This is a genomic window from Flavobacterium granuli, from assembly GCF_900129705.1.
GTDB classification, from domain to species: Bacteria; Bacteroidota; Bacteroidia; order Flavobacteriales; family Flavobacteriaceae; genus Flavobacterium; species Flavobacterium granuli.
The window spans coordinates 1-57,671 of sequence record NZ_FQWO01000016.1 but is presented as its reverse complement, the minus strand read 5'-3'; the positions used below and the strand labels follow the sequence as shown (position 1 = coordinate 57,671).

Genomic DNA, 57,671 nt, shown 5'->3' with positions numbered 1-57,671 from the left:
TATAGAGATAAATTAATTCAGGAAAACAAGGTGGAATTTCTCTATTTTTCAATTGACAAAGATCCTGAAAAGTGGAAAAAGAAAGTAGCGGAATTAGAAAAATCAGGAATGGATAAAAACCAATATCTGATTGATGTAACCACATATTCTAATTTAGGAAGCTTTTTAAACATAAGTACCATCCCACGATATGCCATTTTAGACCGTACAAATAAAATGTTTCTAAGTAACGCTCCTTCTCCTATAGATAATTTGCAATTTAACAACATAATTAATCAGGTTAACTCATTAAGATAGTGCTAATTTATAATCACTATGTAGTTTTTATTTGCATATCCAAAACCTCTATTTAAATACCATGTAGAGTATGATAAAATTTAGAAATAGAAATAGAAATAGTTATTTCTTCCTTAAGAATTTGTATTTGATTCTGTTTGTTTTTGCACAAAATTCTTTTTCCCAAGAATTACAATCTAAAATAAATCAAATTTCGCGAATAACTGTTTATTCAAAAAGTTCAAATTTACCTATTGAAGGTGCAAGTGCGAAACTCATATTTATCAATGATTCATATGAATTTGTTATTTCTGATAAACAAGGCATTTTTAAAATACCTCCATTTAAATACAGAAATAATGAAATTAAAAGTATTGAAATCTCTTCTTTAGGGTATAAAAAAATTGTAACTAAATTTTTATTGCAAAGCTATTTTTTAAATGATAATGTAGAAGATTTAAACGAAATAGTTATTTCGAAAAAAAGTAACGCAAAGCTAGAACTGTCTTCTTTCGAAAAATTAAACAGTGTCCCAATAAATTTTAGTTGGGAAGGCAAAGCCGCCGTTTTTATTCCAAAAGTCAATGGGGATTCTCAAATAAAAAAAGTGCTATTTGGCGTCAGCGATTTTGGCGGGGTAAAAAATTTAAAATATTTGCCCTTCAAATTTAATTTGTATACCAAAGATAGTGTAGGTTACCCTGATAAACCACTACTGGAAAAAGACATCTTGATAGCCAAAAAAGATAACAAAATTTGGACTAAAGTAGATGTTTCCAGCTATAATTTAAAGATGCCTAATGACGGTGTTTTTGTTGTTTTTATTTTATTAAAAAAAGAAGAATACAAGTATAAGAATGATGAATTTATTAGTTCAAAAATAGGAGCGATTGCGGCAGTCCCAGCATTAAGAGCCTATAGATATCAAAAAGATTACATTCGTAAATCATATTACTTTCATAATTATTTATATTTGCCTCTCCAGAAAAGTAATATTTGGACATTAGAAGAATGTCATTACTGGATGGATATTGAATTTTAATTTAACTTCAATTTGAATCGCTAACCATTTATTCATTAAAACGGTTCCTGAATTTATTTCTAATTCCCAGGCTGGCGCTAGCGTCTCGCTTGTGCCCACAAACAAAATCAATTAAGTAAATAATCCTGCTATTCGAGGTCTCCTGACCTCGAACTATTGCCAGTTATCTGAAAGCTGATTACGTGTGATTTAATTTCTTGACTGGCAATAAGAAACCCCCGCTATTCGAGGTCTCCTGACCTCGAATTATACTGGCACTTGTCTTAAAGCTAATGTACGTCGAATTGCATTCACCTTTGAGATCGCCGCTCTACATCCATCCCTTATGGGTTTTACGATAAATGAGTAAGAAGAATTTCAAGAGGCCATTGCGCCTCTTTTTTTATGCTCAATAATCTAAGGAATTACCAGCAGCAAAACTACTGAATGATCACCGCAATTATGCGGTAAACATAAAGCTTATTCACCGCATTAGTACAAAAAACAAGGTATGCAATTCCGGAATTGAACTATGCAATTCCGGAATTGCACAGCATACTATTTGCAATCCTGAAAACCATCAGATAGATTTACCAACCAATTCAATTCCCAAATAAGTCAATTTGTAAATCCTAAACCATGGCTATGAAATTATTCTCTGAATCCCTGATGTCTGAACTGGAGCAGCAGTTAAAACAAATTCATCTGCAAACTCAAAATCCAATAGACTATGCTGAGCAGGCGATAAAGTGCAACATTCTTTATCTGGAGCAACTGAAAACCTTTTTCATCAAATACAAACGACTAAACAAAAAAGAAGAAATCGAATTCTTCCGGAACATCAAACCAAAGTTTGCGGCCAAACTCATTTATTATAACGAAATCTACGCTTTGGAAACCAACAAGCCATTGGGTTCCCTAAAAACAATAGATAAATATTATAAAGCAGAACTCCTTAAATTAAAAAGCTACTTCAAACAAAATAAGGACTTCTACCGCTACTACCGCACGGCTAACAACTGCCTGGATAATATATACTTTATCAGGGCCAAATACGACCTTAAACTAATGCATGACAGCTTATACTTCCATATAGACCACCGCTTCTCGACCTCTCATGACTATAAGGTGGCCAGAATACTGGCCAACGACGCGCTAAAAACCTTTCTGGAAGAGCAAATCGCATCCTTGGAAAAAAAGAGTCTTAAGACCTCCACTCCTGCTCCGCCTGCTACAGGCCTGAAATGGACAGGATCCAAAGTGGATCTGATAGAATTGATATATGCCCTCCATACGCAGGGTCTTTTTAATAACGGAGCCCTAAGTCTTAAAGATGTCATTGGCTTTTTTGAGACCGTATTTCATACTGATTTAGGGCAATTCAACCGGGTTTTTCTCGAAATCAGAAACCGAAAATCCGACAGAACAAAATTCCTGAATATACTCAAAAACAAACTCATCATCCGTATGGACGATGCGGATGAAAATTGAAAAAGACTACTCAAAATGAATAGTCTTTTTTAATTAAACGTATAAACTTTCTATCTTAGACCCCTAGTCGGTAACCCTCTCGCTATCAATAAAACCGGTGATAAGCTTCTTCCAGTCTGGATCGATTATTTGTTCTCCTTCTGTTTGAGTAGAATAACTAGAAAGGCTGTTCGCTGCCCCATCAGCATCCTCGCTGTTTAACGTTATTTGCTCTGCTTCTTCAGCATTATAATGAAGTAGTGCTTTTTTGGCGGTTGTTATAACTGAACCCTCATTCGATTCAAAAGGAGCATCGGCAGTACAGGAACTAACGGTCGCCAAAAAACTAAGGCAAATAAAAATACTGAAACCTGAATAAACTTTTTTCATCTTTGTTACTGTTTTAAATGTTACTGATTACTTTTTTCATCAGTTCATTTCTCCCGGGATAATCTGAACAATGTGGCTGTTGGTTTTACTCATAACAAAACCGTTTGAATTCAGCACAAAGCTACTGGGACACTTGTACTCCGGCAAACCAAGTAGTATTCAATTCCCGAATCGCCTATATGTAATTCGCGAATTACATACACTAAATTCAACACCAACAAATACAAAATCAATCAGTTCCACACAAAAAGACACTGTTTTTTTTTACGAGAGGATTACTTCTTTCTTTCAAATTATTTTCCTACATTTATTTTACAAAGAATAGCGTTTTTAATACATTTTCTAATTAGTATCCCCAAAATTTCTTAGAAACATGACAAAGAAATACTTAGTTATACTATGGCTATGCCTGTATCATTATGCCCATGCACAACACCATAATTTCATCATTCCGGACAGTCTTTCGACTAGAGACTACAACTATTTTAGCAAAAACATCCAATATGAGGAAAAAGACAGTATCAAAGAGCGGCTTTATGCCTACTCCTGGTTAACGAAGGCAAAAAGGGAGAAAAACTTCGCTCAAAAGGCACTGGCGTATAAAGCCTTAATTTATACTACTAATAAAAAACTACAGCTCAGCTATGCCGATAGCATGCTGACAGCGGCCAAACGCACAGCCGATCTGGAACTAATAGGATCGGCCTATATGACAAAAGGAATTCAGCACTATGATGCCAAAGAGAAGTTGGAAGCCCTCGAAAACTACATGATTGCCGACGAATACATTTCAAAGACCACTAACCACTACCTTATTCATAAAATAAAATACACGATTGCCCAAATCAAATATACCCTTGAATTCTATGATGATGCAAGCCTATTATTTCAGGAATGCGTCAAATACTTCAGGAAAAATAATGAACGCGCCTATCTGAATTCACTGCACTCTTTAGGACTATGTTACAACCGCTTGGGCAATTATGAAGCTTGCAGTCAAGTTAACCAACAAGGCCTCAACGAAGGTCTTCGTGTTAAAAACACTGAAATGCAGGCCTATTTTCTCCATTCCGAAGGGATAAACCAGTACTTTAAACACAATTACCCCGATGCCATAGAGAAACTGACAGCGGTAGTAGCTGAAATGAAGAAGAATCACGATTTTGCCAACGAAACGACCGCCTATTTTTACATCGGAAAAAGCTACTGGGCTAAAAAATCACATCAAAAGGCCTTAGCCTATCTTAAAAAGATAGATGAAGCTTTTCAGAAACAAAAGTACATCCGACCGGATTTACGGGAAGCCTACGAACTATTAATTGAATATTATCAGCAACAAAATAACAAAGAGTTAGAACTATACTACAGCAGCAGCCTTATAAAAGTAGATCAGCAGCTGCATAAAGATTTTAAACAGCTTTCGGGAAAAATACTCAAAGAATACGACACCAAAAAACTCCTTCAAAATCAAAAGAACAGCGAGCAGTACTGGATAGGGGTAGTAAGTCTAATGACACTAATCATAGGACTACTGGGGCGCAGGCATTTTAAAAATAAAAGATTATTTCAAGAGTTGATGCATCGCATACCCGAAAAAGTGCCTTCGTTAGTTTCATACCATAGCGCTAGGGAAAATGAACTGGATATCAATCCCGAACTCATTGCCACTATTCTAAAAAATATTGAAAAATTTGAGTATACTAAAAAATACCTTGAAAAAGACATGACTTTAGCTAAATTGGCTATTTTACTGAACACCAATATGAAATACGCCTCAAAAATTATTTTGCACTATCGCAACAAGAGAACCGTTGACTATATCAATAATTTAAAGATTGATCATATTATAGCATTACTCAAAAACGAAAACAAATACCGTAAATATACCAACAAGGCTTTAAGCGATGAATGCGGCTTCGGTTCTACCCAAAACTTCACCAGGGCATTCAATAACAGAACCGGCCTTTCACCCACGTACTTCATTAGTAGATTAAGAAGTCAATAACCGCATCCCGTCCCAACAGATCTTTCTTTTTTTCTCTCACAACTTGTGAACTACTTGTGCTATAAAGCCCTGAAATAATTACAATTTTGCTCCATAACAACATAAAACAAGAGTTGTGGCAATTATAATCCTCCTCAAAAACTAGCTTCTTGAATTGTCCAACTCTCTTTTATTTCCATTCAGAGAAATATTGAGGGATAAGCCGGACATTCAAAAAATGGTAAAAATCGAACTTTGCCTTTGCTGACAAAAAACACTATTGCGCATTCACCTCAACTTATTCACTAACAAAATGAATTACCAAAGACATCTCAGCGTATTTTTTGACCGTATCCTCCTAGATGGTAGCCTCAACCCTACCCATATTAGCTTGTATATTGCCTTATTCCAATTCTGGAATATCAACCGCTTTCAAAACCCTATAAGCATAAGTCGGGATGAGGTAATGCGGGTGAGTAAAATTTGCTCTAAGGCAACCTACCATAAATGCATGAGGGAATTAAATGAAAAGGGGTATCTTAAATATGAACCTTCATTCAATCCTTATAAAGGGAGCATGGTAAGCCTCTACCCTTTTGAATAAGAACGTAGGTGTACGTGTTCTAGAATTGAAAAAACGATTAAACTGACCACTCTATTCCAATGTAAATTGACCAATAAAAAACATTAAAAAAATCCATCTCAAACACAAATCAGTTTGTTAAAAATCAACAAATTATCATTTATTTTCACGAACAGCACCTACTAGAATTCAGTAGTCATTTCAAATTGGAATCAGGTGGTCAATGCCATTGGAATTTACAATGTAGTTAAAAGAATATATAATCGATAAAATATCGATTATATACTTATTTTTTTACAAGTAAAAACAAAACAGATTATGGATTTCAGCAGATTATTATCTACTTTTGAAGGACAGCCAATAACGCATCAAATGCTGACCAGCATACTAAGTCAATACAAGCGACCTAATGACAAAATCAAAGCATTGAAAGACAAAGGCATAATCAAATCTGTAAAAAGAGGGATCTACATTCCAGGAAAAAACGCAAATATGCGAGTGCCTGAAAGTGGCTTGATTGCCAATCATATTTATGGCCCAAGTTATTTATCAATGGAAACCTCATTATCTCATTACGGCTTGATTCCAGAACGCGTATATCAACACCTTAACATAAGAACAAATTAAATTTGCATCTATAAAGCTACAAAGGCGCTGTTATTTCATTAGAACCATTCTTAAAAAAAAAGCCTTCAATAAATTGAAGGCTAAAACAAACACTAAACTTGAAAAACTTTTAACGTTTTTCCAAAACTCTCTCGGGATAATCCGTAATAATTCCATCCACTTGAAGCTTAATCATATTATCGATATCCTGCTCCTCATTAACAGTCCACGGAATAACTTTTATTTGTAATGATCGAATAGAATCTACTGCTTCTTTGTTGAGTAATTTATAATTTGGACTATAAATTTCTGGTTTAAAATCAAGCAGTAAAAGGTTTTTAGCTACAGCACCTTCTCCAACCAAATATGCCAATTTTACTTTTGGATATTTTTTATGCATCACATTTAAAACCGTCGGATCAAAAGACTGAATATTGATTTTTCGCTCAATTCCTTTTTCTTTAATGATTTTCATTAGTATTTCTGTAAAAACTTCCGGCTCGGGCTGACTTTTACCATATTCCGATTTTTCAGATTTGATTTCGATATTGTATCTAACGGGTTTTAGATTATTTCTGGAAATATACTGCTCGACACTATCAATCATATCCGACAATAGCGGTTTATACGTTTTTTGGTTTTGCTGCTGCGGAAAAGCAGCATTTCCTCTCGAACCGCTGTCAAACTTACTGATGCTGTCATAAGTCATTTCATAAAGATTATAACTCTTTTCTTTATCCTTTGCAATTGGATTTCCTGCAAAATCCGACATGTACTGCGAAGACATAAAAGGCTCGTGAGAAACGACAACTTTTTGATCTTTAGAAATTACAACATCTAATTCCAGAACATCAACACCTTTATTTACAGCGCTGATAAAAGCAGAAATCGAATTCTCTGGAAAATTTCCGCGATCGCCACGATGACCTTGCACTTCAATTTTTGAAGTAATTCCTTTTTGACTTCCACAAGAATATACCACTAAAACTGCTACTAAAACACAGCTTATCTTTTTGATTTTTATCATTTTCTAAAATCAATTATTTTACTTTATCTATTCTGTAAGTTGTATTTGCAGTATGCGTTTTACCAAACATATCTGTCGCTTTGATCTCAATTGCATGTTCTCCAATCGCAAGATCCGAAGGAATATTTCCTCTCCAAACGTGCGTACTTTTTTCAGGATCAGATGAACGTTTTCCCGGCATAAGCACTTCTGATAATTCCCATTCATAAACCAATTCTACGTATGATGGATCTTGAACCTCAACGTATTCCATTTCTTTCCATTCTCCTTGATCTACGCGGTAAACAACTTTGTCTTTTTTGCTTCCCATAAAAAAATTGGCAAATACTCCAGATTTTGTGCGTTTTCCTTTTGCAACTACTTTTGGAGCGAAAACTTTCATTTGGTAATTTTCTGGTTTTCCAGCCACTTTGTAATCTATTGTATATTTATTTCCATTAAAATGAATGAAAGCATATCCTTTTGGAGTTCCGTCTCTCATAACAGAAATTGGGATTCCTTTTTCATCCAGTTTTCCTGAATACCAATCGCCTGAAGTTGTTCCGATATTGTAATGATGATGCGGCGTTTCTTGTAACCAGCCATCTTTCTTTTCGAAAAAATCCTGTCTTTGCAAATGCGTATGTGCTGAAAGAGAAAGTGTGTTTGGGAAATCCTTCAACAATTCAAATAACTTTTGACGGTCTGAATCTCTAAAAGAATCGTCTTTACTATCCGGCTCGCTAATCGGAATATGAAAAGCCATTACAATTAAATTATCTTTTGGAACTAATTTCAAATCATTTTCTATAAATTTTAATTGATCTTCTGTAAAACCTCCCCAATAACCTTCATGATCTCTCGGATCCGGATATAAAACATCATCAAGGACAATGAAATGGACTTTTCCGTAATTGAAAGCATAATTAGCTGGACCAAAATGTGCTTCGTAAGTTTCATCGGCCAGATTATCTGCTTTGGCATCAAAATTTAAATCGTGATTTCCTAAAAGATTGTACCAAGGAATTCCGATTTTTTTAACGGATTGAATATATGGATTGAATAAACTAAGATCATTTCCAACCAAATCTCCCATACTTAATCCAAACGGAATGTTTTTAATTCCTTCGACTTCAGAAACAATTCCTCTTGTAAAAAAATCAACTTCTTCAAGCGTATAAGGCTGCGGATCTCCAAAAACTAGCGCTGTAAAATCAGCCGTTTCTTTTTGCGGAATTAATCCAAAATCGACAGATTCTGGAAGCTTTCCTGTTGGAACAACGCCTTCGAATTTTCCTTTAGGAGAACCTGCCGGTTTGTGATTATAGAAAAACTGAGGCAGATTGTCTTTATTAACCTGAATTTTATAAGCTGACGGTTTGATTACCGCAATAATAGCGTCGTCTTTTAACGGAAGTTCATAGTTTCCTTTTTTATCTGTTAAAACCACTTCGCGACCATTTGTAACGGCAACATTGGCAATTCCTTTTTCCTTTTTTTCTTTTTTACCGTTTTGATTTACATCTTCAAAAACGATTCCTTTTACAGTTGTTTGTGCTGTCAAAACACAACAAAACAATACTGCACTAAATATAAATGTCTTTTTCATTTTTAAAAATTATTTATCCCACCAAACTTTAGTATTGATATTGTCACCTCCAACCATCTCAACAGCTTCCAGATAGTTTGCATTGTTTTTAATCTGCTGATTGTCCGGATAAGTGAATCTTGACGGCATAATTCCGTTATTCAACATTGCGGTTGTGGTTGGTAACACAGGAAGTCCTGTTCTACGGTATTCAAACCATTGCTGATAATCTGTAAAATACAAAGCGTAGTATTTTTGCAACATGATTCTTTCCAACGTTCCATCATACTTTGCTTCTGGTTTATCAAAATATGTTGCGGGAGTTGTTGCTTTTAATTGTTCGATTCCAGCTCTAACGCCTTTTTCGTAATGTCCGGCTGCATCTGCGATAAGACCTCTTTGTGCTAATTCTGCTTTGATAAATTCAACCTCAGCATAGGTTAGAATTAAAATCTGCATCGGATTTTGGACCTGTACATTGTAAAGCGTTGAGGCATTGTACTTAAACTGAGAATCTGCACCTGCATATCCGCTGTCAATTCCTTTAAATCCAATTGGCGCATTGGTAACCAAAGCTGTCGCACCGGTTGCGATTATCGTTCTTCTCGGATCTTCAAGTGTATTTAAATTATCAATAAAGAAAGAGGCCATTTTGATATTCAAATTAAAATCCTGCGGTCTTCCCCATGGAGAAACATTTGGAGCAACTCCCGTTACTTTCAAAATAGCACTTTCGGCTGTATTGTTAAAAACCGGATAAATTTCAGGATGATTCGCCATATAAGCTAGTTTCTGAAAAGCGCCTGTTTCTGTTCTGTTTGAAACTCTCAGAAGCAATCTCATTTTAAGAGAATTGGTGAATTTTTTCCATTTCAAAACATTGTTCTGAAACAAAATATCTTCTGAATAAATCATGGCTTTACTAGTATCGTAAAGCGTATTGGCTTTTTCTAAATCGGCTAAAAGCGTTTCGTAAATAAACTCTTGTGTATCGTATTTCGGATACAAAATACCGTCTTCTCCGCGAACGGCTTCCGTCATCGGAATTGGACCAAAAAGATCCGTAAGATTCGCATAAACCAAAGCATTAAGCGTTAATGCTACAGCTTCGTAATTCTTGTCTCCAGCTTTTACTGAAGCCATACGCATTTCTCTAATATTTGAAAGCCATTTGTAATAGTTATTCCAAGCCGAATTACCGATATTATTACTCACATCATAACGATGCAAGCCTCCAGTAATACTTGGAAATGGCAGTGAAACCTGCATTAAATTGAAAGTAACATCTACACTTTGAGTTGCATTCTGGGAAGCAATTCCGTAGATAATTGGATTCAATAATGTTCCAGGACTTATTTCTGTGATAAGATTAGGATTTTCGTTAAGTTCTTCAAAACCATTCGAACAAGAAATTGTCAATCCTGTAAGAAATAGAATTATTGCTGTAATTTTTATCTTTTTCATTTTCTTATTATAAAGTCAAACTTAAATTGAAACCATAGGTAGCTGGAGAAGGCATCTGCCCCATTTCTATACCCGGTAAAATTGTATCACCGTTTAATGCTGCCGTTTCTGGATCGTAAATTGGGAAATCTGAAACTGTAGCTAAATCTCTTCCGAAAACTGAAAATTGAAGCGATTGTATTCCTGAATTTTTCAGCCATCTTTTTGGCATATTGTATTGAAGACTGATTTCGCGAAGTTTTCCAAAAGAAGCATCAAAAGAGTTTGATTCAATATTCGCTCTTCTGTAGTAACGACCATACCAATCTGCCGTTTTCACTTGTTTCGTATTTGGAGAATAGGTTCCATCCGTATTTTGAACTACGCCTTCACCGATGATGAAGCCGGTTTCCCTACCCATATTATTTGAATTTAATTTTCCTTGTTCAGAAAGTTTGTGGTGTGTCTGCGAATAAATAATACCTCCGTACTGACCGTCTAAAGTCACATTCATAGTAAAGTTTCCGATTGAAAAACTATTGGTAAAACCTGCTTTCCATTTTGGACTCGCATCCCCGATGTATTGTATTTCCTCAGGATATGCCGGAAGCCCCGCTTTATCGTATACAATTTTACCTTCTGGAGATCTCACAAATCCAAAACCGTAAATTGCACTTGTAGTTCCTCCGACTTTTGCAATAATTGAGGCTGTCCCTCCTGTACCAATTATCTGCTGTCCGTCGATTCCTTCTGGTAATTCCATTACTTTATTCCAGTTTCGTGACCAGTTTAAAGTTGAATTCCATTTAAAGTTTGTATTATCAATAATTTTTCCGCCAAGAACCAATTCGATACCGCGGTTTTTAACTTTACCTCCGTTTAAAACGGCACCGCTGTAACCCGTTGAGAAATCCATCGGAATATCAATAATCTGGTTTTTAGTCACACTTTCATAAACAGTTGCATCTGCATTAAGTCTGTTATTCAGCATTCTAATTTCAAAACCGGTTTCAAAACTCGTTGTGATTTCGGGTTTAAAATGATCATTATATAAAACCGTCAAAGTCTGCGCAGAACTTGGAAAAGCACTTTGTCCATAATATTTCTGTGTTTTATAAGGTTCTGTATCATTTCCTACCTGAGCAAAAGAAAGTCTGTATTTTAAATAATCAATTGATTTTGGAAGACTGAACATTTCAGAAATAACCGCACTGGTATTGATCGATGGATAAAAGAATGAATTGTTTTCTACCGGAAGCGTACTTGTCCAGTCGTTTCTTCCTGTTACGTCCACAAAAAGCATATCGGCATAAGACATCGATATCAAACCATACAAACTGTTCATTTTTTTATTGGCATCGCCCAAAGTTAAAATTGGCGCACTTGAACCATTTGACAATTTATAAACACCTGGAACAACTAAACCTGTAACTTCTGCTTCGGTTCTTCGGTATTTATAACTCATAGCATTTCCTCCTGCTGAAGCAGAAAGCGAGAATTTATCACCAAAACCTTTTTTATAAGAAAGTAAAAAGTCTGAATTGATTTCTTGTTTGAAAACATCCTGTCTTTCATAAAATCCTTTTGCATATCTGTTGATACTATACGGTCTTTTTTGTTCTCTGGTCTGATTGTACGTATTCATAGAAGAGCGCAGCATCAAATCTAAATTTGGAGACAACGTAATATTGGCAAAAATATTCCCAACAATCTGATCACTGTCTAAGCTATTTATCGCTTCATAAGCAATTAAATACGGATTGTCGATGAAAGAACTAAAAGGATGTAGCTGCGCAATCTGCTCTTTGCCTTTCTCCCAAATTGGACGGTACCAATTTAGATCGATATTTGGCTGCTGAAAAATCATAAAATAAGCAATCGAACCGTTATTATATCCTGTAGATGGCAAATTGTCACTGTTTCTAGTGTTGTAATTTATTGTTGTTCCCAGTTTAATTTTATCCGAAACCTGATAATTGGCGTTCACAGCAGCGGTAACTCTGTCGAAACCGGTATTAGGCATAATCCATTCGTTTTTTTGGTTTCCTAAAGAAAGTCGCATTGATCCTTTATTGTCACCGCCCTGAATCGAAATATTATTATTTAAAGTGACACCCGTTCTCCAGAAATCTTTACGATTATCTCTATATGACTGCCAAGGAAGTCTTTCTGCCGATTGTCCTTGCAACGCAGGATCATATTGGTAGAAGTTTTGTCCTATAAATGCAGGTCCCCACGCACTGCTGGTTCCGCTGGTTGAAGTTCCTTCAGCAGAATTTCCGTACGAATAATATTGATTCCCGAATGCATCTGGCGAATTTCCGGTTCCTTGTCCGTATTTGTATTGGTAATCCGGCCATCTTTGGATGACATCGAAAGTCGCTCCGGTATTCAAAGAAATCCCTAAACCTTTGTTTTTCTTTCCTGATTTGGTTGTGATGATTAAAGCACCGTTTGCTGCACGGCTTCCGTAAAGCGCAGTTGCACCTGCACCTTTAAGAACTGTTACCGCATCAATATCATCCAGATTTAAGTCAGAAATTCCGTTTCCATAATCAATTGGCGAATCTTCTCCCATATAAGCACTTGTAGAACCAGATGTTGTCATTTCTGCATTTACCGGAACTCCGTCAACCACAATCAGCGCATAATTTCCTTTCGGACTTAATGATCTGTTTCCACGAAGGGTAATCTGCTGCGAATTTAAAGGTCCTGAACCTGTAGAAGTTATACTTAATCCTGCCACTTTACCTTTCAATCCAGACGACCAGTTGTTTGATCTTCCCTGCGACAAGTTTTCAGATTTAATGGTTTGCTGAGAGAATCCTAGTCGTTTTTCTTCTCTTTTAATTCCTAAGGCCGTTACCACTACTTCATTCAATTCGCTTGTACTTAATTTCATGGTTATAGTAATTAAACCAGCGCTTGCTGCAACTTCCTGAGAAACATATCCCATATAAGAAACCACAAGAACAGCCGAAGAATTTACAGCAAAATTGAAATTACCTTCCATGTCAGTCATTGTACTGGTTCTGGTTCCTTTCTCAAGGATGGTAACGCCTGGCATTGGCATACCACTTTCGTCAAGTACTTTTCCGCGCACATTTATTTGCGCACGAGCATTGTGTGTAACAGCAATTGTATTGTTGAGTTTTTTGAATGATAATCCTGTTTTGACAGCGATTTTAGTCAATAAGCCGTCAAGGCTTTCTTTGTCTGCGTAGATCGAAATGCGTTGTGAAGTTCCTGAGATCTTTTCATCAAAAACAAAAGTAAAAGTCGTTTTCTGTTCTACTGCTTTAAAAAATTCAGTTATGGTCGCATCTTTTAAATTAAGGCTTATCTGTACGTCTTTAGCAGATTGACCTAAGGCAAATCCGTTAAAGGAAAAAATTAATAAAATCATTAAGTAAAGATTTTTCATCTTTATATACTTATTGAAAAAAAATTGTAGTTTCGTGTTCATTACTATTAGGCTATAAATTTTATTTTTAGTCTGTTTTAAATCGCCCGTTTCCGTTGCACCGGAGGCGGGTTTTTGTTTTTTTAGTTCTTTTTAAGGTGTCTTTTTTCTTATAGTGATTTGGTTTTTAGTTGTGTAATTTATTTTCAGCTGTTTCAAATAGGCAATACTTTCTAATACGTTTTCCAGTTTTTCGTCTTTAAACTTTCCTGAAATAGTAAGATTATTAAGTTCTTGATTTTCAATCACAATATCCACATTATACCAGTTTTCTATGATTTTGACTGTTTCAGAAAGTTTTGTATTTTTAAGAATAATGGTATTGCTGATCCATGCAATTTTATCATTGTTGTTTTCTACAGAAATCTGTAAATCGGAATTCTTTATTAAATCGGCTTGCTGGTTTTTAGTAATCTGAACTTTTTTCCCAGTTGGTGAAGTAACTTCAACTTTTCCGGTGATCACACTCACTTTTGTATCATGATGATTATAAGAATTGATGTCGAATGAAGTTCCTAAAACTCTCACTTTTACGTCGTGGGTTTGTACAATAAAAGGTCGTTTTACATCTCTGAATACTTTAAAATAAGCTTGTCCTACAAGTTCAATATTTCTTGTGTTTTCAAATTCTTCAGGATAGGTAACGCTGCTGTTGGAGTTTAATACAATGACACTGCCGTCTTCAAGAAAAATTTCCTTCTTTTCTCCTTTGGCAGTAATTTGAGTAATTGTTGCAGGTTTGAAAGCAAACTTAGCGGCAGTAAAAGCAATTGTAAGTCCAGTAACTAAAACCGCAGCGACTTTTAATGCTTTTCTGATTGTATATTTTCTTGGTTTAACCTGTAACTCTAAAAGTATCTTGTTTAGCATTACATTGCCTTTTTCATCAGAAAGCTGAGTTTCTATATCTGATGATTGTTCCTGCATCTTATCAAAAAATGTTTCAACGGTCATTTTTTCTTCAGGTGTGCTTGTACCTTGTTCGTATTTTTTTGCCAGAAGCAAAAAGTTTTCTTTTTTCAAAATAGGTGCTTTTATAGACAAGTCACATTTTTTGAGTAGAACAAGTAGTCAAAAAAGCAGGCTTAACGTTTTCTTAAAACGCGTGTTTTTTAGTTAACATAAAAGAACGCTGCCCAATAAAAAAGAAGATAATTATAGGATGCAGAATTTAAACGGAGCTGCTTCAATGCATTGCTGATATGTTTCTCTACGGTATGAATGGATAAATTGAGTTTTGCTGCAATTTCAGCATTTGTAAAATGATCCATTCTGCTGAGTAAAAAAACCTCACGGCATTTTGGAGTGAGTTTATCGATTTGATCGGTTATATTTTTCTCAAAATCAATATATTCCAAGTCATTTAAAGATAAACTTGGATCTGGAATTGTTTCTAAAACTTCAATGTGCTGTTGTTCAAATTTCAGGTTTCTAATTTGATTCGCAATTTTATATTTAACCGCTCTAAAAAGATAAGCTTCAAGGTTTAAGATTACGGTATTTGATGCATTTTTCCACAGACTAATAAAGATTTCCTGAACAATGTCTTCACAGACTGCTTCGTCTTTATAAATCTTGAAAGCATAAGAATAAAGCTTTTTCCAGTAACGATTAAAAATAATTGAAAACGCAGCATCTTTCCCCTCAAAAATTAATTTCTGAAGTTCATCGTCTGTCATTTTCAAAAGATCTTTTTCCATAATAAATTAAAGAGCAAATGAAAAGCAGAAGATAAAAAACACCTAAAAAGTTAATTTAACTTTATGTTAAATTATACCGCATGTTAGATCATAAAAAACTTAACTAAAAAAATTGTCAAGAATTATTTTAAAATTATGCGATTAAAAGTTTAATTAATCATTTTTAATATTTACCCCTACAATACATACAAACCGCTTCTGAACAAAAATTAAAAATAATTATCTTACAAATCAATAGAAAAATAAGCCAATTTCTTTAAATCATTCATAAAATGGTTTGTAAATTGTTCAGTAAGGATCACAAAACCCTAGTTTTTACTAGGGTTTTTTTATGCTTTGAAGTCAAAAACACTAAGAAAATCAAGAAGTTAAAGCTAACATAGCAAAAAAACATCAAAATCCCCATATGTTTGTAATACACTCTTTGGTACACTCCTCAGTACACCATATTGTTAAAACATCTAACTTGTAGATTTTTGGATATTCTTCATGATATTATTTTGATCAATTATTACGTGCGGAATGGACTTCAACTATCCATCATATTCCGATACAGTAACAATAACTGTGATAATTAAGAAATAATTCAAATAACATAAAATTGCGACAAAATCGTACAATAAGCGCCCCAATCCACAAGATTAACTTGTAGCGGTAATTATCTTTTGGCCAGCGCCCAAATACCAAACTGACGGGCCACGCTGGTCAAAAACAGCTATTCGGTGTGTAAATTGCCTGTTGTACAATTCTGGCGCTTGTCTGCGTCGAGTACCTGTCTAAATTGGAAAATAAGTAGTAGCGTTTTCGACGGAAATAACAAAGAACAAACCTTATAACAGCCATCTCATTTTGTTAATTTAAATTATACTATCACTTATATCGCAAATAATTATTTACTAAATTTGAAAAAAATTATTTACTCTAGAATTCTAAAAACCAAATTAGTACTAATTTTCAAGTTCAATGACAATAAAAGAAAATCCTAATTCAGATACAGAATATCATTTTGACAATTTTTTTAACATCTCAGCTGATCTGATTTGTATTGCCGGATTTGATGGTTATTTTAAGAGAATAAATGCGGCTGTATCGCAATTATTAGGGTATACAGATGAAGAATTGTATGCTAGCCCCATAAGTACATTCGTTTATACTCCAGATCTTAAAATTACAATCGAAACTAGAGAACAAGTATATAAAAATAAACCGCTGTTAAATTTTGAAAACAGATACTTAACTAAAACGGGGGAGATTGTATGGTTATCTTGGACATCGATGCCTGTTGAAGATGAAAAATTAGTATATGCTATTGCTAAAAATATTACCCATAAAAAAAAAATTGAAGATGAGCGAAATATACTCCTAACAAATCTAACCAAAATAAATAAAGACCTCAAGCATTTATCCTATACGACTTCGCATGACTTAAAATCTCCTGTAAATAATTTGCTATCCATATTTAATCTTATTGATATTACTAAAATTAATGATGAAGAAACACTTGAATTTTTAGCTATCCTAAAAACAACAACAGAGCAATTAAGTCAAACTTTAAAAAATTCAGTAGACGAATTAATTCATAAAGACGAGTTAAATGCTTCTATTGAACCATTAAGTTTAAACGAGAATTTAAATGAAGTAGTACTTTCTATAAACTCTTTAATAATAAATTCAAAAATTAAAATCACTGTTGATTTTGAAACAGTTCCTACTATTAATTTCAATAAAGAATACCTGAAAAGCATATTCTTAAATTTAATCACAAATTCAATTAAATATTCAAAACCCGGAATTTACCCTTCAGTTTCCATTATTTCTAAAAAAACAAATGGAAAAAATCAATTAATCTATTCTGATAACGGACTGGGTTTTGACATGGATAATGTACGAGATAAAATATTTGGTTTGCACCAAAAATTTCACAATCATATTGATAGTAATGGAATAGGACTTTACTTGATTTACAATCACATCACTAATTTAGGTGGTCGTATTGAAGTAAAAAGTCAAATAAACGAAGGTGCAGAATTCACAATAACTTTTAAGGACTAAAAACAAAACAACTTCAAAAAAAGCCGATTAAATTCCCGCTGACACTAATTATTTCGTATGGAATTCATTGTAAAAGTGCAACTTATTTGTATCCAAAAAACTCAGCTAGCTAGCAATTCCCTTTTTCACACTTTCATTAATCAATTTCTCTGCAAAGTTCCAAATGGCAGCTAAACCTTCATTTATTGTCTTTTTCCTATCGTAAACTTTTTGATAGGACACATTAAATTCAGTCCATATCCTCCATTGTTTGAAGTATTTGGCAGCAATGGTCCGAATCTATCCATTGGGATAAAAGTCGTGAATAGCGAGTCGTGATTTTCATTAACCAGAAGATTAATCCAAATTCATGAAATTGGCAACAGCTCATCAGAATTTCCCGTTAACAGATTTGAGGTCAGGAGACCTCCAAGAGCAGATTAAATTTCTCCTTGATAATTAGGGTCAAAATCCACCATCCATTCAATTCCATATTTATCTCTAAACATTCCAAAATAAGACCCCCAAGGGCTATCCATTATAGGCATTTCAATTTGTCCGCCTGCTGAAAGTCCGTTAAATAATCTGTCGGCTTCTTCTTTGCTTTCTGCACTAACTGAAATTTTACTTCTATTTTCGTTTTCATTTACGCTTCCCATACTTTCAGGAACGTCATTAGCCATTAAAACATTTTTACCAATGGGTAAAGCAATATGCATTATTTTATTGGCTTCATTTTCTGCTACTGGAAATTCATCATTTTCCAAGTCTTTGAAACGCATAACTTTTGCGAACTCTCCGCCAAATACTGATCGATAAAAATTGAATGCTTCTTCTGCATTTCCGTTGTAATTTAAATAGGGATTGATAAGTGCCATACTTTTATTTTTTAGATTGTTAATATAAGCTTTTATACTTCTTTTACTCTAATTCCTTACAATTGTAAGTTATGAAAATTTAGCAAATCTATTATTTTCAAATAGAATCGCTGAACTTTTAGGAATCACAACAGATGCCATTAAAAAATAAAAACAAAGCCTCAAGAAAAAACTCGGTGCTAAATCTGAGTTATTAGTTGAATATATAAATACTAAAACAAGCTAAATCAAAGCTTCATTACCGCTTTGTTTTCTATCTGAAAACTTTTTTAATAATAGAGTACAAACCCCATTGTAGTGCATATAGCAGCATGATGTGCATACAATTCTTCTACTATTTCAACCACATCATCGTATTGCTGGCAGAGTCCAAAGAATTCATTATCAATCGCAGCGCTATAAACAGGTACTTTCTTGTTGTAACCCGAAACTGCTCTTGCTCCAGTGACGTCCAGGAAATACTGGGCTTCTTCTTCGTCCAAATCCAAAAGTTTGGTATTGGCAAAATGTAAAATCTTGCCGCTTAATTTTCCTTCAAAAAATTCGGCTATTTCGCCAAGTGTATAATAGTAATCATCCAAAACAATGGCATTTCCTTCTCCTTCAAACACTAAATATAAAATTTCATAATCCTTAAAACTACGGTCAGCATAGAGCAAGGCACTCAAACTTTCTTCCAGACTTTCGATACTGTCACAGCTTTTATAAGTGTTAACAATGCCTTGATGCAGGGCCAAATTTTCTAAAAAAGGTAAAATAAAGCTAGCATTGAGATCCGAAATCTCTTTTACACCTTCCAAGCAAAAAAGTTTAAAACGATCAGAGTTGTTGTACATGCGAAATAAATTAGTAATAAAACGAATCCATTTAAGTTAAAAAGAGAAAAAATGATGCTGAATCAAGCTTGAAACCAAACTTTTATCAGAAAAAAAACTCTCTAAAATAAAAAAACAATATTACAAAAAGGAGCTGATTTCAGTACTAATTCCCAGCATAATAGTTTCGACAATTTCTATTACTACCTAAATGAGAATTGCCCGTTTGTCTTAGCCAAAAAACTTAAGCCTTGATAATAGTGTATTATTCGATATTTTATTTCTAGTTTAGCCAATATTTAATAAACTTCATCTACAAAAAATGCCTGCATACCATCTTGACCTGCAATACAACAATATTACTTATGGTATAGACGATGTCAATTTCAAGGAGTTTGAATCCTGTGTTTTTAATCATTGTGATTTCTCCCAATGCAATTTTATAGATGTCAGCTTCCTGGATTGCACCTTCAATAATTGTAATTTTAACAACTCCAAAATAAATCACGTCGCTTTAAGAACTGTGTTTTTTAATCATTGCAAAATAAAAGATGTCAATTTTGCCATGTGCGATAAACTCATTTTTGAAATCCATTTTACCAATTGTATTTTGGATTTCTCTAAATTTTACGCTTTAAAAATGAAAGGAACTACATTCATCAATAGTAGTCTTATAGCTGTTGATTTTATGAATACTGATTTGACCGAGGCTCTTTTTGATACTTGTGATTTGTATCGGGCTGAATTTGATAAAGCCATCGCAAACAAAGCTGATTTTAGAACCAGCCGCAATTATACTATTGATCCGATGAGAACAAAACTCAAAAAAGCGCAATTTTCATTGGAAGCTGTTAAAGGTTTATTGACAAAATATGAAATTGTGGTTCAATAAGAATCAGGAAATAATTCGGCCATCTTCCATCGTGATTATTCTATCGGTTCTTTTGGCAAAATCAATATCATGAGTGACAACTAATATCGTCTGATTGAATTCTTTTGCGAGTTTTTTGAAAATATCAAAAACCAAATCGCCATTTTTCTTGTCTAAATTTCCCGTAGGTTCATCCCCCATAATGATTAAAGGATCATTTATTAATGCCCGAGCTATAGCTACACGTTGTTTTTCGCCTCCACTCAACTGGTTTGGCATTTTCAAGGCATGAGTATCCATCCCAAGTGTCTTTAAATGGTCCATAGCGCGCTGTTCTAATTCCTTTTCGGAATATTTTCCAAATTTTAAGCCCGGAAGCATCACATTTTTTAAAACATTGTATTCTAATAATAAATAGTGAAATTGAAAAACAAAACCAATTTTTTCATTTCTAATCTTTGCTAATTGTGCATCTCCTTGTCCAGTTACAAGTTCATTATGAATAAACAATTGCCCTTCATAATCCGTATCCATCGTTGAGAGTAAATACAACAAGGTCGATTTTCCCGAGCCTGATTTCCCTTCAATAGCAACAAACTCACCATGATTAATACTCAAATCAACTTCTTTGATTACCTGAAATTTTATGGGATCATAAAAGTATTTACTTAGACCTATAGTTTCTATCACTTTATTATTCTCTTCCATAGTTATTTGCCTCTAATGATTTCTACAGGATCTACTTTACTTGCTTTTAGAGCAGGAAAAAGTCCTGCGATAATTGTAGTGCAAAAAGCAAAAACAATTCCTATGATGTAATAAATGATATTATAAACAATTGGATAGGTTTTTACGGTTGGTAAAGATGTGGTTTCAAAAGGAATTACATCAATTATATTAGAGAAAATAAATCCAAATAAGAGTCCAAAAATCCCTCCTGTAAGTCCAATAATTATTGAGAGTGATATGAAAATCCATTTTACGTCACTGCCGGAGAAACCCGTAGCTTTAAGAATGGCAATACTGTCCATTTTTTCATAAATCATCATATTCAATATATTGTAAATACCAAATCCGGCCACGATAAGCAACACAATTCCCACTGAATAAGAAATGATACTTCGCACTGTACTCCCGGTTTCAAATTGCGCATTGGCGGTTTGATAATCTATCGTATCAATATTGAATTCCTTACGAAATTCTTTTGCAAGTTCAACTGCGCTTTCTTTATCATACAAATTAACCTGGATATCCGTAATATAACTCTTGGGCTGGCCTAATATTTTTTGAGCTGTAGCCAAAGAAGTATAGCTCATTACATTGTCAATTTCGGCAATTCCAATTTCAGAAATCCCTACAATTTTCAAAGGAGTCAAATCTCCGTTAGAAGTAGTTATTTTAATAATATCTCCTTTTGAAAGCAACATTTTATTAGCTAATCCTATCCCAATAATAACGCTGTTATTCTGAGCCAAATCAGCAATTTTTCCTTCAGTTATATAATCACTTATCTTAAAAAGTTTGTCCTCGGCCAGCATATCAATTCCGTTTACAAAACCCGAAATCTCAATTGTTCCTGAATTAAACAAAACAGAAGCAGTCACTTTGGGTGCTACATCTATGATGCGTTTGTCCTGTTTTAAAACTTTAATAATCGATTGACTGTTGTAAACTGATTTGCCTCTGTCTTTTGGTTTTATGGAATGAATAAATTTCGTGTGATTTTTATACTCTTCTGATAAAGACAAGGGCTGGTTCTCTGATGGTTTTACTTCATTGTACAAAAGAATGTGAGGTGTCCTGTTGAGCATTAATCCATCTAACATTTCATTTAAGCCTCCCATAAAACTAATCAAAGTAATAAACATAGCAATCCCAAAGGTAACCCCCACAGCGGCAACTATAGTTTGTTTGAGTCGGGCTTTAAGTAAATGAAAAGCAATATTTAAAATCAGTTTAAAATTCATTGTTTGGGCTTGTAAATCATTTCATCAGCTTTCAATCCTTCTAAAATCTCTACTTTTTGATAATCACTCAAACCGGTCTTTACTTTTCGTTTTTCATTATCATTCACTAAAACGTATTCATTATCCATTAAATAGGCTTTGGGAATGGTAAGGGCATTTCCTTTTGTTCGAATAACGATATTAGCCTCAGCCGTAAGATTAGGATAGAGTTTTTTGGGCGGATTTACAAAGTGGGCTTCAATTTTAAATGTACGGGAACGCTCATCCATAATAGGGTAAATTTTATCGACCATAGCCTCAAAAACCTTTCCTTTATAGCTGTCCATAGTCACGAGTGCTTTTTGCCCTAATTGTACCCGAACCATGTCATTTTCATCTACTTCTAGTTCCAGCAAAAAGGAATTGGATTTCCCTATAATGGCCAAAGGAGTTTGGGTTGTCACCAATGCGCCTTCTTTGACTAAAACATCAAACAATTTACCCGAAAAAGCACTTTTGATATTGAAATCACTTTGTGATTTCTCATTGATTTTAAGGTTGATATTGTTCCTGTTTTGATCATTTTTTAACTGTGCCCTAAGTTGAGCCAGTTGTCTTTGAGTGGCCTCATAATTGAGTTTAGAACTTTTATAGGCCAATTCGATTCCTTCAAAATCAACTTCCGAGATTCCTTCGAGAGACCTGATTTTTTTATTTCGGCTATAAATAGATTCGTCAAGAGTAAGTTTGTCTTTAGCCGATTGTACTTTTAGTTCCATTTCGGCAATTTTGTCTTGGATAAACTGGCTACTCTGCAGACTAAGTTGATAAGCCAGTCGGGAGTTTTCGGTATTTAAAGCCGCTTTTTCACTTTCTATTTCAAATAATAATTCTCCTTGATAAACTGGCTGTCCCGCAACTACTTTTATCTTTTGTAAAATTCCGTTAACCGTAGAAAAAACAGTGTATTGATCATTGGCTTTGATAATACCCGATGCATAGACACTTTCGGTAACACTGCCGTTATCGGGCTTTATTCCCTCTCTACTTTTTGAACAAGAAAAGAGCAAAAACAGCGCAATAAGGGGGAAAAATTTTTCATATTTCATTTTGGCATCTTAAAAAAACAGTTTCAATAAACATTAAATTTACTGCTTTTTTCTGTAAAACGAATAATAGAAGAAATTTCTTTTAAATAAATAAAAAACGCTTTTTACTCAAAATAAACTACAGCTGCTTTTCCATCTTATAGTCTTCCATCAAATAACCGTGTTCCAGTTCTATATCTTCTTCTGCGACGACTTCAAAACCTAATTTTTGGTAAAAAGTCAAGGCTTTGTTGAATCGGTTTACGTTTAAGGAAATAACAGTTGAACCGTTATGTTTTGCATAATCGATGACAGCGCCGACTAGCTGTTTGCCAGCACCTTTTCCTTGTGCCTCCGGAAGCAAATATATTTTATGCAAACGAGTCACTTTTTCGCCCAAATAATCATGCTGGAAGGAGGCGAAACCCAAACAGAAATCGTCCTCAAAAGCTAAAATAAAATGATGTCCTTTATGAACTACATTATCCTTCAATACCTCCTCAGCATAAAATGCTTTTAACATATAATCCAATTGGGCTGCCGAAAGAATTTCTCCGTATACGTCCGGCCAAGTTTTATAGGCAATTTCTTGAATGGCTTTAAAATCTTGCGCTTGGGCTTCTCTTATTGTAATCATCTGTAGTTAGGAGTTAGATTAAAAAACATAACAAAGAGTAAAGAATAAGATCTTTAAAATTTTACGATTAGCTTACTCTTACAACAATCTGAATACTATAAACTATCCGTGTATTGTTTCGCTTTTGCCATAATTTTCGATAATCGAAGCTTCAAATTCAATCCATTCGCGCCATCTTTTTTCTACGTCAATTCCGGTTCCGTATTTACGGGCATAAGTAATAAAAGTGGTATAATGTCCCGCTTCACTTTCCATCAAATCTCTATAGAACTGCGATAATTCTTCGTCTTGAATATTTTCCGAAAGCACTTTGAAACGCTCGCAACTTCTGGCCTCAATCATCGCCGAGAAAAGCAATCGCTCCACCAGACTGGAAACACGGCTGCCGTTGCTGCTTTTTTTCATGTATTGGTACAATTCGTTGACATAATCGTCTTTGCGTTCACGACCTAATTTTAAACCGCGTTTGATGATAATATTATGAACTTGTTCAAAATGGTCGATTTCTTCTTTGGCCAAAGCCAAAAGATCCTGAACTAAATCCTGATGCTCTGAATTATTAGTGATAATCGTAATGGCATTGGTTGCCGCTTTTTGTTCACACCAAGCGTGATCTGTCAAGATTTCCTCGATATTTTTCTCGACAATGTTGACCCATCTTGGGTCAGTTGGTAATTTTAATCTTAGTACAGACATTTATATTTTGTTTAAAATTGTTTCAAGTTTAAAGTTCTAATAAAAACGGAAAAAGTTTAAAGTTCTAGACTTTGATATTACTTTTGGTAAACACAAAATTTAAAACTTTAAACTTTAAACCTGAAACTATAAAATTAGAAAACGAAAATCGCTCTTTCGCTCATCATTTCGTTTACTTCATTGGCTACTTCTTCGATGATTTCTTCATTGGTGTGGTTCATCAAAACTCTGTCAATCATGTCAACAATGGTTTCCATGTCTTCTTCAACTAATCCACGAGTAGTGATTGCCGCTGTTCCAACACGAATTCCTGAAGTTACAAATGGTGATTTATCGTCAAAAGGTACCATGTTTTTATTCACGGTAATCTCTGCTTTTACCAATGCGTTTTCAGCTTCTTTTCCTGAAATATTTTTGTTTCTCAAGTCAATTAACATCATGTGATTGTCAGTTCCACCTGAAATGATATTGTATCCTCTTTTTACGAAAGCTTCCGCCATAGCCTTGGCATTTTTTTGCAATTGCAAAGCATAGGTAAAAAATTCATCTTTCAAGGCTTCACCAAAAGCGACTGCTTTTGCAGCGATAATATGCATTAACGGCCCTCCTTGATTTCCAGGAAAAACGGCTAGATCCAATAGAGAAGACATCATTCTGATTTCTCCTTTTGGCGTAGTTAGACCAAATGGATTTGGGAAATCTTTCCCCATCATGATCAAACCTCCACGCGGTCCACGCAACGTTTTATGTGTAGTAGTCGATACAATATGACAATGAGGAATTGGATCATTCATCAATCCTTTAGCAATAAGTCCTGCAGGATGAGAAATATCGGCAAATAAAATCGCACCAACGCTATCCGCAATTACTCTAAAACGCTCAAAATCCATATCACGGGAATAAGCCGAAGCTCCTGCTATGATTAATTTTGGTTGTTCTTTAGTCGCAATTTCTTGAATTTTATCATAATCTAAAAGTCCTGTCTCAGCATCTACACCATAAAAAACAGGATTATATAAACGTCCTGAGAAATTTACCGGCGAACCGTGAGTTAAATGTCCACCGTGAGACAAGTCAAAACCTAATATTTTATCACCTGGTTTCAAACAAGCAAAGAAAACGGCTGTATTGGCTTGTGAACCCGAATGCGGCTGTACGTTTGCATATTCGGCACCAAACAATTCTTTGGCTCTGTCAATAGCGATTTGTTCAATAACATCCACTACTTCGCAACCTCCATAATATCTTTTACCAGGATAACCCTCGGCATATTTATTGGTTAATACAGAACCGGCAGCTTCCATCACCTCGTCACTTACAAAGTTCTCTGAGGCAATAAGTTCTAATCCGTGTATTTGTCTTTCTTGTTCTTCCAGAATAAGGTCAAAAATTTGTTCGTCGCGTTGCATTTCTTTGAATTTAGTTAATTTGGAGCAAAAATACAAAAAAACGCTTGCTAAACAGTTAGATTATGATATATTTGATGTATAATTTTCAACAAAATAATTAACATAATATGCCAATAACAGCTAACGATATTAATAGAAAATCATGGTTAGAAGTACCCAAAAATAGTGATTTCCCAATTCAAAATATTCCTTTTGGCGTTTTCCTTACTAAAGAAAATGTGGTGACAGTGGGAACTCGAATCGGTGACTTTGCAATCGATTTGGGAGCTTTACAGCAATTAAACTATTTTGAAGGTATTGAACTGACAGATGATATGTTCATGCAGGACACGCTGAATGATTTCATTTCAGACGGTCAAAAAACATGGAGATTAGTAAGAAATCGCATTGCAGAAATTTTTGATGCTGAAAATCCTGTCTTAAGAGATAATACTAAACACAAAGATGTAGTAATCTTTAAAATGGAAGACGTAGAAATGCAACTGCCCGTTTTAATTGGCGATTATACTGATTTTTATTCCAGCAAAGAACACGCGACCAATGTAGGAAAAATGTTCCGCGATCCGGAAAACGCCTTATTACCTAACTGGCTTCATATCCCGGTAGGATATCACGGCAGAAGTTCTACGATCATTCCTTCGGGAATTCCCGTTCACAGACCTCTGGGTCAGACTTTAGCTGCCGGTGAAACAAATCCTGTTTTTGGCCCTTCAAAATCAATCGATTTTGAATTGGAAACGGCTTTTATCACCACCGATGTCAACATAATGGGAGAAAGTATTCCTGTAGATGAAACGGAACAATATATTTTTGGAATGGTTTTATTGAATGACTGGAGTGCTCGCGATATTCAAAAATGGGAATACGTTCCCCTTGGTCCTTTTTTGGCCAAAAACTTCGCCACTTCTATATCGCCTTGGATTGTAACCATGGATGCATTGGAACCGTTTAGAACAGCCGGCCCAACGCAAGAGCCAACACCGCTTCCGTATTTACAACAAAAAGGAAAACATTCTTTTGACATCAATTTAGAAGTTGCCATTCAGCCTGAAAAAGCAGAACCAACTATAGTGAGTAAATCCAATTTCAAATACATGTATTGGACTATGAGCCAGCAACTTGCACATCATACCTCTAATGGTTGTCGTGTGAATTCTGGAGACATGATGGGTTCTGGAACTATTTCCGGACCTACTCCTGACAGTTATGGATCGATGCTCGAATTGACTTGGGGCGGAAAAAATCCAGTAAAACTAAGCGATGGCACAGAACGAAAGTTCATCAACGATAATGACACGGTAATTATGAAAGGTTTTTGCCAAAATGACGAAGTAAGAATTGGTTTTGGAGAAGTTTCTTCTAAACTATTACCTCCATTTGTAAAAAAATAATTTTCGATAGCATTATAAAAAAAGTCCCGTTTCATTTGAAACGGGACTTTTTGTTTATTTCAATGACCACTAAAAACCAATCACTGATTATATTTTTTACTTATTTCCTTTTTCGAAATCAGCCACAAACTGAGCCAATCCGATATCTGTCAATGGGTGTTTCAACAAACCATAAATAGCAGAAAGTGGACCTGTCATAACATCGGCACCAATTTTCGCGCAGTTTACAATATGCATTGTATGACGTACCGAAGCCGCAAGAATTTGAGTTTCATAACCGTAGTTATCATAAATATCTCTAATTTCTTCAATCAAAGCCAAACCATCTGTAGACACATCATCCAAACGACCAATAAATGGAGAAACGTAAGTCGCTCCCGCTTTAGCAGCCAATAAAGCCTGTCCGGCAGAGAATACTAAAGTAACATTAGTCTTAATCCCTCTATCCGAAAAATATTTAGCAGCCATTACACCTTCCTTAGTCATAGGCAATTTCACCACAATTTGCTCGTGTAAATCAGCTAATTCCTCACCTTCTTTAATCATTCCGTCATAATCAAGCGCGTTTACTTCGGCACTTACATCACCATCAACAAGATTACAAATATCTACGTAATGTTTCAAAATGTTGTTTTTTCCGGTAATTCCTTCCTTAGCCATCAATGACGGATTAGTAGTAACTCCGTCCAAAACGCCTAATGCTTGTGCTTCTTTAATTTGAGCTAAATTAGCCGTGTCAATAAAAAATTTCATAATATATATAATTTAATTGTGTGTTCTTTTTTTGGGCGTGTTCGCCGCGGCGAATCAGGCTCTACGTTACAATCTCCCAAAAAAAGGGAGGATTTTCACTGCGATCCTTCACGCCATTGCAAAATCAATAAAATTTGCTGCAAAATTACAACTTATAATGATTCATTAGCATTTTTTCATATACTTTATCAGGAAGAATGCGTTTTAAAACAATTGAAAATTTCTGCATAAAAACACCCACTTTGTAATGAATTTTTGGCTCCTTAGTTTGTATTATTCGATACACAGCCTCGGCCATTTCATTAGGATTACTGCCGCTATCCACATGCTCATCCATCATTTTTAAAGTATTTCCATAAGGAATCTCATAAGCCGATCCCTTAACTAAAGGCGCATGAAAACGTCCTGAAGCAATATTAGTGGCAAAATCTCCCGGCGCTACATTAGCAATATGAATTCCAAAAGGCTTCACTTCCATACGCAAAGCTTCGGTTATCAACTCCAAAGCGCCTTTGGAAGCCGAATAAACAGAGCGATAAGGCAAGCCCATATAAGCCGCAATAGAAGTCACATTGATAATCAAACCTGATTTTTGAGAACGCATTTGCGGCAACACTGCTTTCATCACTTCGATAGGACCGAAGAAATTAGTCTCAAAATTATTCTTGATTTCCGCAGTGGGAATTTCTTCCAAAGGACCGGTAATCCCAACACCGGCATTATTAATCACAATATCCAATCTCCCTGAAGCTGCAATTATCTTTGCAACTGCAGCCTGAATCGATTCTGGATTTCTAACATCTAAAGCAACGAGAGGAAAAACCGAATTAGAAACCCGTTCCGGATTGCGACTTGTGCCATAAACAACAAAACCTTTTTGATGCAAAAATTCCCCAATCGATTTCCCTATTCCTGAAGAACCTCCTGTAATTAGAACTACTTTATTCATTATTTTTAGTTTAAGGTTTAAAGTTTAAAGTTTTTGACATCTTGTAAAACTACAAATACCTAAACCCAACTCTTTTTGAAAGGTCCAAAAATAAAAAAATCCTCCCGAAGGAAGACTACTTTTGTATAAACTTTGAAAAGAATCTGAAACATCATCAGATTAAAAAAAATGGCAAGCGACCTACATCGCACCGCTCAACCACGTACCCTTGCTATGTTCCCATCCTGGGGGAGTCTGCAGGAGCTGGTCGTGTAGGACTTGCCGGTGCAAATATACAATCTTTTTATATTTTTGCAAGCGCTTTGCTCCCTTAAAATAACATTGTATATTGGGATAATAAAAAAAACGATCATGAAAAAATATAACTTACTATCTATCATTTTATTAGGAATCACCCTTTCTAATTGTGGTGATACAAAAAAAGGTGAAAATTCTATATTTAATTTCGATACTTCCAAATTTAAGGAACAATATCAGCCACAAGAAGCACTAAGTTTGGAAATTCTGAACCCAAAAGAGAAGGCAATTGACAGTATTGTTTATTTTGCGAATGACAAAAAAATCGCTTCTAAGAAAGGTCTTGAAAAATTGACTTTCGAATTAAAAGACCAAAAACTAGGTTATCAAAACCTAAAAGCTTTGGTTTATTATGATGGCGGAAACTCAGAGGCTACCGCAAGAGTGGAACTGGTTTCAAACATTCATCCAAAATTATTAAAATACACCATTGTAAATACCTATCCGCACGATATTCAGGCCTACACTCAGGGATTAGAGTTTTATCGTGACACCCTTTATGAAGGAACCGGAAATGGCGAAGGACCATCAGGAAAAAGAGGGATTTCCAGCCTGAGAAAAACAAATTATAAAACTGGCGAAGTATATAAAAAAGTAGAATTGGCCGATCAATATTTTGGCGAAGGCATTACCATTCTCAACAATAAAGTATACCAACTGACTTGGCAAAGCAATGAAGGCTATGTTTATAATGCTGATACCTTTAAAAAAGAAAAAACTTTCTCTTATTTTAAAAACATAGAAGGATGGGGATTAACCAATGACGGTAAAAATTTATACCAATCTGATGGAACCGAAAAAATTTGGGTTATCGATCCTGAGACGCTAAAAGAAATTGATTTCATCAATGTGTACTCCTATGAAACAAAAATAAAATCTGTAAATGAATTAGAATGGATTGACGGTAAAATCTATGGAAATGTATATCAAAAAGACGCTATTGCGGTTATCAATCCAAAAAATGGTGCCGTTGAAGGGATTATCAACCTAGCAGATCTAAATAATAAAATTACAAAATTACCCGATACTGACGTTTTAAACGGTATTGCTTACAACCCGAAAACGAAGACTATTTTTGTAACCGGGAAAAACTGGGACAAAATGTTTGAAATCAAAATTACAGAATAACAACATGACAACACTGATCATAAATATCAAGGAATTGCTTCAGGTGCGGGAAACTTCTGTTTCAAAAGTTTCCGGTGCCGAAATGGCAATTCTCCCTACAATCAAAAATGCCTATTTATTGATTCAGGATGATTTAATCGCCGGTTTTGGTTCTATGGATAATTTAGCCCAAATCAAAGCCGATGAAGTTATTGATGCCACCGGAAAAATAGTATTACCCACTTGGTGCGACAGTCATACCCATATTGTTTATGCGGGGAATCGAGAACAGGAGTTTGTAGATCGTATCAATGGTATGACGTATGAAGAAATTGCTAACCGCGGTGGCGGCATCTTAAACTCTGCCAAAAAACTCAACGAATCTACCGAAGAAGAAATTTACGAGCAATCAAAATCCAGACTGGAAGAAGTCATGCGATTGGGAACCGGAGCTGTCGAAATAAAATCAGGTTATGGCCTTACAGTCGATGGAGAACTTAAAATGCTTCGTGTTATTAAAAAGCTTTCTGAAAACTATCCAATAACAATAAAAGCCACCTTTCTAGGAGCTCATGCTTTTCCATTAAAATACAAAGAAGATCGAAAAGGCTATATTGACGAAATATTAAACGAAATGCTTCCTGAAATTGCCAAAAATAAATTAGCCGATTATATTGATGTTTTTTGCGAAACGGGCTATTTTACGGTAGCCGAAATGGAAGAAATTATGGCAGCGGGAATTAGTTTTGGCTTAAAGCCAAAAATCCATGTCAATCAATTCAACTCCATTGGAGGCATTCAATCGGGTATAAAACACCATGCGCTCTCAGTGGATCATCTTGAAGTTATGAATACAGAAGACATTATGGCTTTAAAAAATACCGAAACCATGCCGGTAGCTTTACCGTCTTGCTCTTATTTTTTAAGTATTCCTTATACGCCGGCACGTGAAATGATTGCTGCCGGACTTCCTCTGGCACTGGCCACAGATTATAACCCTGGCTCTACTCCATCCGGAAACATGAATTTTGTTGTAGCCACAGCCTGTATAAAAATGAAAATGACTCCCGAAGAAGCAATCAATGCAGCCACGATAAACGGAGCTTATGCCATGGGTGTTTCCGAAACCCTTGGAAGTATTACAGTGGGCAAAAAAGCAAATCTGATTGTTACAAAAACTATTCCTTCTTATTATCAATTGCCCTATGCTTTTGGCAGTAATTTAATAGAAACAGTAATTATAGAAGGCAAAATTATTGCATAAAAAAAGAGGAACTAATGTTCCTCTTTTTTTAATTTTTCAATTAGCAAGCTACTATCGCAAAGTAAAACTTGTTTTTGAAACCAATTCATCTTTATCGAAAACATTTACAAAGTAAGTCCCTTTGGCAAAATCCTTACCCGGCAAATCTTCCGAAACATTAACGGTTTTGTTTTCATATTTTACATTTGTCACAAAACTATAAGTTAAAGATTTATCCCCAAAACTTTCCGTTTTCTTATCACCTAAAACGTTGTTTTTACTATCGATTACCTGTACATAATATGTTTTATCTCCTGATTTTGCAATTTGGTTTTCAGCAATCGTAAAACTAATTTTAAGTACATCAGCTCTACTGGCTTTATCTGTTTCAATCTGTTTACCTGAGCTTCTTAGTTTATAAGCCGAAGTTTTCATGTTTAAAACGGACAATTTAGACCCTTTTTCAACCGCTTTTGATAACTCTTCGTTTTGTCCTACTAATACTTCATTGTACTTTTTAGACTCACCTAACACTACAATAGTACTATCACGTTGTGTGGTAAGATTTGTATTTTCTTTTTTCAAACCTTCATTTTCCGCCATCAAAACTTTCATGTTGTTTTGCAAAGCAACAAATTGACTTTTGTATTTTGCCAATGAAGCTACATCCCCTTTAGATTTATTCAAGTCAGCCATTAAGCTTACCACCTTATCTCTTTCTTGAATTAACTCTTCAGACATAGAAGTATTTTCTGCAATTGCAGCATCATAAGTTGCTTTCAACTCTTGCAAGTCTTTCATAACTGATTCTTTTTCAGTCATTGTGGATTTTAATTCAGTTTGTACGGTATCAGCATCTGAGGTAATTTTAAAAATATACACTAAACTTCCCACTAGCAATACCGCTAAAACAGCTATAACAGCTTTTAAACTTGAACTACTTTTTTGATTTTCCATTTTTAATTATTTTTTTCCAAATTTAACAATATATATTTGAGTTATAACGTAAGTTAAGACAATTATATTATTTTTGGAAAAATTTTTATCCTTTATGGAAAAGCTACTGCGTTTTACTGCTAATGATCTAGCGAAAATTACTAACCATAGAAGTGGTGAAATAAAGTTTGGAGAAAAAATGATTACGGTACCCAAAGACACCGATTTAATTTCATTTTTAAAGACTTGTGAAGCCAAATATGTGCTGTTAGGAATTCCGGAAGACATTGGTATAAGAGCTAATTTTGGAAGACCTGGCGCAGCATCAGCTTGGGATATCGCCATAAAAAATATCGCTAATATTCAGCATAATCGTTTTTGCAAAGGCAGTCAAATCATCGTTCTTGGACAAATAGATGTTTGTGATGAAATGAAGGATGTTGAACTTTTAAACTTTAATAACACCAGCGATCGCACAAAATTAAGTCAACTGGTAGAGAAAATCGACAAAGATGTCTCTCATGTTATTTTTAACATTATAAAATCTGGAAAGACCCCTATAATTATAGGTGGCGGACACAACAATTCTTACGGAAACATAAAAGGGACCGCCTTGGCCAAAGGAAAAGCTGTCAATGCCATAAATTTTGATGCCCATTCGGATTTTAGAATTCTAGAGGGACGTCATAGTGGAAACGGATTCTCTTATGCATACGAGGAAGGTTTCTTGAAAAAATATTTTATTTTCGGTTTGCATGAAAACTATACTTCCAAAAGTGTCTTGGATATCATCAAGAAGAAAGAAGATCGAGTACGTTACAATACTTACGACAGCCTAAACATTCGAAAAGAAAAAGAATTCGGCAAAGAAATGATTAGCGCACTGGAATTCATAAAATCAGATTCCTATGGAATTGAAATCGATTTGGATGCCATCCCAAATATAGCCAGTAGCGCGATGACCATGAGCGGCTTCTCAGTAGAAGAATTAAGACAATTCATCTCTTTCTTTGGTAAAAATAAAAATGCTGCTTATTTGCACATTTGCGAAGGCGCACCGGATTTGGCTGAAGAAAAAAACAATCATTTAATTGGAAAGTTGATTGGCTATCTTGTTACTGATTTTATAAAATCCAACGGCAGTATTGACTAATTAACACATGCATTTGGTTGTCAAAATCAATTTAGCCAGCTAAATATTAAAAAAAGATGCCAAAAATAATAATAGTATCTTTGCACAACTATCTCTGTACTTAATACAAGGTATTTAATATCCAAAATATGTTATTCGAAGATTTATCGCTTTCAAAAAGTATACAAAAAGCCGTATTTGAACAAGGCTACACCGTTCCCACTCCCATTCAAGAACAAGCAATTCCTTTAGTTTTAGCAGGAAGAGACTTAGTGGGTTGTGCACAAACAGGAACGGGAAAAACGGCAGCATTTGCCATTCCTATCATCCATCAATTACACCGCATTGTAGGTTCATCAAAAAAAGCCAAACAAATTCGTGCTCTAGTAGTTACCCCAACTCGTGAATTAGCAGTACAAATTGGTCAAAATTTTGATGACTATGGAAAATATACCAATTTAACCCAACTCACCATTTTTGGAGGAGTTTCTCAAAACCCACAGGTTGATGCCTTAAAAAACGGGGTTGACATTTTGATTGCAACACCGGGAAGATTACTTGATTTACACAAACAAGGTTTCATTGACTTAGATCATTTGCATACTCTTGTATTGGATGAGGCTGATCAAATGCTTGACATGGGCTTTGTGAATGATGTCAAAAAAATTGTGAAGCTGACCCCTAAAAACAGACAAACTCTTTTTTTCTCGGCAACCATGCCAATTGCAATAAGAGAACTTGCCGAAATGTTTTTGACTGATCCTGAAACCGTAACTGTTTCCCCTGTTTCCTCTACAGCTGAAAATGTAGAACAACACGTTTATTTTGTTGAAAAAACAGAAAAAAGAAACCTTTTATATCATTTAATAAAAAATCAAGACTTATCGAATGTATTGGTTTTTTCGAGAACGAAACACGGTGCGGACAATGTTGTAAAAGCATTACGAAAAAACAACATCGCTGCCGAAGCCATTCATGGCGATAAATCACAAAATGCAAGACAACGTGTTCTGGAATCCTTTAAAAACAAAGAAATTGGCGTACTTGTAGCCACAGACATTGCCGCCAGAGGAATTGATATTGACCAATTGCCTTTTGTTATCAACTTTGACCTGCCAAATATCCCTGAAACTTACGTCCACCGCATTGGTAGAACAGGACGTGCCGGAAACGGCGGAATTGCGATTTCTTTTTGTAGTAAAGACGAACATGGTTATTGGAAAGACATCCAAAAATTAATAAAAGTAGACGTCAAAACCATAAATGACCATCCTTATCCATGGCATTCAGGAAGTCCTGAAACAGCTCCTGGGGGATCAACAAAACCTAAAAACTCAAATCGCAGTGGTGGTGCTCATAAATCAAGAAAATCTAACGCTTCGAAACAAAATAAAAAACGCTGGTATTAATTAAAATTTTAATTAGTTAGCCTCAAAAACACCTTTTACCATTATCGTAAAAGGTGTTTTTTTTATATGTAAAATACTAATAACGAGTTAATTAACTTTTTAAATTAACTATTTCAACTGTTTTTTATTAATTTTAATAAAAAATAATATTAATCTCAATCTTAAAAAATTATGGAAGCTATAGTAAAAAGAAATGGTTTTGTTCCAATTGTCAATACTCTTTTTGATGATTTTTTATCTAGAGATCTTATGGATTGGAACGGTAAGAATTTTTCATCTTTAGGCGGTAATTTACCTTCTGTCAATTTGAAAGAAACAGACAAAAAAATTGAAGTAGAATTAGCTGCTCCCGGTCTAAAAAAGGAAGACTTTAAAATTGAAATCGACAACAATATGCTCTGCATTTCTTCTGAAAAAAAAGAGGAAAAAGAAGAAAACAGCAAAAAAGACAATTACTACAGAAAGGAGTTCAACTATCAATCATTCAGTAGAGCTTTTAGTCTCCCTGATTACGCCGATGAAAATAATGTTAATGCCAATTATAAAGACGGTATTTTACATTTGGAAATTGCAAAAAAAGAAGGCGCAACTAACAAAAGTGCTAAAACTATCGCTGTTAAATAGATACACTTAAAGAAATTAAAAAAGAGATTAGAAACAAAAAGATGTTCTAATCTCTTTTAGTTTAAAGAAAGCGTTTCCTGTCTCAACAATAAATAATTAATACTCTTAAATAAGGCTTCGGATTCGAAAGGTTTATTGATGATATCATCGAATCCAGCAGAAATCGCCTCTTCGCTAATTTCCTCTTTGTTGAAGGCCGTTAAAGCAATAACAGGCGTATTAATACCTTTCTCACGAATTCTTCTTGTGGTTTCAAAACCGTTAATTATAGGCATATTAATATCCATTAATATTACGTCAAATTTATCCTTATCTAAAATTTCAAGAGCCGCAAATCCATCATTGACGATAATGCAATTGCTGTTTTGCTTTTCAATAATTTTCTTAATAATAACTTGATTAATTTTGTTGTCTTCGACCACTAAAATTTTAAAAACTTGGTTTGTTCCTAAATCTACCTCTATGTTATTGATCATTTCAACCGATTTAGTAGAGTCATGTTCAAATTTTATGACAAAAGTAAATTTAGTGCCTTTTCCGGCCTCGCTTTCCAGACTAATAGAACTATCAAACAAGTTTAGTAATCGCTTAACAATTGCCAAACCTAAACCCGTACCTTGATAATCAATTTCCTTTCTACCAATTTGCACGAATGTATCAAAAATTTTATCTTGGTCTTCTTTGGCGATGCCAATCCCGTTGTCTTCAATATTGAATTTAACACTACATTCCTTATCTTCCAATTTAACCAAATCAACTTTTATCTTGACTTCACCACTTTGAGTGAATTTCAAAGCGTTACTGACCAGATTAATCAAAATTTGAGAAAGCCTTAATTTATCGCCAATTAAATATTCCGGAATTGCAGGATCAATATAAACATTAATTTTATTATCATGATTCTTAGCAAGAAAAGACAAAGAGTTCTTTATCATATTGATTTCATCACTAATATTAAAAGTCATGTTTTCTAAAACAATTCTATTTTCTTCAATTTTATTAATTTGAAGCACATCATTAACCAATGATAATAAATACCTGGCCGAAAATTTAAGTGAACTCAAATGCGGACTGTTTGCCAGTTCTTTATGTTCATCCAAAAGCATATTTGTAATCCCTACAACACCGTATAAAGGAGTCCTTAATTCATGACTAATCGTGGATACAAACTGGGATTTTTGCAGTGAAGCTACTTCTGCATTTTCCTTTGCAACGGATAACTCTTTATTGGTAATGGTAAGTTCCTTGTTTTTCTTTTGTTTAAAACGATAGCTTTTATATAGGGTATATAATAATAATAACAAAACAATCAAAGCAGCTATAAACAATACTACAATGATTCTTGATTTCTTTAAGCTTTGGTATTGAAGTTCTTTTTCAGTTTCAATAGTATTGACTTTTCTTTTATACTCATCTAGCTCCAGATTGATACCTTCTAAATTAGCTTTCCTTAGTTTTTTAAAATCAGTAAGCTCATTATTTAATTTATTAAAAGCAGCCATATTTTCATAGGCCTTTTTATAATCTCCAATCTTGAATAATAACTTTGAATATTCGTCATAAGCATAGGACAAATCTTGCTTTTCTTTACCTTGATTCCCTAATGCAATGGCTTTCACAAAATAAGAACGTGCTTTATTATATTCATTTTTATGGCTATAAAACACCCCATTGAGCATGTTTAATGCCACCGCTGTTTTCTCACTGCCAAACTTTTTTTGCTGAACATTAATGAAGTTTAAATAAGGTTCTCCTTTTTCAAAATTACCTATATAAAAATAAGCCCAAGCTAAGTTTAACTTGGTTACATAAATTTGAGCACTATCATTTGTTTTTTCGCTATGCCATAAAGCTTTCTTATAATATTTTAATCCTGTACTGAATTGGTTCTTATCAAAACCATACAAGTTTCCTAAATTATTATTTAACCAACTCTTGATAGTATCATTATTAGTCCTATTAGCATACAGCAAACCTTTAACAAAATAGAAAATAGCCTTATCATACTCGGCTAAACCTTGATAATTTGCAGCAATATTGTTATAGGATCTTGCAATAAGATAATTGTCTTTATTAATGATAGCGTGATGTAAAGCTTTTCTTGAAATTTCGAAAGAATTTTCAAATTTATACTCATGCAAGAAACTGGATGACTGCTTTATTAATCCCAAAATTTCCTTATTGCTAAGCATATCCTCAGTAGTATTGGATTGGCTACTTAAAGTATTTAAGGAAAATAAAATCAAAAGAATAATTTGAATCCCGTTGTACATAAACTACTACTAATTATTCAAATATACAGCTATATTTTAAAAAACAATCCATATTACTCCATTAAATTTTAAAACTTTAAAACATTTCACTGCCACAATTTCAAATTTATTTCACAAGAAAAAAGCCTGCTTGAAATACATTCAGGCAGGCTTTAAATTAAAAAACATGTTATAAGTTTATCCCGTTTAAGAGGAAATCTGCTTACTATTCCGAAATTTCGCTTAGCATTTCATTATCCCCTTCCCATTTACCAACCACTGATGTTGCCAAAGCATTACCTAAAACATTTGTAGCGCTTCTAAACATATCACAAAAATGGTCAATTGGCAATATCAAAGCAATACCTTCAATTGGAATATCAAACATCCCACAAGTAGCGGCAACAACCACTAAACTGGCTCTGGGAACTCCCGCAATTCCTTTACTGGTTAACATCAAAACCAAAAGCATCGTCATCTGTGTACCCATATCTAAATGAACACCATAAGCCTGAGCTATGAAAATACTGGCAAAAGTCATATACATCATACTTCCATCTAGATTAAAAGAATAACCTAGCGGCAACATGAAAGAAACTATTTTATCTTTTACTCCAAATCTTTCCAACTCTTCGGTCAATTTTGGAAAAACAGCCTCACTACTAGTGGTTCCGAAAGCTATTATTAAAGGACTCACAATCCTTTTTAGCAACAAAGTCATTCTGCTTTTAAGAAAGATATAACCTACTACTATTAATATCACCCATAATGAAGAGATTCCAATCAAAAAAGAGCCAAAAAACTTGAAATAGGTGATTGCTAATTCTTGAAAATCTCTGACAGCAAAAACACCTGCAATAGCACCAAAAACACCAATAGGAGCAAAATTCATCACATAATTGACCATTTTAAGAACAATATGCGAAGTCTTATCTAGCGCATTGACAACCGGTTTAGCATGATCTCCAATAGAAGCGGCAGCTAAACCGAAGAAAATTGAAAAAACAACAATTTGAAGAATCTCATTGGTGGCCATTGCTTCAAAAATACTTTTAGGTACAATATGCTCTATAAAGTTTTCGAAGGAAATACTTTGTGTTTTTGCAGCTACTTCCGTTGCCGAAGTTAAATCAACATTTAATAAGTTCAGTCCAACTCCAGGCTCAAGAACATTTACAAAAAACATCCCCAACAACAAAGAAATCAAAGAAGCGGTAAAAAACCAAGCTAATGCTTTCCCCCCAATTCTCCCTACAGCACTAACATTTCCCAGCTTAGCTATCCCCACAACCAGTGTTGTAAATACCAAAGGAGAAATTATCATTTGAACTAATCTTATGAATACTGTAGCTAGTATTTTAATTTTATTACTAAATGATGTAGCTGTTTCTACTGAAACCGAATTATGAATAATAATTCCCAAAATCCCCCCCAAGACCATTGCAATAAGTATTTGCGTGGTCAGATTAGCGAAAATAGATTTTTTTTTAACTGTTGTTGAATGCATCGATTTAATATTAATTATTATTAGAAATTGGGGTTCATCCCAAAATACAGCTATTTATAGTCCTATTTTTAAAAGCATTGTAAAAACAAATCTCCTTTAAATAGTAGAACTGTACGTTTTGTTGATCAAATAAAAGTCGGCAAGGACAATTGCTGCCATAGCTTCTACAATAGGAACTGCACGTGGCACTACACAAGGATCATGACGACCTTTACCCGTCATTTCAGTAATATTTCCCTGATTGTCCAATGATTCCTGTTTTTGCATAATGGTTGCTACAGGTTTGAATGCTACTCGAAAATAAATATCCATTCCATTACTGATTCCTCCTTGAATTCCTCCCGAAAGATTTGTTCTTGTGGTTCCATCAGCATTATACAAATCATTGTGTTCGCTTCCTTTCATTTGCGCCCCATCAAAACCGCTTCCATATTCAAATCCCTTCACGGCATTTATAGAAAGCATGGCTTTACCCAGTTCGGCATGAAGTTTATCAAAAACCGGCTCACCCAAACCTATTGGCACATTTTGAATTACACAAGTTACAATACCTCCTACGGTATCTCCTTGTTTTCTAATCTCACGAATATAATCCTCCATAATTACAGCTGATTCTTCATCAGGACAACGAACAGGATTACTCTCGATTTTAGAAAAATCCAAATCTTGATACGGCTTATCAAGCGTAATAGGGCCTACAGCTGAGACGTAAGCATTTATCTTAATTTCTGGCAACATTTGTTTTGCAATGGCACCGGCAACCACTCTACTGGCTGTTTCACGGGCAGAACTTCTGCCGCCTCCACGATAATCACGAACGCCGTATTTTTTTTCATACACATAGTCGGCATGACTCGGTCTGTAATTGTCTTTTATATGAGAGTAATCGTCTGATTTTTGATTCGTATTGGGAATGATAAACCCTATTGGTGTTCCTGTAGTTTTTCCTTCAAATATTCCAGATAAAAACTGAACATCATCGGGTTCTTTTCGTTGGGTAACTATTGCAGATTGTCCTGGTTTTCTTCTGGACATTTCTTTTTGAATTGCTTCTAAATCTATTGTTATCCCTGGAGGACAACCATCAATAATTCCGCCTAATGCTTCTCCATGTGATTCTCCAAAAGTGGTTATTCTATATAGTGTTCCGTAGTTATTTCCTGCCATTATAATTATTTTGAACAAATATATGTTTTCTGATTTAAAGTAAAAAATTAAAAATTACGATTGTTTTATAAAATCAATTGACGAAAACTTTACATTACGTTAAAGATTCTTACAAAACGATAACCTTTTTTTAAATATTCGTAAAAGATAGTACCCTTAAATTTGTAAAAAACTAATTAGAATCAATTGAAAAAGAGAAAAGTTGAATTAGTAGTGCTTTCCGATACCCATCTAGGCACTTTCGGAAGTCACGCTTTAGAACTAAACAAGTATTTATCGACTATTAAACCCAAGATTTTAGTCCTAAATGGAGACATCATTGACATCTGGCAATTTAGAAAATCCTATTTCCCAAAAACACATCTCAAAGTCATACAAAAAATAATAGGATTTGCATCCAAAGGCACCAAAGTCTATTACATCACCGGGAATCACGATGAAATGCTTAGAAAATTCAGTGACATAAGCATGGGAAATTTTGCCCTGGTTGACAAATTGGTCTTGGAGCTCGATGACAAAAAAGCCTGGATTTTTCATGGTGATGTATTTGATGCTTCGGTGAACCATGCCAAATGGATTGCGAAACTAGGTGGATTGGGATATGATTATTTGATTTTACTCAACCGCTTTGTGAATTGGTGTTTAAAAAAAATGGGCAAAGAGCCCTACTCTTTTTCTAAGAAAATAAAAGCGAGCGTAAAAAAAGCGGTAAAACACATTTCAGATTTTGAAGAAACCGCTACCGAATTAGCGATTGAAAAAAAATACGATTATGTCATTTGCGGGCACATTCATGAGCCAAAAATAATTAGAAAGGAAAATAAAAATGGTTCAACGCTCTATTTAAACTCGGGAGATTGGGTCGAAAATCTAACCGCTTTGGAATACAATAAAAAACGCTGGAAGTTATACAGCTATCAGGAATCAAATTATATAGAGGAAGAAGAAAACCTGTTTGAAATGGAAGATATTCTAAATAATAAATTGATTCATTCTATAATTAGCTCAAAATAAGTCTTTTATGTTTTTAAATTAAAAACACAAAATAAATCATTAACTAATTGAAAAACAAATAATTGACCTAAAAACAAGTAAAATATATGTGAATTATATAATATTTTATAATAATAGTATATTTCATTCGTTAATTTTCATTGTAACTTTGTACAACAAATATTTACTTATGAGAAAAATTATTTTATCGGCTATTATGCTTTTTGGATTAGCATTTAGCGCACAAGCACAAGACATTTCAAAAAATGCATTAGGTTTACGTTTAGGAGACAACAGTGGTTTTGGAGGAGAACTTTCTTACCAAAGAGGATTGTCTGACAACAACAGACTGGAATTGGATTTGGGATGGAGAAACAGAAATAACTTCAACAATGACGGATATGATTCTCATGCTGTCAAATTAGCCGCATTGTATCAATGGGTATGGAACATTGATGGTGGTTTCAACTGGTATGCTGGTGTTGGTGGAGGTTTAGGTAATTACGGTTATGATGACAAAAATGGTAATTCCTATAATGACACCTTCGTTTTTGCAGCTGGAGATATTGGAATTGAATACAACTTTGACATTCCATTGTTGATTTCTTTAGATTTCAGACCTGAATTTGGAGGAAATGGTTATTACAAAAACAATTATGGTTCTGATATCGCATTAGGAGTTAGATACCAATTCTAAAACTTAATCGAAATACCAAAAAAAAAAGCTGCCCCAAAAAGGCAGCTTTTTTTTGGTACTTATCAAACCATCAGTGACTAAATAATCGATTCCAACTGATAAGACATCTAAAAAAGAAGGCTGTTTCTAAAATAAATTTAGAAACAGCCTCGTTTTTAATTAATTCAAAAGTTCTCTATCTAAGACTTCATCAAATTCAATTTACTGTTTTTACGACTAAAGCCAAAGTAAATTATAAGTCCTATTAGCAACCAAATCGTGAAATAAATCCAGTTCCATACACTCAATTCAGCCATCATATACAAGCAGCTGACCAAGCCTAATAAAGGAATTAAAGATAAATTTTTACGGAAAGACCAAAACGTAAGTGCCACTAAAGCAAGCAAGAAAATCCACATAGGTATCTTATGCTTAAACAAGCTGAAACCACTTTCATATTTTAATTTATTATCTATCGGTAAACCCGCCACGACAGAAGCGTATTTTGCGTCATCCTGCTGGTATTGACTTAATAAATTTTCTAAATCCAAAACTTCATTTGTATTGTTTTTGGCCTCAATCCCTACTAAATAATCATACACTTTTTTTGTCTCCTCTTTATTCAATGAGGTAATAATATCAGTTGCTTTATAAATTTGGGTTTCATTGGTAATAAAATCCATAGTCGCCTTATTATTATAAGCAAATGCATAATACAAACCGACAATTAGCATAAAAGGAACAACATATTTTGCATTCACATAAGGCGTCTTGAATTTCCCTCTGGGAATATTGGGTTTGTCTTGTAAAACCAATACACCGGCACAAACCAATACAAAGGCAAACAATGTCCCAATACTACACAAATCAGTAACTATAGTCAAATTCAAAAATAAGGCAGGAATAGCCACAACAAAACCAGTCACTATCGTTGCATAAGAAGGCGTTTTGAATTTTGGATGTACCTTAGAAAAACGTTTTGGCAATAAACCGTCGCGGCTCATACTCATCCAAATACGAGGTTGTCCCATTTGAAAAACCAATAAAACACTTGCCATAGCAACAACAGCACTTACCGCTATAATGCCCGACATCCATTTTAAATTCAATTTATGAAAAACAAATGCCAAAGGATCACCTACATTCAATTCGCTGTAGTTCACCATTCCGGTTAATACCAAAGCGATAATGACATATAAAATCGTACAGATTATAATAGCCCACATCATTCCACGAGGTAAATCACGTTGCGGATTCTTACATTCTTCAGCAGTAGTAGAAATAGCATCAAAACCAATATAAGCAAAGAAAACAGCCGATACACCTTTTAAAACCCCACTAACTCCATTAGGAGCAAAAGGAGTCCAATTTTCGGTATCCACATAAAACACGCCCACTGCGATAACTAAAAGAATGATACTTAATTTTACCACCACCATCATATTACTGGCATTTCTGGACTCTTTCATGCCTCGATACACTAAGGTCGTAATCAAAATAATGATAAATAGAGCTGGCAAATCGGCTACGAAATGAAAAGAGCCAATGGATGGCGAAGTAGTCCAAGCGACATAAGCAGCTTGCATACTAGAACTCAAATTCTCAAAGGACTTTCCTCCTTCCATTAAAGCGGTCGCATCATTAAATCCATTGGAGGCAGATAAATAATCCATTTGAACCCATTGGGGGAGATGGATTCCCCCGCTTTCGAGCAAACCCGTAAAATAATCACTCCAAGAAATAGCAACTGTGACATTACCAATTGCATATTCCATAATCAGTGCCCAACCAATAATCCAAGCAATTAATTCCCCAAAAGCGACATAAGAATAGGTATAAGCACTCCCTGAAACAGGAACCATAGAAGCAAATTCAGCATAGGCAAAAGCAGCAAAACTACAGGCTAAAGCGGTAAATATAAACAAGAAAATTACTGCTGGTCCACCATCTGAACTGGCTTTCCCAATTGTACTAAAAATACCGGCACCAACAATCGCAGCAATACCAAAAGCAGTCAAATCCCTGGCTGTCAAATACCTTCCCAATGTATTATGACCATCCGTTTCATTTTTTTCAACCTGCCTTAAAATATCTTCTACTGTCTTTTTTCTAAATAAACTTGAAAATGCCATATTGTAAAATTTCTCATTAAAAATTAATATCCTTCAAATAATACTCCATTATTTTAAAAATAACGTTAATATTATTCAAAAACCAAATGTATAAAACAAATTCAATTCTGAAAGATTTGATTCAGGATTTTTTAAAACTACATAACAAAAAAGTCAATATTGGTATTTACTATAATTTTAAAAGTCAATGAAAAATAAAATACAGCAACAAAACATCAGAAAACAGAAACACCTAAAACTTTTCCTTAAAAAAAATAACTTGCACTATAATTCAAATTATATCTCGTCTAGTAAATAAATTCCTCATTCTATAAGTGATAACTATACTACAGAAACATGTAAATCAGTAAGATGTACAAATTTTATTTTAGCTGTTTTCCCTGTTTCTTGAGACAAGGCTGTCGCAATTATAAAAAAGAACAAAATTTTAGCATATAGATATTTCATAAACTGTCGTTTAGTTTGTTTTTACAGTGTCATTAAAAAAATCATGAAAAAACAACAATTGGAACTTTAGAGCATTTTCCCAATAGTCTATATTATGCTTTCCTGGACGCTCTATATAATCGTGGTTTATTTTTGAAGCCAGCATCTTCTCATGAAGTTGTCTGTTTACATCAATAAAAAAATCATCCACTCCGCAATCAATAATAAGCTTTAGATTGTTCGCTTCTGCCAATCCGAGCATGTTGACAACTGTATTTTTTTCCCAATTTTCAGGAAAATCGGTTATGGAACCAAGCCGTTTCTTTATATCCCAATTTTCTGGAAAGGGGCGAAAATCAACACCACCGCTCATACTTCCTGCCGCTCCAAATACATCCTGATGCTTGAACGATAAATACAAGGCTCCGTGCCCGCCCATACTAAGACCTGATATGGCTCTTCCCTCCCGACTTGCAATTGTTTTGTATTTTTTATCTATAAAAGGAACTAATTCATCAATTATATAGGTTTCATATTTAAAATCAGGATCAATCGGACTATTAAAATACCAGCTTGAATAATTTCCATCAACACCAATTACTATAAAACCATATTTATCAGCTTGCTGAGCAACCTCTTTAAAGCTTTTTACCCAAGTGGCATAATTTCCGCCATACCCATGCAGCAGATAAACAACTGGGAATTTTTTCTTGCCTTTTTTATAACTATCAGGAGTTATCACACAGGTTTTTATATACTTTTTCATCGAAGGACTAAAAACGTCTAAAGTATCTACTTTAGCTGCTTTGGCAGAAAAAAATACAAATACGAGGAGTGTTACATAGATTATTTTTTTCATAAAATTATGCTGTCTTTGGGTTTTAAAAAGGCAATAAACTTTGTTCAAAATACCTGAAACTAAAATTCACAGTGCATTCTGAATATAAAAAATACAAATTAAAATTCGAGAAATCTATCTCAAACAATCCCTCAAAATGGTCACTGGATGCAGTGCTTTTCTATGGGTCCCGTCAAAAATCTGGTGACGACAACTCGTTCCTGCAGCCGAAATTGCTGTTGAGGATTCGGTTGCACGAATTTTCGGAAACAAAGTATCTTCTCCCATTTGCATACTGATTTCATAATGCTCTTTTTCGTAACCAAATGAACCTGCCATCCCACAACAACCCGAATTATAAATGGTAACCGAATTATTTTTTGGCACATTCAGCATGGCAAATGTGGCTTCAATGCTACTCATTGACTTTTGATGGCAATGCCCGTGAATTTTTATCGTTTTCTCTGCATCCGAAAATTGTTCAGAATGAATTTTCCCTGTTGTTATTTCTCTTTTGAAAAACTCTTCGACGGTAAATACGTTTTTGGCTAATTTTTCAGCACTGTCTTTATCTTTGGCTAATCGAATGTATTCATCTCTAAAAGTCAAAATCGCCGAAGGTTCAATTCCAATCAATGGAGTGTCTTCTGAAATCAAATCCTTAAAAACAGCTACATTTTTATTAGCGACAACTTGTGCTTCTTCCAGAAAACCTTTGGATATAAAGGCTCTTCCGCTTTCTTCGTGATCTACAACAACTACTTCGTAACCTAATCCAGTTAGTAATTCATAAGTATCGATTCCGATTGCTACATCATAATAATTAGTAAACTCATCACAAAACAAATAGACTTTTCCGTTTGCAAAAGAATGGGTTGCTGCTGGTTTTTTATTTCTTTCGTGCCATTTTCTAAAAGTCGTTGGAGCCAAAAGAGGAACTTGTCTTTTGGGTGCAATTCCCATACTTCTCTTAACCAACGACAAATTGGCTACAAAATTAGTAATCGAAGGCATCATGCTTCCCATTTTATTGAGTTTGGCATTAAAAGCAAATATTTTATTTCGAATAGAAAAGCCGTTTGCTTTTTGGTATTGGTATAAAAACTCCGATTTCAAAGTAGCCACATCAACATTACTTGGACATTCGCTCGCACAGGCTTTACAGCTTACACACAATTCAAATACTTTATATAATTCTTCATGATCGAATTTATTGTCCTTCTCCGAATGGGTCAAATATTCCCTCAGTGCATTGGCTCGAGCCCGAGTGGTATCTTTTTCATTACGCGTGGCACGGTAACTTGGACAAAGCGTACCTCCTGCCGAAGGTAATTTTCTGCAATCACCAGAACCATTACACTTCTCTGCTGCACGCAAAATCCCCATACTATCTGAGAAATCCTGTATTGTTTTAATATCTGGTTCTGCCCTACCTGCTTCTACTCGAAGATTTTCATCCATTTTGGAAGCGTTTACAATTTTTCCAATGTTTAAAATCGCATTTGGATCAAAGGCATTTTTAATGCGTTTCAATAATTCGTAATTTTTATCACCAATCATAAAAGGCAAAAATTCACCACGTACAATTCCGTCCCCGTGTTCCCCACTAAGCGAACCTCGGTATTTTTTAACCAGAATGGCGACTTCGGTAGCAATATTCCTAAATTGGTGTAAACCTTCTTTTGTCTTTAAATTCAAAACGGGGCGCAAATGCAATTCTCCGGCTCCGGCATGTGCATAATATATGGCACTCTGCCCATGACGCTGCATCATGGCCGAAAATTCGGCTATATAATTTGGCAAATCACTCAATTCTACAGCCGTATCTTCTATAGAATCTGCGGCTTTATCATCTCCTACAATGCTTCCCAAGAGTCCTAAACCTGCTTTTCGCAACTCGTTTATCTTATCGATATCGGCGCCGTAAATTTTAGGCAAGGCATAACCAAAATTATTTTTTTGAAGATCTGCTATCAATTCATTGGCCTGCTCTTCGGCATCTTCCATACTATAATGCGAGGCTACTTCGAGCATAATAACTGCCTTAGGATCGCCTTGGATAAAAAACCTGTTTTTAGCTTGTTCTCTGTTGGTTTTGGTACAATTCAAAATCGTGTCATCCATCATTTCACAGGTATACAAATGATGCTTCATTGCCGTCACAACAGCCTCTAAACTTTCTTGAATACTGTGAAAATGTGCAACGACCATAACACTGTTCGTTGGCGGAATCTTATCTACTTTCAAAGTGATCTCTGTCGTAAACGCCAAAGTTCCTTCACTTCCGCAAAGCAATTCTCCTAAATTTATTGTTTTTTCAGTTCCGGAAAAAAGCTCTGATTTTAACAATAAATCGACTGCATAGCCCGTATTTCGTCTATGAATTTCGGGTTTTGGAAACTCTTTTACAATTTCTTTCTGGTTTTCGGCATTCGAAAGTTCTTCATATATTGTTTTGTATATCTTATTTTCGAGCAAATCGCCTTTTGTCTTTTCTATAAATTCTTCTGAGGAAATTTCCTGAAACACCGCCTTACTTCCATCACTCAAAACAGCTTTTATCTCCACAATTTTATCCCGCGTAACACCATAACGAATCGACGTGGTACCGGAAGAGTTATTCCCCACCATTCCGCCAATCATACATCTATTAGAAGTAGAAGTATTAGGCCCAAAAAACAAACCATGTGGTTTTAAAAACAAATTCAGTTCGTCCCGAATCACACCCGGCTGAACGGTCACAGTTTTATTTATGGGATCAAAAGCCACAATCTTTGTGAAATACTTGGAAACATCCACAATTATCCCATTACCTACCGTTTGTCCCGCTAGAGAAGTTCCCGCAGTGCGAGGAGTAATTGAAATCTTATTTTGGTCAGCGAAGCGAATAATTTTTACAATATCATCTTCTGTTTTTGGAATCGCTACAGCAATTGGCTTAATTCTATAAGCCGAAGCATCGGTAGCATATATTGTGGTGTGCAATTCGTCATAGAAAAGAGTTCCTTCTAGCGAATCGGATAATTGTTGCAATTGAAGAGAATGAGACATTTATGTGGTGCTATTTTTTTTATAAAAACATGAAAACTGTATGCGTTCTTTCTTATTTAATCAAAGAAGCGATTAGCGACTTTAAAACACATTTTTATATTTTCGGTTTGTTCTTGGATTGAATTAATAAAACAAATTCCAAAGCAACAATTGATGAAACTTGGGAATATTATTTTTTTTATCTAATTGATGATTTTTTAAAACTGAATTACTGGATAAAGATCGTTTAACAAATATAAACAAAAAACGAAACAAATACATTATCTTGCATTATTTAACATTTAAAAAATAACAAAATGCAAAACAACGCACAAACTATGCTTAAATACTAAAATTACAATATAAAAACCCCTGCTTTCCTATATTCTTCCAATCTAACATCTTCAGGTTCCAGCTCTGTAACTATAGTATCTAACTGATTAAGTTCACAAACTACATGCGGCATTTTAGTATTTAATTTATTGGAAGCAAACATCGAAACTACTTTATCAGAGGACTCAATCATCGCTTTCTTAACAATTGACACTTCATAACCAATCTCTGTCAAACCTTGTTTCATGTTGATACTACTGGCGCCAATAAAACAAATGTCAGCTTTAATCTTCGACAAAACCTGAATTACATCCATACCAATAGTTACCATTGCATTTTTCTGCATTTTACCTCCTATAAATATCAAATCTATGTTCGGATGCTGCGACAATTGCATCGCTATTCGCAAACTATAGGTGTAAATCGTCGCCTTCAAATCGGAAGGAATTAACTTTGCAAAAACCAAGTTAGTACTCCCCCCACTCATTATAATAACCTGTCCGTCAGCCAGCAAAGACAACGCTTTTGTAACAATTCTTTTCTTTTCCTCCTCGGCTGAAATAACAATATCAAACACATCAACAGCTTTCTCCGCGGTTTGTATCGCCCCTCCATATACTTTTTCAAGAAGCTTCTTGCGATCTAACTCATTTAGGTCTCTTCTTATCGTATCTTCCGACAAATCTAAAGCCAAAGCCAAATCTGCAGTAACAACTTTTTCATCTTCAATCAGTTTAGTCATTATATACTTATGTCTTTCAGCTTTTAGCATTTTTTAAAAATTTAAATTCACCACAAATATATCAAATAATTTAATTCAATTATAGAGACAACTTTGCAACAATTGGAAATATTTCAATATTCCATCCTTATATATAGTTCAAAAACAGTTTAAATTTGCATTATTTTGCGTTATTCAGTTTATTTTTTTAAAATAAACATCAAATATTGCATTTATATGCAATATTTAAATATATTTGCTAAATAACCATAAAAAAACCAAAATAATTATGAAGAAATCATTCCTTATTTCATTCTTGTTTTTGTTGGTCCAAACTACCTTTGCGCAAACAAAAACAATAACTGGAACTGTAAAAAATAAAGCCGATGGTATTCCTATCCCGGGAGCTACAGTTCTTATTAAAGGTACTGCTACTAGTACCACGACCGATTTTGATGGGAAATTCGCAATTAAAGCAATATCTTCAGATATTCTGAGCATTAGTTTTATTGGTTTTGAAACTAAAGAAGTAAAAATAACAAGTTCTTCAATGAACATAATTTTAACCGAAGGTGTACAAAGTCTAAAAGAAATAGTAATTGTCGGATCTATGGGTCGAACTTTAGACAAATCTTCTTTAGGATATGCTGCACAAGCGGTTAAAGGACAGGAAATTGCCGACACCCAACGTTCTAATTTTGCCAACGCACTGCAAGGTCGTATTGCAGGCTTAACAGTTACAAGTAGTACTGGAGCTCCTGGAGCCTCATCTGCTATTCAATTAAGAGGTGTAAACTCTTTAAGTGGTAACAATACCCCTCTATATATCGTAGATGGTTTACCCGTGAGTAACGAAACATTAGACCAAGGTTTAATGATTTCAAATGCTCCAAATAGAAACCAAGATTACACCAATAGAGGTGCGGATATTAACCCCGAAGATATTGAGTCAATTACGATACTAAAAGGTCCAGAAGCTGCTGCTCTTTATGGTATGCAGGCTGGTAATGGTGCTATTGTTATTACTACAAAAAAAGGAAGAAAAGGAGTTGGAAGAGTTAGCTATTCTACCAATACTAGATTAGATCAAATCTATCGTTTTCCTGAAACTCAAAAAGTCTATCAAAGGGGGTCTGGAGGAATCACTAATACGGATTACAGAAGACAATTTGGAGAAGCTTTTACTCCTGGAACAAAACTCTATGATAATATTGGTGATTTTTTTAAAATAGGCACTTCTACCACTCATAATTTATCGTTTGAAGCAGGCACTGAAACCTCTTCTTACAGATTATCTTTGAGCAATTTAAACCAAGAAGGAATTACTCCAAATACTTCTTACGACCGATTAACAGCAAGCCTGAATGCTACTGCAAAAATTTCTCCTAAATTTAAATCCGAAGGTACTTTTAGTTTTACAAAATCTGAAAATCAAAAGGCATCAAAAGGGGGTTCAGGAGGATTAACAGGAAGTAATGGTTATTTACTGACATTATTAGGTTGGCCTCAAAACTTAGATGTTCGCGATTATTTAAATATAGACGGGACAAGAAAAAAAATCACTTCAGGAGCCTTAGACACAGAAACGGATAACCCTTTTTGGGATGTAAATAAAAACTTGTCTACTGACTGGAACAACCGTTTTGTTAGTAATGTTGGATTAATTTACGACCCAGCATCTTGGTTAAATTTTACTGCTCGTGTAGGTTGGGATGTGAATTCAGGCCAAGGATTCAGGGCAATTCACCCTGAATCAGCTGCAGGAACTTCAACAGGTGGCTTCATAGAAACCTACTATAATAGTACAAGTAACTTGAACTCCACTTTCTTAGGAACTGCCAACAAATCTTTTGGAAAATTCAATACTAAAATTATGGTTGGTAATGCAATCAACGATAATTATTTTAGAATTTTATCTACATCAGGAAGCAAGTATTTTGACCCTAATTTTAATTCTATCAATAATACAGATGCTACAACACAAAGATCACAAGAGAGAATCATCCAAAGCCGTATTATTGGTTTCTTTACAGAATTGAATTTGGATTATGATAAAATTGTTTTTTTATCTTTAACAGGACGTAAAGATTGGGTTTCAGTATTACCAGATCCGTTTTTTTATCCTTCGGCCTCAAGCAGTTTTATGTTTACTAACTTGCCTGGTCTAAAAGACAAAAATACATTGTCTTACGGAAAAATAAGAGCCTCCTATGCTGAAGCCGCAAATATTCCTTCACCTTATTCGGCAGTTCCTGTTTTTCAACCACAATTGACAACAAATGGCGGATATGCTTATGGAGTGACGGGTGCAAATCCAAATTTAATTCCTGAATTCCGTAAATCGTTCGAATTTGGTACTGAGTTGAAATTTTTCAACGACCGTTTAGGATTAGATGTTACGGTTTATAGCACCAAAACTGTTGATCCTATCTTAAAAAACATGCGTTTAAGTTATGGAACAGGATTTGTATTAACATCAGCTAATTTTGGAGACCTACGAAACGAAGGTTTAGAAATTACTTTAAATTCTACTCCAGTGAAAACTACTAATTTTTCTTGGGATATGAGTGCCAATTTCAATAAAACTCGCTCTGAACTATTGAATCTTCCTGATGCTGTGACGGAATATTATCTTTCTGACACTTGGCTATACAATAACGTTAGAGGCGGTGTAAAAGTAGGCAATCCTTTGACTACAATAACAGCTGTAGATTATTTGAAAAATAATTCAGGCCAAATATTAGTAGATCCAAGTACAGGTTACCCTCTTAAAGACCCGAACTTTATTATAGCTGGAGACAGAAATCCTGATTTTGTAATTGGTTTTCAAAATACTTTCAAATACAAAAACTTAAGTTTATCAGTATTATTAGATATTCGCAAAGGTGGAGATATATTTAACGGTACCGAATTTTGGATGTACCAAAACGGAATCTCCACAAGAACTTTAGACAGAGAACAACCTCGCGTTGTACAAGGTGTACTAAGAGACGGATTAGAAAACTCAGCCACTCCTACTCAAAATAACATCGCAGTAACTCCTTATTTACAAAATGAATATTATAGATCTGGTGCTGTAGATGCTGATTTTATAGAAAAAGATATTAATTGGTTGAGAATGAGAGATATTACGTTGAGCTATAGAATGCCTTCAGAAACATTACAGAAAACAGCCATTAAATCTTTATCTTTCAATATAACGATGACTGATGCTTTTATGATAACTAATTATACAGGTGCAGATCCAGCAGTTAACGGACTAAATGCTTCTGCTGGTGGCGCTGGAGGAGTTGGCTTTGACTTTGGAACAGTTTCTACGCCTAGAGGTTTGAATATTGGAGTAAAATTAGGATTTTAATACATATATAAAATGAAAAATATAAAAAAATATATAGCTACACTAGGTTTATTGACCACTGTAGTTTCGTGTGATAACTTACAAGATTTAAACGTAAATCCTAGTTTCCCTGTTGACGTTTCTGCGCAAGCTTTGTTGCCGCCAATTGAACAACAAATGGCTGTAGGATTGCAATTTGACAATCGCTATTTAGGGAGATATGTCCAATATTTCAGTAATGCAACTACTGGAAACGAATGGGACAGATACGGATATGTTGCAAACAATGATCAAGGGGGGGATATTTGGAAAATGGCTTATTTTACGCTCGGTTTAAATATAACCCGAATGCAAGAAAAAGCAGTGGCCGAAGAACGCCACGACATTACAGGTATTTCAAAAGTAATTAGAGCATGGTCATGGCAAGTGGCTACAGATTATCATTCCGAATTGATTGATTTTGATCAAGCCTTTACACAACGTATGTCGTTTGACTATGTAACTCAAGACAAGGTTTACGCTGAAGTATTGCGTTTGATAAACGAAGGAATAGCCGATCTAGCACGTACTGATGGTAAAGTTTCAGCTACTTACACTGGTGTAGGTGACAAAATGTATAACGGAGACAGAGCCAAATGGACTAAATTTGCTTGGGGTATTGTAGCTCGTAATTTGAACAATCAAATCAATAAATCAACTTATAATCCTGATAAAGTAATTGAAGCATGTGATAAGTCTTTGGCTTCTAATACAGACAATGCCTTGATTAATTACAATGGAACGGTATCTGCTGACTCTAATTTCAATGGGCCTGGTAGAAACAATTTTGCCAATTTCCGTCAAACAGATTTTATGGTTAGAGTCATGAATGGAACTGTTTTTACTGGAGCTACCGACCCACGTATGTCCAGAATTCTAGCTCCATCAATTGGATTGTCTGAAACGGCTCCAGCATCGGCAGCAAATCCAGATCCAGCGAAATACACTTTCATAGGAAACCCTTTAAATACTACAGCTTCATCAACAAATGGGCCTAGTAGAATTCCAAACCTTTGGGGTACTTTTGTGGCAGGAACAGTGACCACTCCTGGTAGATATATTTTTAGAGACAAAGCAAACTTCCCTATTATGACCTATGCTGAAATTCAATTTATCAAAGCCGAAGCAGCTTTCATTAAAGGAGATAAAACTATGGCTTTGGAAGCATACAAAAAAGGAATTGAAGCGAGCATTGATTTTGTAAATTTAAATACCGTTGTTAGTACAACTTACCCAATTACAACTCTCATAACAACTGCAGAAAAAACAGCTTTTCTAACTAACATAAACGTGGTTCCTGCAGAAGCCAACTTGACGATGAGTCATATCATCCTTCAGAAATACATTTCACTCTTTGGTTTTGGAAATTTAGAAGCTTGGACAGATATGCGTAAATACCACTACGACAATGTAAATATCTACAAAACAATGGCTATTCCTACTGGTAGTGGTTTATTTGCCGACAATGGGGGGAAATTGCCGTACCGAGTACGTCCTAGATTTAATTCTGAATATGTATGGAATTTTACCTCTTTACAAGCAATTGGTGCAGACAAAGTGGATTATCATACTGTGGAAATGTGGTACTCTAAACCGTAATTTATCAAAACTTTAAAACATATTAAATGAAAAATATATTTAACACAATAAAAAAGGTGACTTTACCACTCCTAGTATTGGCAATGTTAGCCTCATGTGGAGACGAACACGATTTCACGCCTTATGCAACAAGCGCTCCTAAAAACACCGCTAATGTAAAATTTATTCATTCTGCTGTTGGTTCTAATGGAACTAATTTTCAAGTAAACTATTTTATGGGAGCCGATAAAATTTCTTCCGTTGGAGTCACTGTTGGTCTCCCTATTGGAACTACATTTGGTTCTGTTTACCCCGTAACTCTTTATGGTTTGGTACAATCGGGTGATCAACCATTCAGTGTTGTGACTCCTAAAATTGCAGCCACCTCTACAGCCCCTGAAATTCCTGCGGTAGAACGTGTTGCTGGAAAATTGGTGACTGAAAAAGGAAAATATTACAGTAATTTCTTAATTGGATCACCTCCAAACATCGCCCCTGTAACCTATTCTACTTATCAAATTAATGACGACTTTTCAGTAGCTTTAGACAAGACCAAAGCATATATACGCTTTATCAATGTAATAAGTAATACTCCCTTTACTGGTTTTGATTTAGGAATCATTAAAACTACTTCTATTTCTGGTGCGGCTACCACGGTGACAAAAGAGATTCAAACCTACAAAAACGTAACTTTCAAAGGTGGAGACGAGAAATTTATCGCTATTGAAGCACAAGACCCATCTGATGCAAGAGGATATCAGATACAATTACGTGTTCCGGGCTCAGTAACAAATAATCCTACTCTTGCTTCTCCTTCTCTTATAGCAAATCAGGCTAACTCAGGAACTGGTATTTTTGTTCCAAGAGCTGGTAGAATTTACACAATTTTCTGTAGAGGATTCCTCGGAGGATTATCTGCTGGCGCACCAAGTGCTACTGTAAATATACCCACTATTGGATGGTACACCAATAACTAATTATCTTATTTGAACCACTTTAGACAACAACTCTAAAGTGGTTTGATTTAATTCATTATAAGAATTAGTCTTTTCCATATAAAAATATTTTTTATTTTATGATTTTTCATTGAAAATTTGATTCAACTGCATATTTATACTTGAAGCTTTTGATTAATTTATCATTTTAAAAAACACTCAAATATGTACAATTCCTTTAAAAATAGTATTTATATTTTAATCTTAATAATTAATATCAATTGCTATTCATTCCAAGCTGTTGAAAAAAACAACACAAAAGAAAACGAGAATACTACAATCAAAACCGGTGCTGATAATTATGAAAAATACCTGCCTTTATTAAAAGATAAGAAAGTAGGAATCATTACCAATCAAACAGGGATTTTATCTGACAAAACACATTTGGTCGATTTTTTATTGGCAAAAAAAATAACAATTCAAACCATTTTTGCCCCTGAACACGGTTTTAGAGGTACTGCTGATGCGGGTGAACATGTTGTTGATGGAAAAGATGCCCAAACCGGACTCTCAATCATTTCTCTTTATGGAGATAACAAAAAACCCAAGCCGGAACAATTAGCCGGAATTGACATTATGATATTTGATTTGCAGGATGTAGGGGCACGTTTTTATACCTATATTTCTTCTTTGCATTATGTGATGGAGGCCTGTGCCGAAAATAAAATTCCGCTTATAGTTCTTGACAGACCCAATCCTAACGGGGCGATTGTTGACGGACCGCTTTTGGAAAAAGAGTTTACAAGTTTTGTAGGCATGCACCCTATTCCACTTCTTCACGGAATGACCATCGGGGAATATGCTCAAATGATTAATGGCGAAAAATGGCTAAAAAATGCGGCCCAATGTAAGTTGACCGTAATTCCTTGTTCGAGCTATAACCGAAAAATGGACTATAGCTTGCCTGTAAAACCTTCGCCAAATTTACCCAACGACCAATCTATAAATCTATATGCAAGTTTATGCTTTTTTGAAGGCACTAATGTAAGTGTGGGTCGTGGAACCGAAAAACAATTCCAAATTTATGGCTCTCCTTTTTTAACTAAAAGCAATTTCAGTTTTACTCCTAAACCCAATTTTGGAGCAAAAGATCCGCTCTATAATGGAAAAAAATGCTTTGGCGAAGATTTGACCAGCTATCCTAAACTAAACCAACTAGAACTAAAATGGCTCATTAAAGCCTATCAAAATACCACTGACAAAACTAAATTCTTTAATCCTTTTTTTACCAAACTTGCCGGAACCAAAAAATTACAACAGCAAATTGAAAGCGGAACTCCTGAAAATAAAATAAGAAAAAGTTGGCAGAAAGATTTGACTTCCTTCAAAAAAATGAGAGTGAAATATCTAATCTATTAAATCAATGCTTACTCATTCGCTAAATAAGTCTAAAAAAAAACATCTCTAAACCGTTAATACTACACAAAATGGCCAAAACCAACCCAGATACAGAACAGGAATCCCTCTACTCTAACTTAGATAAAATGAGTACAAATGAGCTACTCTCCAATATAAATAATGAAGATAAAAAAGTCGCTGATATCGTTGAAAAACAAATTCCAAATATTGAAAAATTAGTCGATAGTATTGTTTCTAAAATGAAACTCGGCGGAAGACTATTTTATATCGGAGCGGGCACCTCGGGACGAATTGGTATTCTTGATGCCTCTGAATGTCCTCCTACTTTTGGCGTTCCGGACAACTGGATTATAGGCATCATAGCCGGTGGTGATTCGGCCATCAGAAAAGCGGTAGAAAATGCCGAGGATGATATTGATCAGGCTTGGAGAGATTTATCGGCCTATGACATTTCGAGGTTTAATTTTTTTACAAAAAAAGCAATATAAAATGACGTTAACTTTGTATAAAATCTGAATTAGAATTAGGCAGTGTAACAGTAGCATA

At 34.7% G+C, this 57,671-nt stretch carries 45 protein-coding genes, 1 other RNA gene and 1 pseudogene (1 of these 47 running past the window's edge); 20 read left to right on the top strand and 27 right to left on the bottom strand.

The window, feature by feature from the left end:
- The 3 genes from BUB25_RS15785 to BUB25_RS15775 all read left to right on the top strand — a co-directional run.
- Positions 1-297, top strand: the end of a protein-coding gene (locus BUB25_RS15785; protein ID WP_072946035.1) for a TlpA family protein disulfide reductase. The gene continues 1,143 nt to the left of window position 1, outside the view; only the last 297 of its 1,440 coding nucleotides appear in the window; the start codon falls outside the window, past its left edge; the stop codon is at positions 295-297.
- Between the two features lie 70 nt (positions 298-367).
- The gene (locus tag BUB25_RS15780; RefSeq protein ID WP_072946033.1) at positions 368-1,318 is read left to right on the top strand and encodes a hypothetical protein; all 951 of its coding nucleotides are present in this window, start codon (positions 368-370) and stop codon (positions 1,316-1,318) included.
- A 624-nt stretch (positions 1,319-1,942) separates the two neighbouring features.
- Positions 1,943-2,788, top strand: coding sequence for an RteC domain-containing protein (locus BUB25_RS15775; protein ID WP_072946057.1), 846 nt, complete (start codon positions 1,943-1,945; stop codon positions 2,786-2,788).
- 63 nt (positions 2,789-2,851) lie between these two features.
- On the opposite strand, the gene BUB25_RS15770 is transcribed toward BUB25_RS15775, so the two are convergent.
- On the bottom strand, positions 2,852-3,157 hold the full coding sequence (locus BUB25_RS15770) for a hypothetical protein (RefSeq protein ID WP_072946031.1): 306 nt from the start codon (positions 3,155-3,157) through the stop codon (positions 2,852-2,854).
- Between the two features lie 373 nt (positions 3,158-3,530).
- On the opposite strand from BUB25_RS15770, the gene BUB25_RS15765 reads away from it, so the two are divergent.
- On the top strand, positions 3,531-5,162 hold the full coding sequence (locus BUB25_RS15765) for a helix-turn-helix transcriptional regulator (protein WP_072946030.1): 1,632 nt from the start codon (positions 3,531-3,533) through the stop codon (positions 5,160-5,162).
- Between the two features lie 880 nt (positions 5,163-6,042).
- Positions 6,043-6,351: a hypothetical protein gene (locus BUB25_RS15755; protein WP_072946028.1), complete on the top strand. Its 309-nt coding sequence runs from the start codon at positions 6,043-6,045 to the stop codon at positions 6,349-6,351.
- Positions 6,352-6,460: 109 nt separating this feature from the next.
- Here BUB25_RS15755 and BUB25_RS15750 read toward each other — a convergent pair whose 3' ends face one another.
- The 6 genes from BUB25_RS15750 to BUB25_RS15725 form a co-directional block, all read right to left on the bottom strand.
- On the bottom strand, positions 6,461-7,357 hold the full coding sequence (locus BUB25_RS15750; RefSeq protein ID WP_072946027.1) for a glycerophosphodiester phosphodiesterase family protein: 897 nt from the start codon (positions 7,355-7,357) through the stop codon (positions 6,461-6,463).
- A 13-nt stretch (positions 7,358-7,370) separates the two neighbouring features.
- Positions 7,371-8,945, bottom strand: coding sequence for a calcineurin-like phosphoesterase C-terminal domain-containing protein (locus BUB25_RS15745; RefSeq protein WP_072946025.1), 1,575 nt, complete (start codon positions 8,943-8,945; stop codon positions 7,371-7,373).
- A gap of 9 nt (positions 8,946-8,954) precedes the next feature.
- Positions 8,955-10,388: a SusD/RagB family nutrient-binding outer membrane lipoprotein gene (locus tag BUB25_RS15740; RefSeq protein WP_106357524.1), complete on the bottom strand. Its 1,434-nt coding sequence runs from the start codon at positions 10,386-10,388 to the stop codon at positions 8,955-8,957.
- A gap of 7 nt (positions 10,389-10,395) precedes the next feature.
- Positions 10,396-13,773: a SusC/RagA family TonB-linked outer membrane protein gene (locus BUB25_RS15735; protein WP_244533845.1), complete on the bottom strand. Its 3,378-nt coding sequence runs from the start codon at positions 13,771-13,773 to the stop codon at positions 10,396-10,398.
- Between the two features lie 150 nt (positions 13,774-13,923).
- Entirely contained in the window at positions 13,924-14,853 is a 930-nt protein-coding gene (locus tag BUB25_RS15730) for a FecR family protein (RefSeq protein WP_139256924.1), read from the bottom strand.
- A gap of 89 nt (positions 14,854-14,942) precedes the next feature.
- On the bottom strand, positions 14,943-15,530 hold the full coding sequence (locus tag BUB25_RS15725) for an RNA polymerase sigma-70 factor (RefSeq protein ID WP_072946020.1): 588 nt from the start codon (positions 15,528-15,530) through the stop codon (positions 14,943-14,945).
- Positions 15,531-16,493: 963 nt separating this feature from the next.
- Between BUB25_RS15725 and BUB25_RS15720 the strand changes: the two genes are divergently transcribed.
- The gene (locus BUB25_RS15720) at positions 16,494-17,582 is read left to right on the top strand and encodes a PAS domain-containing sensor histidine kinase (RefSeq protein WP_072946018.1); all 1,089 of its coding nucleotides are present in this window, start codon (positions 16,494-16,496) and stop codon (positions 17,580-17,582) included.
- Positions 17,583-18,001: 419 nt separating this feature from the next.
- Here the strand turns inward: BUB25_RS15720 and BUB25_RS15715 are convergent, their stop codons facing one another.
- Positions 18,002-18,439, bottom strand: coding sequence for a VOC family protein (locus BUB25_RS15715; RefSeq protein ID WP_072946017.1), 438 nt, complete (start codon positions 18,437-18,439; stop codon positions 18,002-18,004).
- Positions 18,440-18,708: 269 nt separating this feature from the next.
- On the bottom strand, positions 18,709-19,275 hold the full coding sequence (locus BUB25_RS15710; protein WP_072946015.1) for a DUF6642 family protein: 567 nt from the start codon (positions 19,273-19,275) through the stop codon (positions 18,709-18,711).
- A 301-nt stretch (positions 19,276-19,576) separates the two neighbouring features.
- Between BUB25_RS15710 and BUB25_RS15705 the strand changes: the two genes are divergently transcribed.
- Positions 19,577-20,146 carry a pentapeptide repeat-containing protein gene (locus BUB25_RS15705; protein ID WP_072946013.1) on the top strand — a complete coding sequence of 190 codons (570 nt, stop codon included), beginning with the start codon at positions 19,577-19,579 and terminating at the stop codon, positions 20,144-20,146.
- 3 nt (positions 20,147-20,149) lie between these two features.
- Here BUB25_RS15705 and BUB25_RS15700 read toward each other — a convergent pair whose 3' ends face one another.
- The 6 genes from BUB25_RS15700 to glyA form a co-directional block, all read right to left on the bottom strand.
- Positions 20,150-20,833, bottom strand: coding sequence for an ABC transporter ATP-binding protein (locus BUB25_RS15700; RefSeq protein ID WP_072946012.1), 684 nt, complete (start codon positions 20,831-20,833; stop codon positions 20,150-20,152).
- 2 nt (positions 20,834-20,835) lie between these two features.
- Entirely contained in the window at positions 20,836-22,092 is a 1,257-nt protein-coding gene (locus tag BUB25_RS15695; RefSeq protein ID WP_072946010.1) for an ABC transporter permease, read from the bottom strand.
- Positions 22,089-23,180, bottom strand: coding sequence for an efflux RND transporter periplasmic adaptor subunit (locus BUB25_RS15690; RefSeq protein WP_072946008.1), 1,092 nt, complete (start codon positions 23,178-23,180; stop codon positions 22,089-22,091). The genes BUB25_RS15695 and BUB25_RS15690 overlap by 4 nt, the downstream gene beginning before the upstream one ends.
- Before the next feature lie 118 nt (positions 23,181-23,298).
- The gene (locus tag BUB25_RS15685) at positions 23,299-23,796 is read right to left on the bottom strand and encodes a GNAT family N-acetyltransferase (protein WP_072946006.1); all 498 of its coding nucleotides are present in this window, start codon (positions 23,794-23,796) and stop codon (positions 23,299-23,301) included.
- Positions 23,797-23,898: 102 nt separating this feature from the next.
- Complete coding sequence (gene miaE, locus BUB25_RS15680) at positions 23,899-24,492, bottom strand: MiaE family protein (RefSeq protein ID WP_072946004.1); 594 nt, start codon at positions 24,490-24,492, stop codon at positions 23,899-23,901.
- Positions 24,493-24,626: 134 nt separating this feature from the next.
- The gene (gene glyA, locus BUB25_RS15675) at positions 24,627-25,901 is read right to left on the bottom strand and encodes a serine hydroxymethyltransferase (protein ID WP_072946002.1); all 1,275 of its coding nucleotides are present in this window, start codon (positions 25,899-25,901) and stop codon (positions 24,627-24,629) included.
- A gap of 107 nt (positions 25,902-26,008) precedes the next feature.
- Here glyA and fahA point away from each other — a divergent pair, with 107 nt between their 5' ends.
- The gene (gene fahA, locus BUB25_RS15670) at positions 26,009-27,292 is read left to right on the top strand and encodes a fumarylacetoacetase (RefSeq protein WP_072946001.1); all 1,284 of its coding nucleotides are present in this window, start codon (positions 26,009-26,011) and stop codon (positions 27,290-27,292) included.
- A 96-nt stretch (positions 27,293-27,388) separates the two neighbouring features.
- On the opposite strand, the gene fsa is transcribed toward fahA, so the two are convergent.
- From fsa to ffs, 3 genes are all read right to left on the bottom strand, one after another.
- Positions 27,389-28,045, bottom strand: coding sequence for a fructose-6-phosphate aldolase (gene fsa / locus BUB25_RS15665; RefSeq protein WP_072945998.1), 657 nt, complete (start codon positions 28,043-28,045; stop codon positions 27,389-27,391).
- 145 nt (positions 28,046-28,190) lie between these two features.
- A complete protein-coding gene (locus BUB25_RS15660) occupies positions 28,191-28,994 on the bottom strand; it encodes an SDR family oxidoreductase (RefSeq protein WP_072945996.1) in 804 nt (267 codons plus the stop codon).
- A 166-nt stretch (positions 28,995-29,160) separates the two neighbouring features.
- Positions 29,161-29,258, bottom strand: an RNA gene (ffs, locus tag BUB25_RS15655) — signal recognition particle sRNA small type.
- An 87-nt stretch (positions 29,259-29,345) separates the two neighbouring features.
- On the opposite strand from ffs, the gene BUB25_RS15650 reads away from it, so the two are divergent.
- Both BUB25_RS15650 and hutI read left to right on the top strand, forming a co-directional pair.
- A complete protein-coding gene (locus tag BUB25_RS15650) occupies positions 29,346-30,419 on the top strand; it encodes a glutaminyl-peptide cyclotransferase (RefSeq protein ID WP_072946054.1) in 1,074 nt (357 codons plus the stop codon).
- Positions 30,420-30,423: 4 nt separating this feature from the next.
- Positions 30,424-31,662, top strand: a complete 1,239-nt coding sequence (gene hutI, locus BUB25_RS15645; protein WP_072946052.1) for an imidazolonepropionase — start codon at positions 30,424-30,426, stop codon at positions 31,660-31,662.
- 51 nt (positions 31,663-31,713) lie between these two features.
- Here hutI and BUB25_RS15640 read toward each other — a convergent pair whose 3' ends face one another.
- Positions 31,714-32,598 (bottom strand): hypothetical protein, encoded by an 885-nt coding sequence (locus tag BUB25_RS15640; protein ID WP_072945995.1) that lies wholly within the window; start codon positions 32,596-32,598, stop codon positions 31,714-31,716.
- A gap of 94 nt (positions 32,599-32,692) precedes the next feature.
- Here BUB25_RS15640 and BUB25_RS15635 point away from each other — a divergent pair, with 94 nt between their 5' ends.
- The 3 genes from BUB25_RS15635 (at position 32,693) to BUB25_RS15625 (ending at position 35,742) form a co-directional block, all read left to right on the top strand.
- Positions 32,693-33,730 carry a formimidoylglutamase gene (locus BUB25_RS15635; RefSeq protein ID WP_072945993.1) on the top strand — a complete coding sequence of 346 codons (1,038 nt, stop codon included), beginning with the start codon at positions 32,693-32,695 and terminating at the stop codon, positions 33,728-33,730.
- A gap of 128 nt (positions 33,731-33,858) precedes the next feature.
- Positions 33,859-35,118 carry a DEAD/DEAH box helicase gene (locus tag BUB25_RS15630; protein WP_072945991.1) on the top strand — a complete coding sequence of 420 codons (1,260 nt, stop codon included), beginning with the start codon at positions 33,859-33,861 and terminating at the stop codon, positions 35,116-35,118.
- Positions 35,119-35,289: 171 nt separating this feature from the next.
- The gene (locus BUB25_RS15625) at positions 35,290-35,742 is read left to right on the top strand and encodes an Hsp20/alpha crystallin family protein (protein WP_072945982.1); all 453 of its coding nucleotides are present in this window, start codon (positions 35,290-35,292) and stop codon (positions 35,740-35,742) included.
- 56 nt (positions 35,743-35,798) lie between these two features.
- On the opposite strand, the gene BUB25_RS15620 is transcribed toward BUB25_RS15625, so the two are convergent.
- The 3 genes from BUB25_RS15620 to aroC form a co-directional block, all read right to left on the bottom strand.
- The gene (locus BUB25_RS15620) at positions 35,799-37,988 is read right to left on the bottom strand and encodes a tetratricopeptide repeat-containing hybrid sensor histidine kinase/response regulator (RefSeq protein ID WP_244533844.1); all 2,190 of its coding nucleotides are present in this window, start codon (positions 37,986-37,988) and stop codon (positions 35,799-35,801) included.
- A 232-nt stretch (positions 37,989-38,220) separates the two neighbouring features.
- Positions 38,221-39,501, bottom strand: a complete 1,281-nt coding sequence (locus BUB25_RS15615) for a dicarboxylate/amino acid:cation symporter (protein WP_072945979.1) — start codon at positions 39,499-39,501, stop codon at positions 38,221-38,223.
- Between the two features lie 96 nt (positions 39,502-39,597).
- Positions 39,598-40,668, bottom strand: a complete 1,071-nt coding sequence (gene aroC, locus BUB25_RS15610) for a chorismate synthase (protein WP_072945978.1) — start codon at positions 40,666-40,668, stop codon at positions 39,598-39,600.
- A 186-nt stretch (positions 40,669-40,854) separates the two neighbouring features.
- On the opposite strand from aroC, the gene BUB25_RS15605 reads away from it, so the two are divergent.
- On the top strand, positions 40,855-41,682 hold the full coding sequence (locus BUB25_RS15605) for a UDP-2,3-diacylglucosamine diphosphatase (RefSeq protein ID WP_072945976.1): 828 nt from the start codon (positions 40,855-40,857) through the stop codon (positions 41,680-41,682).
- Positions 41,683-41,851: 169 nt separating this feature from the next.
- Positions 41,852-42,358 carry a hypothetical protein gene (locus BUB25_RS15600; protein ID WP_072945974.1) on the top strand — a complete coding sequence of 169 codons (507 nt, stop codon included), beginning with the start codon at positions 41,852-41,854 and terminating at the stop codon, positions 42,356-42,358.
- A gap of 179 nt (positions 42,359-42,537) precedes the next feature.
- Here the strand turns inward: BUB25_RS15600 and BUB25_RS15595 are convergent, their stop codons facing one another.
- The 5 genes from BUB25_RS15595 to BUB25_RS15580 form a co-directional block, all read right to left on the bottom strand.
- Positions 42,538-44,469, bottom strand: coding sequence for an amino acid permease (locus BUB25_RS15595; protein WP_072945973.1), 1,932 nt, complete (start codon positions 44,467-44,469; stop codon positions 42,538-42,540).
- 321 nt (positions 44,470-44,790) lie between these two features.
- On the bottom strand, positions 44,791-44,916 hold the full coding sequence (locus BUB25_RS16825; protein WP_262496846.1) for a hypothetical protein: 126 nt from the start codon (positions 44,914-44,916) through the stop codon (positions 44,791-44,793).
- 10 nt (positions 44,917-44,926) lie between these two features.
- Positions 44,927-45,754, bottom strand: a complete 828-nt coding sequence (locus BUB25_RS15590) for an alpha/beta hydrolase (RefSeq protein WP_072945971.1) — start codon at positions 45,752-45,754, stop codon at positions 44,927-44,929.
- A 114-nt stretch (positions 45,755-45,868) separates the two neighbouring features.
- Positions 45,869-48,784 (bottom strand): FAD-binding and (Fe-S)-binding domain-containing protein, encoded by a 2,916-nt coding sequence (locus BUB25_RS15585; RefSeq protein WP_072945970.1) that lies wholly within the window; start codon positions 48,782-48,784, stop codon positions 45,869-45,871.
- Positions 48,785-49,118: 334 nt separating this feature from the next.
- Entirely contained in the window at positions 49,119-49,868 is a 750-nt protein-coding gene (locus BUB25_RS15580; protein ID WP_072945968.1) for a DeoR/GlpR family DNA-binding transcription regulator, read from the bottom strand.
- A gap of 238 nt (positions 49,869-50,106) precedes the next feature.
- Between BUB25_RS15580 and BUB25_RS15575 the strand changes: the two genes are divergently transcribed.
- From BUB25_RS15575 to BUB25_RS15555, 5 genes and pseudogenes are all read left to right on the top strand, one after another.
- Entirely contained in the window at positions 50,107-53,175 is a 3,069-nt protein-coding gene (locus BUB25_RS15575; RefSeq protein WP_072945966.1) for a SusC/RagA family TonB-linked outer membrane protein, read from the top strand.
- A gap of 12 nt (positions 53,176-53,187) precedes the next feature.
- Positions 53,188-54,792, top strand: coding sequence for a SusD/RagB family nutrient-binding outer membrane lipoprotein (locus tag BUB25_RS15570; protein ID WP_072945964.1), 1,605 nt, complete (start codon positions 53,188-53,190; stop codon positions 54,790-54,792).
- Positions 54,793-54,818: 26 nt separating this feature from the next.
- A complete protein-coding gene (locus BUB25_RS15565; protein ID WP_139256923.1) occupies positions 54,819-55,748 on the top strand; it encodes a DUF4397 domain-containing protein in 930 nt (309 codons plus the stop codon).
- Positions 55,749-55,931: 183 nt separating this feature from the next.
- Positions 55,932-57,125, top strand: a complete 1,194-nt coding sequence (locus BUB25_RS15560; RefSeq protein WP_072945961.1) for an exo-beta-N-acetylmuramidase NamZ family protein — start codon at positions 55,932-55,934, stop codon at positions 57,123-57,125.
- Between the two features lie 68 nt (positions 57,126-57,193).
- A pseudogene (locus tag BUB25_RS15555) lies at positions 57,194-57,580 on the top strand (N-acetylmuramic acid 6-phosphate etherase); the annotation flags it as partial.
- Positions 57,581-57,671 lie beyond the last annotated feature (91 nt).

Coding starts and splice junctions, on each gene's coding strand:
- BUB25_RS15780 (WP_072946033.1), top strand. CDS start 368: ATGATAAAATTTAGAAATAGAAATAGAAATAGTTATTTCTTCCTTAAG.
- BUB25_RS15775 (WP_072946057.1), top strand. CDS start 1,943: ATGAAATTATTCTCTGAATCCCTGATGTCTGAACTGGAGCAGCAGTTA.
- BUB25_RS15770 (WP_072946031.1), bottom strand. CDS start 3,157: ATGAAAAAAGTTTATTCAGGTTTCAGTATTTTTATTTGCCTTAGTTTT.
- BUB25_RS15765 (WP_072946030.1), top strand. CDS start 3,531: ATGACAAAGAAATACTTAGTTATACTATGGCTATGCCTGTATCATTAT.
- BUB25_RS15755 (WP_072946028.1), top strand. CDS start 6,043: ATGGATTTCAGCAGATTATTATCTACTTTTGAAGGACAGCCAATAACG.
- BUB25_RS15750 (WP_072946027.1), bottom strand. CDS start 7,357: ATGATAAAAATCAAAAAGATAAGCTGTGTTTTAGTAGCAGTTTTAGTG.
- BUB25_RS15745 (WP_072946025.1), bottom strand. CDS start 8,945: ATGAAAAAGACATTTATATTTAGTGCAGTATTGTTTTGTTGTGTTTTG.
- BUB25_RS15740 (WP_106357524.1), bottom strand. CDS start 10,388: ATGAAAAAGATAAAAATTACAGCAATAATTCTATTTCTTACAGGATTG.
- BUB25_RS15735 (WP_244533845.1), bottom strand. CDS start 13,773: ATGATTTTATTAATTTTTTCCTTTAACGGATTTGCCTTAGGTCAATCT.
- BUB25_RS15725 (WP_072946020.1), bottom strand. CDS start 15,530: ATGGAAAAAGATCTTTTGAAAATGACAGACGATGAACTTCAGAAATTA.
- BUB25_RS15720 (WP_072946018.1), top strand. CDS start 16,494: ATGACAATAAAAGAAAATCCTAATTCAGATACAGAATATCATTTTGAC.
- BUB25_RS15715 (WP_072946017.1), bottom strand. CDS start 18,439: ATGGCACTTATCAATCCCTATTTAAATTACAACGGAAATGCAGAAGAA.
- BUB25_RS15710 (WP_072946015.1), bottom strand. CDS start 19,275: ATGTACAACAACTCTGATCGTTTTAAACTTTTTTGCTTGGAAGGTGTA.
- BUB25_RS15705 (WP_072946013.1), top strand. CDS start 19,577: ATGCCTGCATACCATCTTGACCTGCAATACAACAATATTACTTATGGT.
- BUB25_RS15700 (WP_072946012.1), bottom strand. CDS start 20,833: ATGGAAGAGAATAATAAAGTGATAGAAACTATAGGTCTAAGTAAATAC.
- BUB25_RS15695 (WP_072946010.1), bottom strand. CDS start 22,092: ATGAATTTTAAACTGATTTTAAATATTGCTTTTCATTTACTTAAAGCC.
- BUB25_RS15690 (WP_072946008.1), bottom strand. CDS start 23,180: ATGAAATATGAAAAATTTTTCCCCCTTATTGCGCTGTTTTTGCTCTTT.
- BUB25_RS15685 (WP_072946006.1), bottom strand. CDS start 23,796: ATGATTACAATAAGAGAAGCCCAAGCGCAAGATTTTAAAGCCATTCAA.
- miaE (WP_072946004.1), bottom strand. CDS start 24,492: ATGTCTGTACTAAGATTAAAATTACCAACTGACCCAAGATGGGTCAAC.
- glyA (WP_072946002.1), bottom strand. CDS start 25,901: ATGCAACGCGACGAACAAATTTTTGACCTTATTCTGGAAGAACAAGAA.
- fahA (WP_072946001.1), top strand. CDS start 26,009: ATGCCAATAACAGCTAACGATATTAATAGAAAATCATGGTTAGAAGTA.
- fsa (WP_072945998.1), bottom strand. CDS start 28,045: ATGAAATTTTTTATTGACACGGCTAATTTAGCTCAAATTAAAGAAGCA.
- BUB25_RS15660 (WP_072945996.1), bottom strand. CDS start 28,994: ATGAATAAAGTAGTTCTAATTACAGGAGGTTCTTCAGGAATAGGGAAA.
- BUB25_RS15650 (WP_072946054.1), top strand. CDS start 29,346: ATGAAAAAATATAACTTACTATCTATCATTTTATTAGGAATCACCCTT.
- hutI (WP_072946052.1), top strand. CDS start 30,424: ATGACAACACTGATCATAAATATCAAGGAATTGCTTCAGGTGCGGGAA.
- BUB25_RS15640 (WP_072945995.1), bottom strand. CDS start 32,598: ATGGAAAATCAAAAAAGTAGTTCAAGTTTAAAAGCTGTTATAGCTGTT.
- BUB25_RS15635 (WP_072945993.1), top strand. CDS start 32,693: ATGGAAAAGCTACTGCGTTTTACTGCTAATGATCTAGCGAAAATTACT.
- BUB25_RS15630 (WP_072945991.1), top strand. CDS start 33,859: ATGTTATTCGAAGATTTATCGCTTTCAAAAAGTATACAAAAAGCCGTA.
- BUB25_RS15625 (WP_072945982.1), top strand. CDS start 35,290: ATGGAAGCTATAGTAAAAAGAAATGGTTTTGTTCCAATTGTCAATACT.
- BUB25_RS15615 (WP_072945979.1), bottom strand. CDS start 39,501: ATGCATTCAACAACAGTTAAAAAAAAATCTATTTTCGCTAATCTGACC.
- aroC (WP_072945978.1), bottom strand. CDS start 40,668: ATGGCAGGAAATAACTACGGAACACTATATAGAATAACCACTTTTGGA.
- BUB25_RS15600 (WP_072945974.1), top strand. CDS start 41,852: ATGAGAAAAATTATTTTATCGGCTATTATGCTTTTTGGATTAGCATTT.
- BUB25_RS15595 (WP_072945973.1), bottom strand. CDS start 44,469: ATGGCATTTTCAAGTTTATTTAGAAAAAAGACAGTAGAAGATATTTTA.
- BUB25_RS16825 (WP_262496846.1), bottom strand. CDS start 44,916: ATGAAATATCTATATGCTAAAATTTTGTTCTTTTTTATAATTGCGACA.
- BUB25_RS15590 (WP_072945971.1), bottom strand. CDS start 45,754: ATGAAAAAAATAATCTATGTAACACTCCTCGTATTTGTATTTTTTTCT.
- BUB25_RS15585 (WP_072945970.1), bottom strand. CDS start 48,784: ATGTCTCATTCTCTTCAATTGCAACAATTATCCGATTCGCTAGAAGGA.
- BUB25_RS15580 (WP_072945968.1), bottom strand. CDS start 49,868: ATGCTAAAAGCTGAAAGACATAAGTATATAATGACTAAACTGATTGAA.
- BUB25_RS15575 (WP_072945966.1), top strand. CDS start 50,107: ATGAAGAAATCATTCCTTATTTCATTCTTGTTTTTGTTGGTCCAAACT.
- BUB25_RS15570 (WP_072945964.1), top strand. CDS start 53,188: ATGAAAAATATAAAAAAATATATAGCTACACTAGGTTTATTGACCACT.
- BUB25_RS15565 (WP_139256923.1), top strand. CDS start 54,819: ATGAAAAATATATTTAACACAATAAAAAAGGTGACTTTACCACTCCTA.
- BUB25_RS15560 (WP_072945961.1), top strand. CDS start 55,932: ATGTACAATTCCTTTAAAAATAGTATTTATATTTTAATCTTAATAATT.